Consider the following 53,144-nt stretch of genomic DNA (forward strand, 5'->3'; position numbering starts at 1 on the left):
CGCTCGGGTGCCGGCTGCGGCCGACTCGCGGGGGCGGGCTGCGGCGGCGCGGGCTGTGATGGGGCGGCCTGCTGAGCCGGAGCCGGGGGCGGCGAGAACGCGGGGGCCGGACCCGCACCGGAACCCTGGCCGCCGCCGAACCCGCCCTGCGCGGCCTGGCGCTCAAGGCGGTCGAGGCGGGCGAACATCGACGCCTCGTCCTCGTACGCGGCGGGCAGCAGGATCCGCGCGCTGATCAGCTCCAGCAGCAGCCGCGGCGAGGTGGCGCCGCGCATCTCGGTGAGCCCGGTGTGCAGCAGGTCGGCGGCGCGGGTCAGCTCGCCCGGCCCCATCGAGGACGCCTGCGCCCGCATCCGCTCCAGCTCGTCCGGCGGGACGTTCAGCAGCCCGGACCCGCCGGCCTCCGGCACGTTCGACAAGATCACCAGGTCGCGGACGCGTTCCAGCAGGTCGGCGGCGAACCGGCGCGGGTCCTGGCCGCTCTCGACCACCCGGTCGACGGCGGCGAACACGGCGGAGCCGTCCCGGGCCGCGAACGCCGCGACGACCTCGTCCAGCAGCGCGGAGTCGGTGTAGCCGAGCAGCGAGACGGCCCGCGCGTAGGTGATGCCCTGCTCGTCCGACCCGGCGAGGAGCTGGTCGAGGATCGACAGGGTGTCGCGGGCGGAACCGGCGCCCGCCCGCACCGCCAGCGGCAGCGCGGACGTCTCGTAGGGGACGTCCTCGGCCCGCAGGATCTCCTCGACGAGCTCCTGCAGCACGCCGGGCGGGATCAGCCGGAACGGGTAGTGGTGCGTCCGGGACCGGATCGTCCCGATGACCTTCTCCGGCTCGGTGGTCGCGAACACGAACTTCAGGTGCGGGGGCGGTTCCTCGACGAGCTTCAGCAGCGCGTTGAAGCCCTCGCGGGTGACCATGTGCGCCTCGTCGATGATGTACACCTTGAAGCGCGCCGAGACGGGCGCGAAGAACGCGCGCTCGCGCAGGTCACGGGCATCGTCGACGCCACCGTGCGAGGCGGCGTCGATCTCGATGACGTCGATGTGCCCGGTGCCGGACGGGCCCAGCGCGACGCACGAGTCGCACTTGCCGCACGGGTCGGGGGTGGGCCCCTCTTCACAGTTCAGCGAGCGGGCGAGGATGCGGGCGCTGGAGGTCTTGCCGCAGCCGCGTGGGCCGCTGAACAGGTACGCGTGGTTGATCCGGCCGTTGCGCAGCGCCTGCTGCAGCGGCTCCGCGACGTGCTCCTGCCCCTTGAGCTCGGCGAACGTCGCCGGTCGGTACTTGCGGTACAGAGCCAGACTCATGGGGGTCCGCCCTCCCTCGAGAAGCAGAGCGTCAGAAACGAAAAGGACCCCCCGCACACCCGCCAGAGCCTGCTTATCCTTGCTGCCTTCCGGCCCTGGGGAGGTTCACAGGGTGACGCCGTGCGAGGGGTCTGGCCACGAGTCTATGGCATCCGGCGTCCCGGGTTGGCACGGTTGCTCGCGTAGGCTCCGCCTCATGCCCGATCCCCGGCAGAAGACGCTCCTGCACATCGCCGAACGCCACCACTGGGAAGCCGCGCGCGACTCCGGTGTGTCGTACACCATGTCGACCCTTGGCAGGACACTGGACGAGGAGGGTTTCATCCACTGCTCGTCCGACATGGCCCAAGTGGACGGGGTCCTCGGCCGCTTCTACACCGGCGTCGACCGGGCGGACCTGGTCCTCCTGGTGATCGACGCCGACGCGCTCGGCTCCCCCGTCCGCCACGAGCCCGCCGGGGACGAGCTGTTCCCGCACGTCTACGGCCCGATCCCGGTCTCCGCGGTTATTGATGCGCGGCCACTGCCCGGGACCCGGTAAGCTCGTCGGCGGAGGATTCGCCTAGTGGCCTAGGGCGCACGCTTGGAAAGCGTGTTGGGTTCACGCCCTCGCGAGTTCGAATCTCGCATCCTCCGCTCGCCCGGCAGGGCGGACGACATCGAAGGGCGGCACCCGCGGGTGCCGCCCTTCAGTCGTTCCCGCGCCCGCCCGCCGGCCCCGGCCGAGCCCCGGCCGTGGGGTCGCCGCGCGGTGCGGACCATGGTGATAAGACCCCTGCGCAGTTGCCCCCGAGCATCGCGCGCGGGCCGCCGCCGCGCTTTGGAAAGCGACGACGATAATCACTTACCCAGGCGCGACGGTCGTATCAGCCGCACCGGAATACGGATGGCGAGCCATTCGGCGGGCCACCGGGATAACAGGGAGGGGCACCACTCGTCAACGTCGCAACGGGGCTGGTTCGTGCGTTCCGAGTTCGGGCCTGCGGCAAAGTGCTCCTCAGCCGTCACGCGAGCGCACGGTTCGCGCTCGCACAAGAACGGTCGCGAAGCGAGCGCTAGCCGGCACCGCGGGCCGGGCTTGCGGTCAATACGGCGGTGATGAAGGCGTGCCAGTCCGTGGCGGCGAGGGCGAGGACGGGGCCCGCCGGGTTCTTGGAGTCGCGGACGCCGATGACCGCGCCGGCGGCGGCCACCTCGACGCAGTTGCCCTTGCCGTTGCTGCGGCCGCTCTTGCGCCATACCGCATGAGACCAATCAGGAGCCGACATCACGCACCCTCTCGTCGTCGCTCCCCGGAAGCGGACGGCACCGGGGAGGCACACTTTCTGGTATCGCGCCTGACAATCGGCCCTCGGTGGACGACCGCGGGCCGGGCGGAGGCACGGGAAGGCCTGCGGGGAGCGACGGGGCATATCGGTGGTCTCTGCTGTTCCTCCTCCGGTGACGGGCCCCCGATCGACGCTTTGCCTTCCTCAGTCGAGTTGTATCTCGCGAATGCAGGCACGGCAAGTGTCCGGCCATTGCTCGGCAGGGATTGTTCCGTACTCGGCACCCTTGTTCTATGACCGGAAAAATTTGCCGCACCCTGGCACCGGGCGGTGCGGTTCCGGTCGGCGCGCTCACACGCGCGAGGCGTCGGCGGGAGACGCCCCCGGTGAATTAATCACTGCGTCCGGGTCGGCCGATGTCAGCGGTTTACCTATGCCACTGAGTCCGGCGACCCATCCAGTTGCGCCGATTTCTCTGGCCCCATCGGACACCGTAGACTCAAGGAGTGATCTTCAAGGCGGTAGGTGACGGAAGGCCTTATCCGGAGCACGGTCTCTCGTCCCGGGACTGGGCCCGGATTCCACCTCGCCAGGTCCGCCTTGATCAACTTGTCAGCACGAAGCGGGAACTCGACCTCCAGTCCCTGCTCTCGAAGGACTCCACGTTCTATGGCGACCTGTTCCCCCACGTCGTCCAATGGCAGGGCGAGCTTTACCTGGAGGACGGCCTGCATCGCGCCCTGCGCGCCGCGCTGCACCAGCGGCTGGTGCTGCACGCCCGCGTCCTCGACCTCGACGCGGTGGACATGCGGGGCTGACCGTCAGCGGGTCCGGGCGGGCCGGGCGGCCGGCACCTCCTTGACCTCGATCAGGTGCTCGACGGTGGTCTCGCCGCCGACCGGACGGACGAACCCGGGGCGCGCGGCGAGCAGGCCGAAGACGGCCTCGGGGACCACGAGGACGAGCAGCAGGACGAGCGGAACGTCCCAGGCGCCCGTGGCGCCGTGCAGGACGCCGACGGCGAACGGGCCCGCGGCGGCCAGGAGGTATCCGCCGGTCTGGGCCATGCCCGACAGCCGCGCGGCGACCGACGGGCTGGGCGAGCGCAGGCCCAGCAGGGTGTAGGCGAGCGGGAAGGCGCCGCCCGTGCCGATCCCCAGGACGATGATCCACGCCCAGCCCGCGGCGGGCGCCAGGAGCAGGCCGCCGAGACCGGCCGCCATGGTGACCGCGACGACGGCGACGAGGCCGCGCGGGTCGCGCGACCGGGCGGCCAGGACGGGGACGGCGAAGCCCAGCGGGATGCCGACGATCATCATGGTGGAGACCATCATCCCGGCGGTGGCGGGGGCGTACCCGGCGTCCCGCATGATCTCCGGCAGCCAGGACATCAGCACGTAGAACATCAGGGACGCCAGGCCCATGAACACCGCGACGTACCAGGCCCGGGGCGAGCGCAGCAGCGATCCCCCGGCGGCGGGAGGCGCCGTCCGGGCCGCGACGTCGCCCTCGCGGCGCCCGCGCAGCGCGAGCGGGCCCCAGACCAGCGCGGCGGCCAGCGAGGGGACGGCCCACACGGCCAGCGCGAGCCGCCAGCCGCCCGCGCCGTCGAGCGGGACGGCGAGCCCGGCGGCGACGGCGCCGCTGGCTGCCATGAGCATCATCGCGAGGCCGGTGAGCGAGCCGACGCGGGACGGGAAGGCGCGCTTGATGACGGCGGGCATGAGGACGTTGCCCATCGCGATCCCCGCCCCGGCCAGGACCGTTCCAAGGTAGAGCGTCACCGCGGCCGGGACGACGCGGATCACGATGCCGACCGTGATCATGACGAGTGAGCCGGCGATGGCGACCTGCGTGCCGAGCCGCCGCGCGAGCACCGGCGCGAGGGAGGCGAAGGCGCCCAGGCACAGCACCGGGAGGGTCGTGAGGACGCTCACCTGCACGCCGGACAGGCCGAACGCCGCGCGCAGCTCGCCGAGCACCGGGGAGATCCCGGTGATCGCGGCGCGCAGGTTGACGGTGAGCAGCACGAGTCCGGCCAGGGACCAGGCGGCGGTGGCGCGGGGGGCGCGGGGGACGGGGGTCAGGGCCGAGGAGTTCATGTCGCCTTCGTCTCGCGCCTCGGGGCGCGTCGAAACCGGATGGGGATCGGGGCATGCCGCCGGTGGACGGCATCACCGGTGGCGGCCGCAAGCGGCCCGGCGAAGCCTCGCCGCGAACTGCGACGAGGGTGATCGTTATTGGGCGGTCGTGGTCGGTGTCTTAGTGCACGAAAACGTGCACGACGTGCCTGCGCCCCTGCCTCAAGTGGCCTCAGCCGTCACGCGAGCGCGCGCCCTGACCGGCGGGGCAATGCCGGAGGCGAGCCCCGCCGGGAAGATCGCGAAGCGATTCGCGCTCGCACAAGAACGGTCACGGAGCGAGCCGCTAGGCGAGCCCGTGGGCCGGGCTTGCAGTAGACACAGCCAGGATCTGGTCCAGACACGCGTGGGTGGCCCCGGCGGCGGCGGACGCGTCGCCCGCTTCGATGGCGGCGGCGATGGGGCCGTGGGGGACGTCCGAATGCTCCAGGAGCGTGCCGGCGGCGCCGATGCTCGCCCGCAGCGCGGCGCTGAAGTCCCGGTAGAGGTCGGTCAGGACCTTGTTGTGGGTGGCGTCGACGACCGCGGTGTGGAAGGCGAGGTCCGCCTCGACGAACGCGGTGTGCTCGCCGGCGGCCCACGCCGCGTCCCGGCCGGTCAGGGCGAGACCGATGGCGGCGACGTCCTCCGGGGTGCGGCGGGACGCCGCCAGCCGCGCGGCCTCCACCTCCAGGCCGCGCCTGACCTCAAGGATCTCGACGAGCTCGGCCGTCTCCAGGCGGCGCCGGACGGCGCTGGAGAGCTCGCTGGTGGCGCGGACGTAAGTGCCGTCGCCCTGCCGGCTGTCGAGCAGCCCGGCGTGGGTGAGGGCGCGGACGGCCTCGCGGACGGTGTTGCGGCCGACGCCGAGGGTCTCCGACAGCACCGGCTCCGGCGGGATCTTCGCGCCGACCGCCCAGACGCCCTCGGCGATCTCGCTGCGGAGCTGGTCGATCACCTGGTCGACCAGCGAGGAGCGGCGGGTGGTGCGCAGGGTCATCGGTCCTTCTTCGGTCGGCGCGGGGGGACATCCGGTCAGCCAGTCATCCCATGTCTCGATGATAGGACAACGCGCGAACCGGTTTTATTTCCGTCCCCTTCGAGTCGGCGCCCAGGTCGCGGCTGGTGACCAGCACCGGATTCACGAACCCGAGCGCGTCGAGGCGGCGCCAGGCGATTGGCCGGCCACTGCCCGCAACCGGCCGGGGGCCTGCCGCGTGTACATGGTTCGTGGTTGAAGTGGCCTCCGCTCGTGGCGAGTGGAGGCCACTGCGCCGTCCACCGCGTCATCCACGGACCAAACACACGACCTGCCGGGTCAGACGCGTCCGAGGTCGCAGTTGGCCTCCTGCGGCCGGGCGGCCCGCAGCCCGATCGCCTCCAGTGCCAGACGGTAGGCGGAGGCGGCGCCGGCACCGTCGCGCACCAGCTCGAACAGCTCACCCAGCTCACGGTAGAGCTGCGCCACGGGACGGCCGGACGGCAGCGCGCTCAGCTGCTCCGCGGCGGCGCGCAGGACGACCTGGGCCGCCCCCGCGTCCCCCTGGGCCACACGGGCCCGGGCCAGGACCAGACGCGCCAGGACGGTCTTCTGAGTGCGCGCGACGAGGTCGTCCCCGGGCTGCGAGGTCACCGGGTGGGTGCTCTCCGGTGCCGCCAGGGCCAAGCCCGTGTCGAGGAACCGCTCCAGCTCGGAGACCGCGTCGTCCAGGTCGCCCATCAGAACCAGCGCGCGCGCCCTGGCGATCGTGCTCTCCGTGGCCTCGGCCCCCTCCAGGACGGAGGTCTCTTCAAGCAGGCCCAGTGCCTCCCGTGCCGCGGCGGGGGAGCCCTCAGGACGAGGACGCTCGCTGCCGGGCCGTCCGGTGTCGCTGTACTCGCCCGAGGCCGGGACGGCGCTCGTCCCGCCCGGGAGCGGCGTGGGCGCGGGCTCCGAGAAGGGCTGTACGCCCCTGAGCAGCGCCTTGGCGGCGGCCAGGTTCAGGCGGGCGCGCGTCAGGGCCGGGGTGCCGTCGCTGCGCGCGGCCAGCGCCTGGTCGGCGAAGTAGAGCGAGTCGCCGATCGTGCCCTCCTCCAGGGCGCGCATGCTGGCCTTCTGGTAGGAGGCGCTCGTCGTATCGCCCAGGGCGCGCTCGGGGAACAGGAGCCGCCGCCCGACGTCGTGGGCGCGCTCCGGGTCGGATCGATCCACGTAGGCGAGCAGGAGGACGCGGCCCGTCTCGGTGAACTCCTGCCCCGTGTTCAGGGCGAGCCTGCGCAGCCGCTCCATCGCGCGCTCGCCGAGGGAGATCGCCTGACCGAGGTCGCCCACCGTGTGGTAGCAGCGCGCCAGCGCGATCACCGGTGGCAGCCAGCTGGCCCGGCTGGGGTCGCGCTCGGCCAGCTCGCGCAGTTCCTCGAACAGCGCGATGGCCTGGTCGGTCCGGCCGAGCTCCTCCAGGGCGCGGGCGCGGCCCCAGCGGGCCCGCGCCGTCAGGTCGGGGTCGTCACTGCGCGCGATCACCTCGTCGAAGCCCGTCTCGGCGGTGGCGGGGTCGCCGCCCAGCAGCGCGAGGTGCGCGTGGCGTTCCCGGACCTCGAGATGGGCACGCTGCTCCGGCTCGACGCCCTCGGCGAGGTACTCCGGCGTGCAGCCGAGGCGTTCGGCCAGCATCCGCAGAACGGTCGGCGTCGGAGTGCGCTTCCCGGACTCGATCAATGAGATGTAGCTGTCGGAAAGGTCGTGACCGGCGAGCTGTGCCTGCGACAAGCGTCTGGTCAGCCGCAGGTTGCGGACACGTTCGCCGACGTTGCCTGGACCCGGCATGTGGACTCACTTAGCGGAAGTAATCAGGCGGCTGGGGTGCCGACATGATTGCACATTGCGGGTTATCGCACATCGAGAGTAATGAAGCGGCCGTGGTCGAGAGCACCGGCTCGGACGTCCTCGCCCCCCTGGATCCGGTGGTTCGGGGCATCGCGTGCCGCCGGTTCGACGGCGGATCCCGATCGGGCCCGTGCCGCCCCGCCGCCCTGCGGAGGGGGTCGCCCCCGGCCCGGACGCGCCGGGCGGCCCTGTCCGCCGTCCGGCTCGCGACGCTCACCTCCGACGTTATCCGACGAGACGCTCAAGATCGGCCAAACGGCGAATATTTGACCGCCCGTTATGCAAGCCTGCCTCCGCGGAGACACTCCAGAAGCCCGTCCCGCGCGGGCTTTCACGCCTTCCGGGCGGCCGGGGCCGCGGGGCCGATCGTCAGTCGTCGGCGGTGGCGTTCTTGTTCGGGAAGATCATTTCGCAGACCTCGAGGTAAAGCTGCTCGGGGTAGGGGAGGTACTCCACCGTGGAGAGCGCCTGGTCCTGGCCGGCGGACTCCAGGACGAACTCGCCGTAACCGAGCATCCGGCCCGCGATCGTCCGCTTGAAGCTCATGTCGGTGACCTTGGCCAGCGGCATCATCGCGACCTTGCGGGTGATGAGGCCCGTGGTCAGCAGCATGCGCTGGTTGGTGATGACGAAGTAGTCGACCGACCACTCGGCGACGCGCCACACGAACCAGGCCAGCAGGACCAGCCAGCCCCACCAGATCGCGGTGGTGCTGGCCGTGTTGCTGACCACCCCCGCGACGATCAGGCCGCCGAGCACGCATCCGACCGGCACCATGAGCACGGCCGGGTGGCGCCGTACGGTGATGACCTGGTTCTCATGCGGGAGCAGATACTTGTTGACCGACGCCGGGGCGGAGTCACCGGGGGTAACGAGCCTCATCGATTGCCTCCCGGAGCGTCGTCCAACGAACCCCGGTGTAGTTTCCCACAGCCCGCACCACCGGCAAAGCCATGTGTCTATGGCGCGTTGTCCAGAGAAGATCGGCGCGCGCGGCGGCGTTTCTCCGCGGCGACGGTCGCCAGCACCTCCAGGTGCCGCCGGGCGATCCGCTCCACCAGGGCGGGCGGCGCGGATCCGGTGACCTCCTCCGCCCCGTACCGCGCGGCGGTCACGCACCGGTTCACCGTCGCGGCGTCGTGGACGCCGTCGAACTCCTCGCCGAGCCGCTCGCCGATCGCCGCGTAACGCGGCCGGTCGCCGTCCCCCTGAATCTGGTGAGCCATGTCGCGTCCTCGAGCTCGCTCCCACCGCCCGGTCCGAAACGGTCCCCCTGTGCCGGGGCGGCGGAGGGGAACGCGCACTGGCGTTCCGTAGCGCGTTCCTACCCCTTGCCACCTGGAACGAACACTCGATGGGGCCGCGCGAACGGATCGACGGCGGAGGTCAGACGACGCCGTAGAGACGGTCTCCGGCGTCGCCCAGCCCGGGGACGATGAAGCCCTGCTCGTCGAGGTGCGAGTCGATCGCCGCGGTGACGACGCGGACCGGCGCGTCCGTCCCCTCGAACTCCTGCTCCAGGTACTTCAGGCCCTCGGGGGCGGCGAGCAGGCAGAGCGCGGTGACGTCGTCGGCGCCGCGGTCCAGCAGCAGCCGGACGGCCGCGGCGAGGGTCCCGCCGGTCGCCAGCATCGGGTCGAGGACGTAGCACTGCCGCCCGGACAGGTCGTCGGGCAGCCGCGTCGCGTACGTCTGCGCCTGGAGGGTGCCCTCGTCGCGGACCATGCCGAGGAAGCCGACCTCGGCGGTCGGCAGCAGCCGGGTCATGCCGTCCAGCATCCCGAGACCGGCGCGCAGGATCGGCACCACCAGCGGTTTGGGGCTCACCAGCTGGACCCCCTCCGCCGGTTCGAGCGGCGTCCGCACCGTGGCCGGGGCGACCCGGACGTCGCGGGTGGCCTCGTAGGCCAGGAGTGTGACCAGCTCGTCGGCGAGGCGCCGGAAGGTGGGCGAGTCGGTGCGCTCGTCCCGCAGCGTGGTCAGCTTGTGCGCGACGAGCGGATGATCGACGGCGAGGGTCTGCATCCGCTCACCGTAACTCACCGGACGCGCGCGGCCAGACGTCGCCAAAACAGGATAGGACGCCTCTGAGCTGGGCAGTATGGGCCTATGAGCAGCGACAGGGAGCAGCAGGCGTCCCCGCCGGAACGGGCTCGTGAGCCCGCGCCGGACCCCCCGGAGCCCTCGGTGACCGAAGTCACAGGCGAGGCCGGCGCCGCGCCGCGGCCCGCTCCGCGGGACGAGGTCCCCCCTGACGACGACGTCTCCCCTGACGAGGTGCGCGAGCGCCTCCGCCGCCGGGCGATCTTCCTACGGGAGCTCGCCGAGGCCCGTGAGCTGCGCCGCCGGGTGACCCCGCACCGTTCGCGCCGGGCGCGGATCCACGCGGCGTTGCGCCGTCGCACCTTCCGTATCCATTGACCCCGATCCAGTAGGTTCTTGCCTCAGGCGCCGGAAAGCGGCGTCCGCTCCCCATCTCACGGCCGGGTACGGCACCCAGTTTGGCGGTGGGGCGCGCGAGGGCGCGCCGCATCTGCGACCATGCCCTGGCAGGAACCGCGCCGGTGGGGTGGAAATGACGGATGTGGACGCGACGGACTTCGCCGTCGTGGTGTACCGGGAAGACGACCGCTGGGAGGCCGAGATCCTCCCGGTGGCGCTGACCGGGGATCTCGCTGGGCTCATCCATGCCCTGCGGCAGCAGCCGAGCCTCGGCGGCACGGTCGGGCTGGTCTCGGTGGGCGACGACTTCTTCGTGGCGATCCGGCTGCTGGGCGACGAGGTCATGGTCTTCCTGTCGGACGTCACCGCGTCGGTCGACTGGCCGCTGGCCGGCCAGGTCCTCGAATACCTGGACATCCCGATCCCCGACGACGAGGAACTGGACCAGGTCCTGCCCGTCGGCGACATGTCGATCTTCAGTGATCTCGGCCTGGACGAGATGGAGCTCGGCGCGATCTCCGGGGACCTGGAGCTGTACCCGGACGAGATGCTGCTCAGCATCGCCGGGCGGCTCGGCTTCGCCCCGGCGTTCGAGCGCGCCCTGGACGCCGTCGGCTGAGCGTCCCGCGTCCCCTCCAGCGCGGCGGGACCGTGCCATCGCGGGCGCGCGTGGACGGAAAAGGCCACCGGTAATCCCCCGCTCACCTGCGGAGGATGTCAAAATGAGCGGGTGTCGTACTTCGCCGCCGTCTTCGCGCGCACCCCGCAGGGCTGGGTCGGGACCGAGGCCATGCTCGCCGAGGCCGAGGGCGTCGACGACGTCGCCGACCTGATGCGGGAGGCGGCCGTCGAGTCCTACGGCGACCCGGTGGTGCTGCTCGTCGAGCAGGACGACGACTGGTTCGCCGTCCTGCGGCTGGACGGCCAGGACGAACCGCGCGCCTACGTCTCGGCCGTCCGCGACGACGGCCTCGGCCCGCTGTTCGGCCAGCTCGTCGGCGAGGTCCCGGAGGGGGACGCGGCGGGCGAGCCCGACCTGCTGGAGGATCTCGGCGTCGACGCCGGACGCCTCGGCGACCTCGGTGAGCGGGCGCTGCCCGGCGACGCGCTGCTCGCGGTCGCCGAGCACGCCGGGTTCGGCGAGGAGTTCGACCGGCTCCGTGACTGACCGCCCCGCCCCGCCCGGCCCCGCGACAGGCCCGGACGACCCGGCGACGAGCTTCGTCGCGGCGATGCGGGCGGCGCTCACCGAGGCCCGCGCGGCCGCCGCGGCGGGCGAGGTCCCGGTCGGGGCCGTCGTCGTCTCCGCCGGCGGCGAGATCATCGGGACCGGCCGCAACGACCGGGAGCGCACCGGCGACCCCACCGGCCACGCGGAGATCGTCGCGCTGCGCGCCGCGGCCGCCGCGGTGGGCGCCTGGCGGCTCTCCGGCCGCACCCTGGTGGTGACGCTGGAACCGTGCACGATGTGCGCGGGCGCGGCCGTCCAGGCGCGCGTGGACCGCGTCGTGTACGGCGCCGCCGACGCCAAGGCGGGCGCCGCCGGGTCGCTGTGGGACGTCCTGCGCGACCGCCGTCTCAACCACCGCCCGGAGGTCGTCGCGGGCGTCCTGGACGAAGAATGCGGCGCCCTGCTCTCCGAGTTCTTCGCGGACCGCAGAGTCGGGTAGGCTTCCCCGCGGTGGTGTCGCCTAGTGGACGAGGGCGCACGCCTCGAAAGCGTGTGAAGTGCAAGCTTCCGTGGGTTCGAATCCCACCACCACCGCCACGATAAAGGGCCGTGACCAGAAAAGGTCGCGGCCCTGACTCATTCTCAGAACAACGACCCCGGCCGCCACGCGAGCGCGCCCCCTGACCGGTGGGGCGAAACCGAAGGCGAGCCCCACCGGGAAGATCGCGAAGCGATTCGCGCTCGCACAAGCCCGGTCACGAAGCGAGCGCCAGCGAGCGAAGTGGGCCGGGATTGCATTAGATCTAACCGACGGTCACGAGGGCGACTCCGGCCACGGCGACGGCCATGCCGACGCGCTGGACGCCGCGCAGCCGCTCGCTGTAGGCGGCTCTGGCCAGCAGGACGGTGACCGCCGGGTAGAGGGACGTGAGGACGGCGGCGAGGCTGAGCATCCCGTGCTGGACGGCGAGGAAGTAGAGCCCGTTGGCGCCCGCGTCCAGCGTGCCGGACAGCAGGGCCAGCCCGATCATGACCCGGCCGGACACCGGCGGGCCGATGTCGCCGCGCAGCCGCGCGGTGACCAGCAGGGCCGCGCCGATGACGGCGATGTTGCCGAGGCGGGCGCCGACGACCGGCCACAGGCCCGCGCCGTCCCCGGCGGTGCCCAGCAGGACGAAGAAGACGCCGAAGAGGATCCCGGACAGTCCGGCCATGAGCGGGCCGGAGTCCGGGAGGCGGCGCCAGCGCGGCGTGCCCGGGGCGGCCGCCTCGCGGTCCGTCGCGTCCTCCATGCTGACCAGGCCGATCGCGACCAGGCACAGCAGCACGCCGAGCAGCACCGCGGCGTCGAGCCGTTCGCCGCGCAGCAGGCCCACACCGACCGGCAGGACGGCGGCGGCCAGCGCCGACACCGGCGCGACCACGCTCATCGGGCCGCGGGCGAGCGCCCGGTAGAAGGTGATGAGCCCGGCGCCGCCCGCGATCCCGGCGCCGAACCCCACGGCGATCGGTGCCGGGGCCGCGGATCCGCCGGTGACCAGCGCGGACGCCAGCACGACCAGCAGTCCGACCGGGACGCACCAGACCAGCGCCCGCAACGCGGTGGAGCGGCGGGCCACGGCGCCGCCGAGGAAGTCGGCGACGCCGTAGGCCAGGGCCGCGCCCAGCGCGAGCATCGTGACCACTAACGCCCGCCGATCAGGCGGCTCTCGATCCGGACGTCCGGCGTGATCGCGCGCAGCCGCGCGGCGAGCCGGTCGCCCGCCTCGGCCAGCCGGTCGAGCGGGTAGGGCTCCAGGCGTTCGAGCAGGAACAGCCCGTTCTTCGTGGTCTCGGTCAGCCGTGTCCGGACGCACTGCCGCCAGTTCCAGCGGCGGCAGGTGACGCCCGCGTCGTCCCGCCAGACGACCTCGCCCTCCGCGGGGTGCTCGACGGCGGGCTCGCCGCCCGCCACGACGTCGAACGGCTCGTCGCCGGTGGCGCGGACCAGCCGCGCCGGCCCCTGATAGGCGTCGAGGTCCTCGCCTCCGATGGGCAGCGCGTACTGGACGCTGACCGCGTTGTAGGCGTCCACAACCCGGTTGATGGACGGCAGGGAGCCGGCCCGCCGGAGCAGCGCGTCCACCGAGGGGCGGGTCCGCTGCGGCTTGGCGCCGAAGGCGCGGTACGCCTCGCGCCATGCCTCGACGTGCGGGTCCCCGGCGTCGGCGTGCTCGGCCGCCTCGGCCAGCCAGGCCCGTGACGCGGTGTCGCCCGGGCCGTTGGCCAGGCCCTCGGCGGTCATGGCGAGCACCGCGAAGCCGGGACGCAGCTCCCGTACGGCGTCGTCGACGACGATCTGCTCCAGCATTCCCCGCTCTCCTCCCGGCTCCGCCCCCGAGCGGTCACTTTAATGAACTTCGTCGGTCATCGTACCGACCGTCTCGGCCGATTCGCCACTACACTGCTCGTCACCCGGCTCACACCCGCCCGCGCCGGACGGGCGGAGAACCCGGTGGGCCGGGACGGCGGAAGCGGAGGAAGGCTTGGGCGGCCAGGAGGCGATCGGCGAGGCCGTCGCGCGGACGGTGCGGGCGCTGCGGGCGGGGCACGGATGGAGCCTGGACGAGCTCGCGGGACGGGCCGGGGTGAGCAAGGGCGTGCTGGTCGGCCTGGAGCAGGGGCGGGGCAACCCGAACCTCGGAACGCTGACGCGGATCTCCGATGCCCTGGGCGTCCCGCTGACCCGGCTGGTGCAGGTGGAGAAGGAGCCACCGGTGCGGATGTTCCCTCCTGAGCGGCACGTCGTGCTGTGGGAGGGCGAGAGCGGCGGGACGGGAACCCTGCTGGCCGGAAGCGACCCCCGCCCCTCTCTGGAGCTGTGGCTCTGGGTGCTGCATCCGGGAGAGCTCCGCAGGAGCGAGCCCCACGTCCCGGGGACCAAGGAGATCGTGTACGTGCAGGAGGGGACCCTCACCCTCGGCGTCGACGGCCGGACCGACGTCCTCGCCGAGGGGACGGCGGCCGTGTTCGTCGGTGACCGGCCCCACTCCTACGGGAACGACACCGGCGGCGAGGTGCGGTTCGTCCTGGCCGTCCTCGACCTCTGACCGGCCCTGAGACCTGGGGGAGCGGCTCAGGAAGTCAGGCGGACGGGCATCGCCAGGTAGCGGTAGCCGGTGTCGTGCTTCTCGGCGGCCGCCGTGTCCTCGGGAGCCTCGCCGTCCTCGCCGTCCTCTCGGTCCGGAATGCCGGTGATCAGCGCCGCCTTGGTGGGGCCCGCGCATTCGAGGCGGGCGTACTCGGTGTCGACGCCGGCGAGGCCGTCCAGCAGGTACTGCGGGGAGAAGGCGATGTCGATGTCCTCGCCGTCGAGCTCGGCGGCGAGGCTCTCGTTGGCGCGGGCCGCGTCGCCGGACGCGGCCCGGACGCGGACCTCGCCGGAGGTGAAGGCGAGCCGGATCGGGGTGCCGCGCTCGGTGACGAGCGCCGCGCGCTTGATCACCTCGACGAACGGCGCGGTGCGGACCCGCGCGACGGACGTCCAGGCGCCGCCGAGCCGGGCCCGGTAGTCGATGTACTGGTCGTCCAGGAGGCGGCTGGTCATGCCGCGCCCGCCGCCGGAGACGCCGAGCAGGGTGTCGCCGGCGCCGCCGAGGCCGAGGGCGACCTCGGCGCCCGGCCGGATGGCCTTGGCGGTGTCGGCGAGGGTGCGGGCGGGCACGACGACGCCCGCGGTGAAGGCCGGGTCCCGCGGCGCCCATGTCAGCTCCCGCGCGGCGATGCGGTAGCGGTCGGTGCAGGCCAGCCACATCGTGTCGCCCTCGAGGTCGATGCGGACGCCGGTGAGCATGGGCAGCGTGTCGTCGCGTCCGGCGGCCGGGACGACCTGCGCGACGGCGGCGGCGAACAGGTCGCCGGGGACGGTGCCGGCGGGGGCGGGCGGCTCGGGGAGGGTGGGGTAGTCCTCGACGGGCATGGTCAGCAGCCCGAACTCGGCGGCGCCGCACCGGACGACGACCTCCGCGCCCTTGAGGGCGATGTCCACGGGCTGGGCGGGAAGGTTGCGGACGATCTCGGCGAGCAGCCGTCCCGGGACGAGGACGCGGCCCGGGTCGGCGACGGCGGCCTCGGTCCGGGAGCGGGCCGAGACCTCGTAGTCGAATCCGGCGAGGGTCAGCGCGCCCTCGGCGGTGGCCTCGACGAGCAGGCCCGCCAGGACCGGCAGCGCGGGCCGCGACGGCAGCGTCCGCGCGGCCCAGGCCACGGCCTCCGCGAGCTTCTGGCGGTCGACCCGGAGCTCCACCCTGTTCTGCCTTCCCATCGCCGTCGGACCGGCGTCCGGCCCTCGGGGGCACGTTATCCCCGCCCTCCGACATCCCCGGGAACGGCCGGTCAGAACAGGGCGGGCTCGACGCTGCCGCGTGTCTCGCGCTCGAAGTCGAGCAGGTACCGCTTGCGTTCCAAGCCGCCGCCGTAGCCGGTGAGGCCGCCGCCGGAGCCGACGACGCGGTGGCAGGGAACGATGACGCTGACGGGGTTGCGCCCGTTGGCCAGGCCCACGGCCCGGGACGCGGTGGGGCTGCCGATCTCGACGGCCAGTTCCCCATAGGTCACGGTCTCGCCGTAGGGGATGTGCTGGAGCGCCTCCCACACCCGGCTCTGGAAAGGCGTTCCGCGCAGGTTCAGCGGCAGGTCGAAGTCGGTCAGCTCGCCCGTGAAGTAGGCGGCGAGCTGGTCGGCGACGGCGGCGAACGGTTCCGAGCGCGGATCCGGTGCCGGGGCACCGAAGGTGTCCTCTGACGGGAGGTGCCGCTGCTTTTCCATGTACAGGCCCGACAGCCCGCCGTCGGTGACGACCATGGTGAGGGGGCCTATGGGGCTGTCCAGGACGACGTGCGTCGTTTCCATGGAGGAGATCCTCTCTCGTTCAGGAGGCGGGCAGCAGGTTGATGGCGTGATCGCCCGTCGCCCACAGGTACTGGACGGCGTAGGCGCGCCAGGGGCGCCACTCGGCGGCTCGCCGGGTGAGGGCCGCGGGGGTGGAGGGGAGGCCGAGGGTGCGGGCGGCCGCGCGGATGCCGAGGTCTCCCGGGATGAACGCGTCAGGGTCGCCGAGCGCACGCATCGCGATGGTCTCGACGGTCCACGGCCCGAATCCCGGAAGGGCCGCCAAGCGCGCGCGGGCCTCTTCCCAGTCGCTTCCCACGCCGAGATCGATGTCGCCCTTGGCGAGCGCCGTCACGAGGGTGGTGATGGTCGTCCGGCGGACCTGCGGGAACGCGAGGGCCTCGGGGTCCAGCCCGGCCAGTGCGGAGGGCGTCGGGAACAGGTGGGTCAGCCCTCCCCCGGGGTCACTGATCGGGTCGCCGTGGGCGAGGACGAGCCGGGCCGCGTGGGTGCGGGCGGCGGCCGTCGACACCTGCTGTCCGAGGACGGCCCGGACGGCGAACTCGGGGGCGTCCACGGTGCGCGGGACGCGGCGTCCCGGCGCCTTGGCGACGAGCGGGGCGAGCACGGGGTCGGCGCCCAGCAGGTCGTCCACGGCGACCGGGTCGGCGTCGAGGTCGAGCATCCACCGGCACCGGCTGATCGCGATGGTGAGGTCGCGCAGGTCGCTGAGGGTGAGGGTGCAGGCGACGTGGTCGGGCCGGGGGCTCAGGGTGGCGATGCCGTGCCCGTGGGGGAGGCGCATCGTGCGGCGGTACGCGCCGTCCCGCCACTCCTCGACGCCGGGGACGGCGGTCGCGGCGAGGTGCCCGAACAGGTTGTCGGGGCAGAGCGGTGCCCGGAAGGGGAGCCGCAGGGAGAGGGATCCCGAACCCGCGGGCGGGTGGCCCTTGGCGACGCGGTCGCGCAGCTGGGTGGGAGTGAGTGCGAACACCTCCTTCACGGTGTCGTTGAAGGCGCGGATACTGGCGAAACCTGAGGCGAAGGCAACGTCCCCCATTGGGAGGGGTGTCGTCTCGATGAGGAGGCGGGCCGTCTGCGCGCGCTGGGCCCGCGCCAGGGCCAGTGGGCCGGCGCCCAGTTCGGCGTTGAGCTGACGCTCGATCTGGCGGGTGCTGTAGCCCAGCCGGACAGCGAGGCCGGGGACGCCGTCGCGGTCGACGACGCCGTCGGCGATGAGGCGCATGGCCCGCGCGACGACGTCCGCGCGGTGGTTCCACTCGGGGGAGCCGGGGCTGGTGTCGGGCCGGCACCGCTTGCAGGCGCGGAAACCGGCCTGCTGCGCGGCGGCGGCGCTAGGGTAGAACCGCATGTTCTGGGGTTTGGGCGGCACGACCGGGCAGCTCGGGCGGCAGTAGATCCCGGTGGTCACGACCCCGGTGAAGAACCACCCGTCGAACCGGGCGTCCTTCGACTGGACGGCCCGCACGCACCTTTCCACATCTTCGTGCATTCCTCCAGCATCACCGATGGTCAGGCGGATTCACTAGCGGGAATCCGACATCAACCCTCCGGGGCCGGGCGGCCCGCGAACGCGTACAGGACGACGCCGAGGCTGATCGCGGCGATGCCCGCCCAGGCGAGGGCGCCGGGCACGTCCGTGGTGGTGAACAGCGGTTCGAGCAGGGCGACGAACACGACCTCGACGGCCTGCGTCGCCTCCACGGCCGCGAGCCGCAGCGGATGCCGCCGGACCCGGTGCGTCGCGGCGAAGAACAGCGACGTCGCGACCACGCCGGAGCTGACGGCGACGACGAGGGTCGTGGCGAGCTGCCCGGCCGTCGGCGCCCCGGCGCGGACGCCCCCGGCGAGCGCCGTCACCAGCCAGAACGGCAGGCTCGCGATCGACATGGCGAGCAGCCGCTGGAAGGTGTCCAGGTCCGTCCCGGCCAGCTCCATGGTGCGGCGGTTGCCGACCGGGTAGGCGACGGCCGCGACCAGCACGGCGGCGACCCCGCCCGCCATGCTCGCCGACGAGCCGCCCTGGCCGCCGGCCTGGGTGAGGAACACCCCGGCCAGGATGACGGCGGACAGCGCCAGGCCGCGGCCGGGGATCCGCGCGCGCTCGTCGCGGTACAGCAGCGGCGCGAGGAGCATCCCGCACACGATCGTGACCTGCCAGGTCGCGGCGACCGTCCAGCCGGGCGCGAGGTCGGCGGCCAGGCACATCGGCGCGTAGAACAGCCCGAAGCCGACCGTGCTCCACAGCGTCCAGGGCAGGGGAGCGGCGCGCAGCGCCCGCAGGACGGGGCCGACGCCGCCGCGGAGGCCGACGATCACCAGGAAGATCGGTAGTGAGAAGAGGAACCGGAGGGCGCCGCTCCACTCCCAGGCGCCGCCGTCCACGGCCATCATCCGGTTGGCGATGAACGAGACGGAGAAGAACAGCGCGCCGAGCACGCCCAGCCCGATCGAGGCCGTGGCACCGGCCCGTCCGGTGGCGCCCCGCACGGACGCGGCGGGAGCCTCGGCTTTCACCACGGGAACGTTCCCTTCTCGCGCCGGCCGGTGCTCCCGATCATCGTCGGCGGGCAGGGGCGCGGGCCAGACACTATCCAGAACAGAACAGGACGGATCAGGTCAATGGCTCGGACCGTCGTCTCCCGACGCCCGCCGCATGACCCCCGAGGTAATCGATCTCCGTCCGCCGAGACGGCAGCGTAGGGGACACCGGGAGGGAGGAACCCCTCCGAACCCGGACCGAACCGATGGGAGCATGACCATGAGCGACGTTCAGCAGCGGGTCGAGCGTTACCTGGCCGTCTGGAACGAGACCGACCCCGCCGCCCGCCGCGCCGCGATCGACGCGCTGTTCACCGAGGCGCCCGTGTACGTCGACCCGCTCGGCCTGGCCGAGGGCCGGGACGCGATCGACGCCTTCGTCGGCGCCGCCCAGGGCCAGTTCCCCGGCCTGGTCTTCCGCCCCGCGGGCGTCGTGGACGCCCACCACAACGTGGCCCGCTTCACCTGGGAGCTGGGCCCCGAGGACGGCGAGGCGATCGTGGTCGGTTTCGACGTGGTGGCGTTCGACGAGGACGGCCGCTTCGACCGGGTGACCGGGTTCCTCGACAAGGTCCCGGCCGCCTGACCGGGACCTCGCCGGAGTCGGGGTGACGCCCCGCGGGAAGAGCGGCGCTCCCGGTACGGGGGCGCACGGTCAGATCTGGCGGAGCGCGCCCCCGTCCACCGCCCACTCGGCCCCGGTGACCTGGACGGCCAGGGGCGACAGCAGGTAGGCGATGACGCGCGCCACGTCCAGGGGCGTGCCGAGCCGCCGGACGGGCAGCCGCCGTTCCCGCACGACGAACCGCTCGACGGCCTCCTCGACGGGGAGGCCGTACTGGTCGGCGAGCTGGTCGGCGAACCCGCCGGGGCGGTCCCAGAGCCGCGTGCGGGTGGGGCCGGGCGTCACGACGTTCGAGCGGACCCCGCACCGCCCGAACTCCCCCGCCAGCGTCTTCGACACCGACAGCAGGGCCGTCTTGGACGCGGCGTAGTCGACCAGCGGCGTGTCGGGGAACCGCCCGGCCTCGCTGGAGACGTGCACCAGGCTGCCCGCGCCCTGGTCGATCAGGGCGGGCAGCGCGGCGCGGGCCATCCGCACCGCCGCGTGGAGGTTCAGCTCGAAGGTGGCGTGCCACTGCCGGTCGGTGACGTCCAGGAAGCCGATCCGCGAGTCGAGCGCGCCGGCGTTGTTGACCAGCCCGTCCAGCCGGCCGTGCCGGTCGAGCGCGGCGTCCACGACGCGCTGCGCGGCGGCCGGGTCGGTGAGGTCGGCGGCGACGCCGGTGACGTGCGCGCCGAGCCGTTGGAGGGGAGCGGCGTCGCGGGCGACGCCCACCACGCGGGCGCCCTCGGCGGCCAGCAGCCGGGCGGTGGCCTCGCCGATCCCGGCGGAGGCCCCGGTGACGACGTACACCTTGCCGTCGAGTTCGAGATCCATGATCCTTTCCTGCTTTCTGTCGAGGGCGGGACGTCCGGGGACGTTTCAGGAGCGGCGGAGGAAGCCGGCGACGAGCCCGGCGCCCGCGAGCGTGATCGCCGCGTTGGCGAGGGTCGCGGCGTGCACGCCGCCGAGGACGGTGGCGTGCGCGGTCGCGACGGCGCTCATGACCGGGATGCCGAGGGTGATCGCGACCTGCTGGGTCATGGTGGCCAGGCCCGTCGCCAGGCCCTGCTCGCCGTCGGGCAGCCCGGCGGTCGCGGTGCCCATGAACGCGACGATCGCGACGAGGTTGCCGAAGCCGCCGATCGCGGTGGCGGTCAGCAGCAGCCCGAGCCCGCCGCGCCCGGAGCCGAGGCCGAGCAGCGCGGCCGTCGCCGCGGCCTGCAGGACGAGCCCGCCCGCGAGGGCGGCCCGGCCGCCGAACCGGCCGATGAGGCGCGGCGCGGCGACGCCCCCGGCGAAGGTCCCGGCGCCCAGGACGCCGAGGGCGAGGCCGGTCGCCAGCGGGGAGAAGCCGAGGACCTGCTGGAGGTACAGGGTCATCAGGAACACCAGCGAGGTCTCGGTGGCGAAGGCGATGAACCCGCCCGCGTTCCCCCACGCCACGGTCCGCCTGGTCAGCACGCCGAGCGGAGCCAGCGGGGCCGGGGAACGCCGCTCGATCAGGACGAACGCGACGAGCAGGACGGCCGCCGCCGCGAGCGCGGCCAGTGCCAGGAAATCGTCCCCGCCGTGCGCCCCTAGGGCGGTGATGCCGTAGACGAGCGCGAGGAGGCCGCCGGTGACGGTCACGGCGCCGGGGACGTCCAGCCGCGCCGCGTCCCGCGACCGGCTCTCGGCGACCAGGGCGGGCGTGACGGTGAGGATCACCGCCGCCACCGGCACGTTGACCAGGAACGCCCACCGCCAGCTCAGCAGGTCGGTGAGCACCCCGCCGAGGATCGCGCCCACGGTGAACCCGGCGGACATCAGCGCGCCGGAGAGCCCGAGCGCCCGCGTCCGCAGCGGCCCCTCGGGGAAGGACGTGGTGAGCAGCGACAGGGCCGCCGGGGTGGCGATCGCGGTGGCCAGGCCCTGGAGCACGCGCCCGGTCAGCAGCATCGCCGGGGACGTGGCGAGCCCGCCGGCCAGCGAGCCGACCGCGAGCAGCGCCATGCCCGCCAGGAGCATCCTGCGTCGTCCGAACAGGTCGGCGACGCGGCCGAACAGGAGGGTGAACCCGGCCGCGGGAAGCGCGAACGCCGTCGCGATCCACTGGAGCCGGTCAAGGCCGAAGCCAAGCCCGTCCCCGACGACGGGCAGGGCCACGTTCAGGATGGAAAAGTCGATGGCGAGCATGAACTGCGCGCCGAGGAGGAGGGTCAGAGTCAGCTTGTGCCGTGACGACATCCGCTCGGGGGAGGCGATGTCGGCGGTGAGAGTGGTCATGCCGGAACGATCGCCCGCGGTGTGGGACCCGACCCAGCCCCCGGCCTTTCGTACCACTGGCAGTAGCAGCCTGGATAACCTCACCGGCATGGCACGGAACGGCGAACTGGGCGAGTTCCTCAAGTCACGGCGCGCGCGCCTGCGCCCCGAGGACGTCGGTGTTCCCTCGTACGGATCCCGCCGCCGCGTCCCTGGCCTACGCCGTGAGGAGCTGGCGCAGCTCGCCGGGGTCAGCGTCGCGTACTACATCCGCCTGGAGCAGGGGACGGCCGAGGGCGTCTCCACCGAGATCCTCGACGCGGTCTCCAGGGCCCTCCGGCTGGACGGCGACGAGCACGCCCACCTGCACCGCCTCGCGCACCCCCCGCGCCGCGCCCGCGAGCAGGCCCCGCCCCGCCTGCGGGCACCGCTCCAGTACTTGCTCGACTCCATCGAGCACGCCCCCGCCTACATCGTCGGCCACCACACCAATGTCGTGGCTTGGAACCGCCTTACAGCGGCGGTCTTCGTCGATCTGGCGAACGTCCCCGCGGATGAGCGGACCTGGTCGCATCAGATCCATCTCAGTGACGACTACAAGGCGCGCCTAGGCGACAACTGGCCGACCGTGGCCCGCCGTAACGCGGCCTACCTCCGCTTCCGGTCCGGCCAAGACCCGGACGACCCGCAACTCCAGGCCCTCATCGCGTGCCTACGTGAACGCAGCCCCGACTTCGGGCGCCTGTGGTCAGCTCACCATGTGACGGATCTGACCCATGGTGAGGCGCGCATCGACCATCCCGAGGTCGGACGGATCGTCCTGCCCTTCGAGACCCTGCACCTCCCCGGCGACCCGGACCTGAGCCGTCTCATGCTCTACGCCGCCGAGCCGGGATCCCCGTCGGAGCGGGCCCTTCGCACCCTGGCGGAGTCGTCGTCCCATCTGTCCAGCGCTGACCTCGCGGAGGAATCCGCCTAGAGGGACTGGTTCCTGGCGCTACGGAAGTGGGCTTCGCGGTCCAGGGTGGCGAGGACCGTGTTGACGAGGACCACTGCCGCGAAGACAAGAGCGAGAACGGGACGGCCCACCCCGTACAGGGCCAGCGCCCCCGAGCCGAAGACCACGGCCTTCACGAGGAGGACGAAGGGCAACGGCACCGTGTACTTGGCCCGTGGCGCCGCGAAAGCGCCCCACAGGGCCATCGCCAGGATCGGCGCGCCGAGGCCGAGGAGGATGTGCGCGAGGACGTTCCCGCCGGTGGTGAACCCCCACCAGGCCAGCGCGGCGAGGGCCACGAGTTCCAGCAGGAACGCCAGGCCCTCGTTGACCGCGTGAAGCGGGCCGGGAAGACGCACACGCCGATCGTCCCACCGGGCCCGGCGGCGCCGCTACCCTGCGAGCAGCGATGATCTCAGGAGGAGCGTGATGGACGGGCCGGTCGTCGGCTGGCGAGAGGACGGGCGCGAGATCCGCGCCCGGTGGCGGTCGGAGAGCGGCGCGCCGCCGCCGCGCCGGGTCGTGGTCGCCGGGGACGAGACCCGAGCGGACGACGCGTACCGGATGGCCTGCGAGGGGACCGCGCTGCTGTGGCGCGGCGACTACCAGAACGCCCGGCAGTTGCTGTCGGCCATGGCGCGGCGTATCGACCGGCCACCGCGCAGACGCAGGCACAAGGCGGAACCGTCCCAAGTACAGGCGTTCCACCTGTATCGGCAGGCGCGGGCCCAGCGCGCGCGGACGCTGGGGATGCTGCTCGTCCCGTTCGAGGCGGGGCACGTGATGCCCCTGAGGCGGGCACCGGACGTCCAGGACGCGTGCCGGGCGGCGTACGGACCGGACGATCAGCCCTATGTGACGTCCCTGCGCGAGATCCTCGGACTGGTCGGCGCCTATGAGTGGCGTGAGAAGGGCGTGCCGATCCCAGCGCTGGGTGGGGGGCGGATCCACCCGCACTATGGCGTGTTCTCCCCCGTCCGGGGCGAGTACGTCGATCTGGTCGCGGAGGCGCCGCTCCCCGGCACCGACTCCGCGTTCGACATCGGCACGGGCACCGGTGTTCTGGCCGCCGTTCTCGCACGCCGCGGCTTGGAACATGTCACCGCCACTGATCAGGACCCGCGCGCGCTTGCCTGTGCCCAGGAGAACGTCTCCAGGCTCGGTCTGGCCGAGCGGGTGGAGGTCGTCCAGAAGGACCTGTTCCCCGAGGGGCAGGCGAGGCTCATCGTGTGCAATCCCCCGTGGGTGCCCGCGAAGCCCGGCTCCCCCTTGGACCATGCCGTGTACGACCCGGACAGCCGGATGCTCAAGGGCTTCCTGGCGGGGCTCCCCGGCCACCTGGAACCGGACGGGGAAGGCTGGCTGATCCTCTCCGACCTGGCCGAACATCTCGGGCTGAGGTCACGCGAAGAGCTGCTCCAGGCGTTCACGGCGGCAGGGCTGGAGGTCGCCGGACGGCTGGACGCCAAGCCCGTCCACCCGCGCGCCGCCGACCCGGACGACCCCCTGCACGCCGCACGGGCCGCCGAGGTCACCTCGCTGTGGCGGCTCAGGCATGGCTCCGGTGGGCGGTCTCCGGGCCGATGACGCGCAGCAGCTCCAGCGCCTCGATGGTGGGCGAGCCGGGCGGCGGGGTGAAGACGAACACCCGCTGGTCCTCCGCCGGGGTCAGCAGCACCTCCGTGTCGAACTCGATCGCGCCGACCTCCGGGTGCAGGACCTTCATCCGGCTCGTGCGGTGCAGGCCGACCTCGTGCATGTCCCACAGCCGCGTGAACTCCGGGCTGGCCTCGTGCAGCCGGGCGACCAGCGCCGCCGCGGCCGGGTCGTCACCGCGCCGGGCCACCGCGGCGCGCAGGTCGGCGACGTGGAGGCGGCCGTTGCGGTCGTGCTCGTCCACCGGGTACGCCTGCCGGACGAACGGGTCGGTGAACCAGCGCCAGACGATGTTGCGGTCCTGCTCGTCGACCGTGCAGACGCAGCCGAACAGGGCCTCCGCCAGGGCGTTCTGAGCCAGCACGTCGCCGAGGTCGCCGACGATCTGCGCGGGGGTCTCGGCCAGCCGGTCCAGCAGGTACAGCAGGCCGGGCCGGACGTGCTCGCCCGCGAAGGGGCCCGCGGGCGGCCGGTGCCCGGCCAGGACGTACAGGTGGTCGCGCTCGTCCCCGTTCAGCCGCAGGGCGCGGGCGAGCGCGCCGAGGAGCTGCGTCGACGGCTGCGGGCTGCGGGCCTGCTCCAGCCGCATGTAGTAGTCCGCGGACATCCCGGCGAGCTGCGACACCTCCTCGCGGCGCAGTCCGGGCGTGCGGCGGCGCGGCCCGGTGGCCAGGCCGACCTCCTGCGGGCGCAGGCGCTCGCGGGAGCGGCGGAGGAAGTCGGCGAGCTGCCGGCGGTCCATCTCCATGTCTCCATCATCCGACCGGTTGCGCCGTGCCCGCACCCCGCAGCGTGGGATCGCTGATCCTAGCCAGAACGGTCCGCTCCTCATGGGCGGCCCGCGCTGGCAGTTTCGAGACATGACCACTGTGACCATTGGAAATGCCCGCATCCCCTACCGCGTCCACGGGTCCGGGCCCACGCTCGTCCTCGTCCACGGCGCCGGTCCCGGTTCCGGCATGTGGGACTACCTACTCGACCGCTTCACCGGCCGCACCCTGATCCTGCCCGACCTGTCCGGCAGCGACGCCGCCGAGGACGACGGCGCGCCGCTGACCATCGAGACGCTCGCCGAACAGGTCATCGCCGTGATCGAGGACGTCGACGCCGGCCCCGTCGACCTCGTCGGCTTCTCCCTCGGCGCCTCGGTCGTCGCCGCCGCCGCCGCGCTCCGCCCCGACCTCGTCCGCCGGCTGATCCCCATCAACGGGCTGGCCACATCGGACGACGAGTACGTCCAGCAGATCATGACCACCTGGCTCACCCTGGCGGGCAACGCCGAAGGCTTCGGCCGGTACGGCACGCTCACCGCCTACAGCAGGTCGCACATGAACGAGATCGGCCACGACTCCGTCGAGCAGAGCCACGGGTTCATGAGCCCGACGGAGGGCCAGCTCCGCCACCTCGACCTCCTCCTCCGGATCGACCTCCGGGAGCTGCTGCCGAAGATCGAGGCGCGCACGCTGGTGATCGGCTGCACCCACGACCAGACGCTCCCCGTGGAGAACCACCGGGAACTGCACGCGGGCATCCCCGGCGCCGAGTACACCGAGCTGGACTCGGGGCACGTCGTGCTGGCGGAGCGAACGGACGAGTTCGTCAAGGTCATCCAGGACTTCCTCGACCGCCCGTGACCGCGCCGGGGCGGCGTCCTGGGTCGGACGCCGCCAGGCAGGCGCGGACGGGTATCGCCGCTACCCCGATGGACCCCTGCGGAAGGCCCCCCGCGCCGGGCACGATGGCACCATGCGTCCCATCGAGCAGCAGACCATCCTCATCACCGGCTCGACCGACGGCCTCGGCCGCGCCCTCGCCGCACGGCTCGCCGCCGAAGGCGCCACCGTCCTCGTCCACGGCCGCGACGACGAGCGCGGCGCGGCGACCCTGGAGGAGATCGGGGGACGGACGTCCTGGTACCGCGCCGACCTGTCGTCCCTCGCCGAGGTCCGGGCGCTGGCCGAGGCCGTCCGCGCCGGCCATCCCCGGCTGGACGTGCTGGTCAACAACGCGGGCATCGGCGGCGCGGGCCCGCGCGAGGAGAGCGCCGACGGGCATGAACTGCGGTTCGCGGTGAACTACCTGTCGGGATTCCTGCTCACCCGGCTGCTCCTGCCGGTCCTGCGCGCCTCGGCGCCCGCGCGGATCGTCAACGTCAGCAGCCTCGGCCAGACCGCCCTCGACTTCGACGACGTCATGATCACCCGCGGGTACTCGCCGATGCGCGCCTACTGCCAGAGCAAGCTCGCCCAGATCATGTTCACCGTCGACCTGGCGGCGGAGCTGGCCGGGACGGGCGTCACCGCCAACGCGCTGCATCCGGCCACCTTCATGCCCACTAAAATGGTCCCCTCGCCGATCAGCACGCTGGAGGAGGGCGTCGAGGCGACCCACCGCCTGGTGACCGACCCCGCCCTGGACGACGTCTCGGGCCGCTTCTTCGACGGCCTCCGAGAGGCCCGCGCGGACCCCCAGTCCTACGACGCGCGGGCCCGCGCGTCGCTGCGAACGCTCTCCGAGCAGCTCACGGCCCCCTGACCGTGTCGTCGACCGATCACCGTGAGGACGCCCCGATGACCGACCTCCGCTTCGCCGAGCTGCCCGTCCCCGTCATGACCGCCCTGCGCGACGGCGATCTCGATACCGCCCGCGCCCTGACCGGCCTGCCCATGACCGCCTACTTCGTCACCGGCGAGGCCAGGGCGCTCTGGCGGTTCCGGCTCGCCCAGCTCGTCCGCAGCCCCGGCGACGCGCCCTGGATCGTCCGCGCCGCCGTCACCGAGCCCGGGGGCGAGGTCGTCGGGCACGCCGGGTTCCACGCCGCGCCGGACGAGCACGGCACCGTCACCGTCGCCTACTCCGTCGACCCCGCGCACCGCCGCAGGGGGTACGCCAGGGCGATGCTCGCCGCCCTGATCGACCGCGCCGCCGCCGATCCCGCCGTCCGCGTCGTCCGCGCCACCATCGCCCCGGGCAACGCCGCGTCGCTCGCGACGATCGCGGGGTTTGGGTTCGCCCAGGCCGGCGAGCAATGGGACGAGGAGGACGGTCTCGAACTCGTCTTCGACCTCCCCGTATGACACGAGAGGACGCCCATGGAGCAGTCGACGCCGAACCCGGCCCTGAACGACCTCGACGCCCTCATCGGGGAATGGGACGTCGCGGTTCCCATGCTCACCACCGCCCGCGGCCGCGTCCGCGTCGAGCGGGCCGAGGGCGGGGCCTTCCTGCGGCTGCGCTCCGAGGCCCCCGCGCCCGTGCCGTCCAGCACGATGATGATCGGCCGGGACGACGCGTCCGGCGCCTACACCGCCCTCTACCACGACTCCCGCGGCGTCTCCCGCCTGTACCAGATGGGGTTCGCGGGCGGCGTGTGGACGATGTGGCGCGCGGCGCCGGGCTTCCACCAGCGCTTCTCCGGGACCCTCTCCGGCGACGGCTCGGAGATCCGGGCCTCCTGGGAGCGATCCGAGGACGGCTCGTCCTGGGCTCTCGACTTCGACCTGACCTACACCAGGACGCGCTGACTCAGGGGCGGGTGTGCGAGCCCTCGTCCAGCTCCATGAACACGGCGGGGACCTTGTTGTCCATGACGACCCGTCCGAGCAGCTCCGCCAGCCCGTCGCGCTCGCCCTCGCCGAGGCCGTCGCACAGCGCCTCGACCCGCCGGCACGTCTCGGCGTAGAACTCCTCGACGAGCGCGCCGCCCTTCGCCGTCAGCGCGACCCGCGCCGCGCGCCCGTCCTCCGGGTCCGGCTCGCGCCGCACCAGCCCGTTGCGGGCCGTCCGGTCCACGAGGCCCGTCAGGCTCGACTTCGCCAGCCCGAGCATCCCGCCGAGCTCGCCCATCCCGTACGGCTGCGGCATCAGGACGCAGAGGAGCTGTCCCTGCTGCGGCGTCAGCCCGTACTCCCGCGCCGATTCCGCGTACACGGCGCTCACCAGGAACGAGGACCGCACCAGCGCGGTGACGGCCCCCATCCGCCCATCTGCTGCATCACCCACCCGGCCAGGTTAGAACACCGCTCGACCCGACATATAGTTCGTACTACGAACTAGCGAAGGGGAGACCCATGACCTCGGCACTGTTCGGCATCGGCGGCAGCACCGCCGTCGACGCCGCGCCCCAGACCCTCCGCCTCGCGGCCCAGGCCGACCGGCAGGGCCTCGACCTGCTCACCTTCTCCGACCACCCCTACTTCCCCGACCGCCTGGACGCCTACGCCGCCCTCGGCGCCGTCCTCGGCCGCACCGAGCGGATCTCCGGCCTCGTGAGCGTCACCAACCTGCCCACCCGCCCCGTGCCCATGCTCGCCCGCACGGTCACGTCCCTGTCCGCGCTGTCCGGCGGCCGGATCGTCCTCGGCCTCGGCGCGGGCGGACTCTGGGACGAGATCACCAAAATGGGCGCACCCCGCCTGTCCCCCGGCGCCGCCGTCCGCGCGCTCGAAGAGGCCATCCCCCTTCTCAGGGCCCTGTCCGGGGGCGGCGACCCGGTGACCTTCGACGGCGAGTTCTCGCACGTCTCGGCGCTCGCCCCCGCCGCCGTCCCGGCGCCCCCGATCTGGACCGGCTCCGTGGGCCCCAAGTCGCTCGCCGTCACCGGGCGCCTGGCCGACGGCTGGATCCCCGGCCACGCCGCCGACTGGCTCAGCCCCCGCTACCGCACGTCCCGTCCGATCATCGACGAGGCCGCCGCGGCGGCCGGCCGCGATCCCGCCGACATCGCCACGATCTACAACATCCCCGGCAGGATCACCGAGGCACCCGTCCGGGCCACCCGCGACGGCGACGGCCGCTGGACGGGCGGCTCCGTCGGCCAGTGGGTCGAGGAGCTCACGACGGCCGTCCTGGACCACGGCGCCTCCGGCTTCGTCCTCTTCCCCACACAAGACACCCCTCCCGATGTGGCCCTGAGCCGCTGGGCCGAGGAAATCGTCCCCGCCGTCCGCGAGGCCACCACCTGAAGGGGCTCCCGGACGCACCGGGAGCCCCACAGGCCGACGTCACCGCTTCAGCGTGAGTCCCTGGGACTGAAGCGCCTCGTCCAGCGGCTGGAAGTAGGACTGGAAGCCGCTACGGCAGCTTCCCGTCGTCCCGCCGGAGGTGATGCCCACGGCGGTGCTGCCGGTCTGCAGCGAACCGCCGCTGTCACCGGGCTGCACGCACGCGGTGGTCTCGATCAGATCCGAGACCGAGCCCTCCTGGTAGTTCACCGTCCGCCCGTAGCCGCGGATGGTGCCGGTGGTCGTCCCGGTCGTGGAGCCCTTCTTGGTGATCTGGCTGCCCGCCGCGGGACGCCCCACCTGGGTGAGGTTGGCGTTGCTCAGGGCCACCGAACCGGTCTTGCGGATCGTTCCGTAGTCGTTGCCGGGGAAGCTGCTCGCCGCCCGGGTGCCGACGGTCCCACCGCCGGCGGCCGTCCAGGTGGAGCCGATGTTCGTGCAGTGCCCGGCGGTGACGACGTACTCCTGCCCGCCCTTGACGCCGATGGCGGACACCGAGCACCGGGAACCGCCGGTGTAGATGGCCTCACCGGGACCGAGGACCAGCCGCGGCGCCGCCGGCACCCGCTTGATCTGAACGGTCGCGCCGAGCGCGCGGGCGCGCTTGACGAAAGCGTTCGTGGCGGCGTCGTTGTCGTTCTTGGGCACGCTGACGACGACGGCGTTGGAGATGACGTCGACGCCCCAGGCGAGCCCGGTCGTGCCCTTGGTGCCCGCGAGGCGATCGAGCGTTCCCTTCGACGCGTTCAGCGGCCTGATGCCGAACTTGACGACGCGTGCCTTGAGACCGGCGTCCTTCACCTGCCGGGCGGCGGCGGTGCCGGTGACGTTGACGACGAGGTCGCCCTTGCCGTCGACGTACGACCCTGCCTGCTGGTCGCCGAGCCGTGACGTGAGCTGGTCGGCGACCATTGTCTGAGCGGACTGAGCGAGCCGGAGGGGCTCTGCCGGCCGTGCCTGGGCGCTTGCGGGAACGGTCCCGAACGCGGGGAGCGTGATCAGTGCCGCGGCACTCAGCAGTGGGGTGGCCACGCGTTTGACGTGCGTTCCACGGTTCACCGTTGTCCACCTTTCGCCGCCGATCAGCGAGGGGAGCTCCCGGCGGCATGTCGGGGTTGCGGAGCACGCGCCATAACACATCAACTCGCAGTGACGAGTCGTGCGACAAAGGCGACGTGTGGCAGCACCGTACTTCGGCGAACCACCGCCCACCACATGTCAAGCTGCACTTGAAATTTCAATTCATTCTGAACGGCCATCACTCGAAACGCGGCACCGCCACCCGAGAAAACCGCTGTGACCAGGCATTTCTCAGCGCGTCCAGAATGTTGCGAAGTCGATCGCGAAACTGAAAAACCTGATCATCCCTCATCGGCCGCCCGGCAAGCCGTTAAGCTCCCACCAGGGACACCCGCCGCCCCCCGCCTTCACGCTCCCACCCCGCCAAGCCCCAGGCGGACGACCGGCCGACGAGCCTCACCCCGGCCGCCGGGACGCTCCTCAAGAAGGCCCGGCCCCTATCAGGCACCAAGGCGCCGCCCTATCCGCGGCCTCGCCGTTCTCCTACGCACCACAAAAGGCAGCGGTCACGCACCCGACACGAGTGCCTGAAACTCCCGAGCCGCGGCAAGCCCCCGCGCACTGCCGGGCAGTTCCCGCCATATCTGCCCGACGAGATGCCGCGTAGCCAGAACGGGCCGGGACCGCCCACGCACCGAGGAAACGGCCACTTCCAGCCCTTCGCTCACCGCACCCGCTCTGACCAGGCGATAAGACACATCAGGCGCAGATTGGTGATCGGCCCGAGCGCGCCGGAAGGATACAGAGCATGAGATTCCACAACGGCCGCCGGCGCCCCGTGGTCACCGATCGTCGTGCGGACATACGCCTCCTTCCGTCTGAGCTGGCTCTCCGCACGGTCCCGGGGCGGTTGGGCCTGCTCGCGGCCTAGAGCACCACCTGCGACCTCGACAGGTGGCACGTTCTGCCGGCGGCTGGGGGCGAAAACCCGGTGCGGACGGTCGGCGCGGCGGTGTGTGATCGCGGTATGGCGATTGTGCTGGGCGAGCCGGGAGCCGACCGGCTGAGCGGGGTTGTGGACGTGCTGCGGGAGTGGCAGGACGACGGGGCGCCGTGGCAACTGCATCCGGGGGACCTGGGCTGGTTCTGGCGGTTCGGTGCGGAGACGACGGCCGCGGCGGTCCGGACCTGGAGCCGGGACGGACGGATTCTCGCCGTCGGGCTGCTGGACGACCCCGAGCTGAGGTTGCTGCGGCTGACGGTCGCGCCGGACGCCCGGCGGGACCGGGAGCTGGCGCGGCATCTGGTCGAGGACGTGACCGGGCCGGAGCGCGGCGTACTGGCAGAGGGGAAGGTGTGCGTCGAGGCGCCGAGGGGCGCGCTGGTCCACGACCTGCTGTTGGAGGACGGCTGGAAGGCCGGTGAGCCATGGGCGCCGCTGCGCCGCGACCTCACCGGGCCGGTGAAGGACACGGGCATGCGGATCGAGGTGATCGGGCCGGAGCAGGCACACGTGCGGGCCGCGGTACAGCGGGCCTCGTTCGATGGGTCGACGTTCACCGAGGAGCACTGGCACGCGATGGCGGCCGGATCGCCGTACGCCGACGCCCGGTGCCTGGTCGCCTACGACGACCGGGGCGACGCGGTGGCGGCGACGACGGTGTGGTCGGCCGGTCCGGACAAGCCCGGGTTGCTCGAACCACTGGGCGTGCGTCGCGAACGGCGTGGTCACGGCTACGGCACGGCGATCGTCCTCGCCGCGGCGGCCGCGCTGCGGGAACTGGGCTCCTCAAGCGCGATCGTCTACACCCCGAGCTCCAATGTCGGCGCCATCGCCACCTACGAGTCGGCGGGCTTCCGGCGGCTCCCCGAAATTCGGGACCTGTGCCGGGACGCCTAGGTCGCGCCGGTCGGTGCGGTGGTGTGCGCTCGACGGGGCGATAGCGTCCTCTTCATGATTCCTGAAAGCCACGCCGACCTGCTCACTCGTCCTCTCTTCGTCCACCTGGCGACCATCGGCCCGGACGGGGCGCCGCACGTCCAGCCCGTCTGGACCGTCTGGGACGGCGAGTTCCTGCGCTTCACCACCACGACCGACCGGCGCAAGCACAAGAACGTGGTGGCCGAACCGCGGGTATCGATCTCGGTCACCGACCCCGAGCAGCCCTACCGGTACCTGGAGATCCGCGGCGTGGTCGAGCGGATCGAGCCGGACCCGGCCGGGGACTTCTTCGACGTCCTCGCGAGGCGCTATGACCTGTCGTACGAGGCCCCGCTGGGCGACGCCGACCGCCGGGTGGTCATCGTGGTCCGCCCGACGCATACGACCAGGCAGTGAGGACGGGCTCTTTCTGACCGTCGGCTTGCGATCAGCGCGCGTCGGCCGGCGCGGACTCCGCCGGGGCCGCCGTGAGCCACGCCTCGTCCCGCAGGTAGCCGCTGGCCTTGCGGAGCCAGGAGATAGTGGACTTGGTGGACATCCCGTCCGGCATGACGGCCGACACCGATCCCAACCGGCTGGGAATCTCTCTGTTCGCCATCTTGGCGACCATGCGCGCGATCTTCGATCGGGAGCGTTCGTAGCCGCGCGGGTCGTCGGCCGAGCGGCTCAGCACCCAGGCGTCCTCCAACGCCTGGCAGGTGCCCATCGCCATCGCGGGGGACATCGTGTGCGCCGCGTCGCCCAGGAGCGTGGTGGGGCCCTTGCCCCACGTGGACCGCACGCGGTGACCGTAGTGGGGGTAGAAGAGGGCGGTTTGGGCGTGTTCGAGCACCCTGGGGAAGGGGTCCGGCCAGTGGCCGAACCGCTCGCGCAGCGCCGTCATCACGTCCGGCGCGTCCCCCCAGAACTTACTGCCCGGCTTGGCGCGCAGGTCGAACCACCACAGCGCCTTCCCGTGCCCCGCCGAGGCGATGCTGCCGAGCGAGCGGCCGTTGGAGACCATCATGGAGCGCCCGGAGTTCGTGAAGTCGGACGGCAGCGTGGTGAACGCCTGCCAGGTGACCCATCCGTTGAGCTCGCCGGGGTCCTCACCCCACAGGGCCTCCCTGACGACGGAGTTGCGGCCGTCGGCACCGATCAGCAGGTCGCCGCGGACCGTGCTCCCGTCGGCGAGGGTGATCTCCGCGTGTTCGGTGTCGACCGCGACGATCCGCCGGCCGTACCGGACGGGTACCCCGTCGGCGAGGCGCTCGACCAGTTCGCGCCTGGCGATGTGCAGGGCGTCCAAGCCCCCGAACCGGCTCTTCACCGCGTTCAGGTCGACCGTGCCGCGCTTGCGCCCCTTCACCGTCCAGGTCTCCAACGCCTCCAGCCGGCGGCCCGCGCCGGCGAGATCGACGCCGAACTCGCGGAGGATGCCGGACGCCCCCGGCCAAAGCGTGACCGAGCCGCCCTCGGTCCGCAGTTCCGATGCCGCCTCGTAGACATGGACGTCGTGCCCCGCCGCCGTCAGCCCGCGTGCCGCCGCCAGTCCCGCGACGCCACCGCCGACGATGAGTACCCTCATGTTCTTTCCTCTTTTTGAGACTCACAGTTTCTGATATCTGGAGTATCACAATGAAGCCACGCGGACGCAAGCCCGACCCCACCATCGACGCGCGGATCAGAGAGGCGGCGGTGACCCTGCTGGTCACCAAGGGGACGTCCTTCACCATGGACGAGGCCGCCGCCGCGGCCGGGGTGAGCAGGGCGAGCGTCTTCCGCCGCTACGCCACCAAGCGCGACATGCTCCTCGACGCGCTCGCCCTGGCGCTCGACGCCCAGGTCCCGGAGACCCCCGACACCGGCTCACTCGAAGGCGACCTGCTCGTGATCGTCACCCAGACCGTCGCGGGCCTGGAGTCACCCGAGTTCACCCGGGCGACCAGGGAGATCTTCGGGGAGGCCGGCAGGGACGCCGGGGTCGCCGAGGTCATCCGCACCGCCATGCGCGACAAGCGCAGGCGCGACTGGTCGATCTTCGACCGCGCCATCGAGCGCGGCGAACTGTCGCCCGACGCCGACCTGTGGCTGCTGTCGGACATGGTCGTCGCCCTGACCGTCTACCGCGCCCTCATCGAGATCCCGCAGCCCGACCCGTCCGCGATGGTCAAGGCCCTCCTCCACGGCTTCGCAAAGTGACCCTCGCGTCCACCCCTACCGGTCCATGTCGACAAATCGACTGCATTGGCTCCGAACGACGACGGTAACGGCGGCGGCGAGCCCGCTACGGTGCTCGCTGATGTCAGGTCCCTTCTCGGGGCGACTCATCGCCGTCTGCTCCACATCTCCCTAGCCGACCAAGGGCTCCAGTTGCTCGGCCGGCAGGACTTCCACGGCGAGACTAGAGAGCCGCCCCGTCATCACGACGGCGTGCCAGCGACCTTCACGGTCCTTTCGCCAGAGCAGGATCAGGGCCTCACGCAGATCGGTCGGGAACTTTCCCGAGCAGGCGGTGAACTTCGACAGATCGCTCTCGGTATGCAGGCAGACCGGGCATCCGACCACGTCGTCGCGGGTGCGGATCAGATCGCGCGTCACGGTGTGAACAGTGTCGTCCTGCCCGAATCGCTGCGCGAGATCCCGGTCGGCCTTCAGTGCCCTGCAATCGTGTATCCGGTGGTAGAGCGTGTGCCGCCGCCCCCCGAGAAGAACGAGGACCGGCCCGACAGGTTCGGCAGGGGCCCCGGGCATGGGCCGCATGTATCGCGGGTCGACCTTTCCCAGATAATCCCGAGGATCTCCGTATAGTGGCTCGCCGGCCATCTTCCCCGCCTCCGGTGTGGTCCCTGGACGCTCGTAGATCACCAATGTCTCACCGATGCACCGCTCCTGAAAGGGGGCTGGGCGCGACTCGTTCCCTGTGAACTGTCCGCCCAGCTCAGCGGGGTGCATTTAGACAAGCTGCACCCGGTCGAGTTCGACCCCGCCGGGCAACCGACCGCACCGGTGGAAACCGTGCCGTTCTCCGTTGGCCTCGGTCTTCCCAGCAGCGGGTTGGCAGTACGGGCTTCCACTCGTTGGAGAGCGCCCTTTCCAAACCGCTGGGTGTCCTGCTGGTCGAGCCATTGGCGACGACGCAGCCCGACCCGCGTGGCGACGGCCTCCCACTAGGTGTAGGTGCCAGTGTGGACCACAGGCATCGCCATCGCTGTCCGGAACGCCATGGTGTCCTGGCTGGTACGCCAGGGCAGGAGGTCGGCGACGGGGCGCCAGATGCTCGGCGGCACTAGGCGTGCGGGGAGCGAGGCGGATGGGAGGGGCCTGGCCGACGGTGGTGGCGACTCTGGTCAACTGCCGACCGGTCGCTGGGAAATCGGGTTGTGCGTCCGGCAGGAGAGCCGGAATGCGGTGTTCATATGCCGGATCTTGTGAAGCTACACAGCGTCGGCTACTGCGCCATGTCGACAAATCGGCTGTAGTGGCCCTGGAAGGCGACGGTGACGGTGGCTGTGGGGCCGTTACGGTGCTTGGCCACGATCAGGTCGGCCTCGCCCGCGCGGGGCGACTCCTTCTCGTACGCGTCCTCGCGATGCAGCAGAATCACCATGTCCGCGTCCTGCTCAATGCTGTTGTGGATGGAGATTCCATTGGCCACGAAGTTGTGCAGGCCCAGGACCGTGGCGTCGTAGACCTCCTGCTCGCCGATGCTCTCAATGGAGACGACCTCGTCCCAGAAGACGTCGTTGGTCGCCAGGAGTTGAAGCTCCGCACTGTCCAGGACGGTCGCGACCCGGCCGAGGCGCTCGCGGCCGGGTGACCGCTTCCCAAGGTCGCTGCCACAGAACTGTGTTCCCATCGCGTCCGCGAACTGCCGATGGGTCATCCGCCGATCCGCCAGGATCGTGCGAACGTCGTCCCAGACCTCATGGGGAACCGTGTCGCGGTTGGTGTTCGAGCGCACGTCCCGAAGCCTCTCGGCGGCGACCGCGGCGATGCCGCCCCTCGCTCCATGAACTCGTACGCTCTCAAAGAAGGCGAGCTGGTTCTCCGCTCCGTACAGATGGAGCTGGTAGCCGGGACGATAGTCGCCCTTCTTCACGGTCTTGATGCGCGAGGGAATGCCGAAACGAAGCAGCAGACGGGACACGTCGTCGACGAGTCGCCGGCTGGTGGAGGCGTAGTAGACGTGGCACTGCCCGGACTCGGCGTTCCAGCGCACGCAGCCGTCCGTCGCCCAGAGGTGCCTCAGGAACAACGCCACCTGCTCCTTCGGCAGCCGGAACACCGGCGCCGGGACGAACTTCTCGTGTGAGCGCAGGCCGTACAGCCCGAGGCCGTCGAGCCACTCGGCGATCGGATTGCGGCGGCCACGCGCCAGGTGATGCGGGGCGGGCAGTCGCAGTGTCGTGACCGGGGCCGCGTCGTGGTCGTCCCTGATCGCGGTGATGCCGAAGTGCCGGGCCGCACCCGTGACGGCCTCCAGGCACGCCTCGTCCTCACCGGCGTACCGGATGGGCTGCCGCCGCACGAACGAGCCGTCGCCGATCAGGTGCGCCAGCATGACCACGCGTTCCTCAGGCCACGCGTCCGGGGACAGCGGCGGCGGAACGTGCCTGGACGCGGCGATGCGCGCCCCCGGGCCGAGGTCGCCCAGGGCGGTCCAGCCCCCGTAGGTGAGGAAGGGGTGGTTGGCGGTGGCCTCGATCTCCTTGCCGGAGGCCAGCGTGACGCGGAAGACCTCCTTGCGTCCGCTCGAGAACGCGTGCGTCATCGTGCGCGGCACGTACTTCAGCCGCTCGTCGAGCGCCCACACCGGAACGTCGCGCGCACCGCTCGCGATCAGCTCGGCAACGGTGATCTCCTCGTTGGTGTCGGCCCGCATGATCCGGGTGGAGGCCGTCACACAGCCCGACTCGCGGAGGTCGGAGACCATGGGCTTCTTGTCGGTGCGCTGCTCGGGACCTCGGTTGAGCTGGGAGAGGGCGATGACGGGGACGCCCAGTTCCTTCGCGAGAAGCTTCAGCGAACGGGAGAACTCCGAGACCTCGACCTGACGGCTCTCCACGCGCTTACCGGACGTCATCAGCTGCAGATAGTCGATGATGACCAGGCGCAGGTCGTGCTGCTGCTTCAGGCGGCGGCACTTGGCGCGGATCTCCATCATCGACATGTTCGGGGAGTCGTCGATGAACAGCGGGGCCTCGGCGACCTCGCTCATCCGGCGGGCCAGGCGCGTCCAGTCCTCGTCCTGCATGGTGCCGGAGCGCATCGCGTGCAGGGCCACCCGGGCCTCGGCGGACAGCAGCCGCATCGTGATCTCGTTGCGGCCCATCTCCAGGCTGAAGAACGCCGAGGTCAAACCGTGCTTGATGGACGCGGCGCGGGCGAAGTCGAGGGCGAGGGTGGAGTTGTGCGTCGGGACGCAGCCGCGCCCCGCCAGGTACATGTGGTCGCCGTTGTCGACCTGGACGCAGCGGACCGGCACGCTCTCGACCGGCCGGACGTCCACGATCGCGCGGGCGTCGCCCGGCCGCACCCGGTGCCGGGCCGCCTTGCGCGGCAGCCGGAAGACGCAGGAGGCGGGGGTGACCTCGATCTCGTGGACGGCTCCCGGCCGGGAGGCTCGGGTGGCGTGGTGGCCGAGGCTGAGGGCCAGTTCGTGGACGCCCTCCGCGAGGGGCTCGTGGACGAGGGCGAGCCTGACCCGGCCGGACCCGGTGATGTATCCGCCCGTGTCGAGCATCCCGGCGAGCAACGCCTCCCGCTGGGCCACGGAGGCCCGCAGGTAGGGGGCCGGGACGTGCTTGCCCGGGTCCAGGCCCAGTTCGGCGAGCCGCTCCGGGAGGCCCGGGAGCGTGAAACGGCCTGGGACGGCGTGCGGGCCGACCGGCTGGCCGGCCGCCTCGATCGCGTCCAGGACCTCGCGGTCGAGGCAGGTGAGGCCGGTGGCGTCGCCGGTCGCGAGCCACGCCCCGAGCACGTAGGGGTCGATCGGCAGGGCGGCGTCGGGCAGGTGGAAGGGCGCGGCGGTCTCGACGGTGTGGGCGGGACGGCCACCGTCGTGCAGGGTCGCGGCGATCTGCTCGGTCGTCCGGACGGAGCGCGCCGTGGCCGCGCGGACCGCCACGGCCGCCGGGCGTGCCGGACGGGCCGGGGCGCGGGTGGTGCGCCACTGGTGCCCGGCGTCGGCGACGATCACCTCGCCGTCGGAGAACTCGACCTCGTAGCAGGGGCGGCCGCGCATGACCTCGGTCGCGGCGACGACGCGGGTGGGGCGGCCGTCGGCGCCGAGCAGCTCGTCGCCGGGGGAGACCTCGCCCATCGTGGTCCAGCCGGTGGGGGTGGGCAGGGGCGTGTCCAGGGACAGCGCCTTGCCCATCGCGGGACGGGCCGCGACGACGATCATCTGGCCGGGGTGCAGGCCGTTGGTGAGGGCGTCGAGGTCGGCGAAGCCGGTGGGGCAGCCGACCATCTGGCCGCCGCGGCTGCCGATCGCCTCGATCTCGTCCAGGGCGCCGGGCATGATCTCGCTGAGCGGGACGTAGTCCTCGCCGGCCCGCTTCTCCGCGATCGCGAAGACCTCGGCCTGGGCGCGGTCCAGGACCTCGTCGGCGTCGGCGCCGTCGGCGGCGTAGCCCATCTGGACGATGCGGGTGCCGGTCTCGACGAGCTTGCGGAGCACCGACCGCTCATGAACGATCTTTGCGTAGTAGCCGGCGTTCGCGGCCGTGGGCACCGAGGAGATCAGGGTGTGCAGGTACGGGGCGCCGCCGATGCGGCCGATCTCGCCGTTCTTGGTCAGCTCACCGGAGATGGTCACGGCGTCGGCCGGGTCGCCGCGGCCGTACAGGTCGAGGATGGTGTCGTAGATGATCTGGTGCGCGGGCCGGTAGAAGTCGTGGGTGCGCAGCACCTCGATGACCTCGGCGATGGCGTCCTGGGAGAGCAGCATGCCGCCGAGGACGCCCTGTTCGGCGGTGATGTCGTGCGGAGGCGTGCGTTCGAACTCCTGCTCATGCGGTCCGAGCTCGGTGACGCTCACCTTCGCACCCCCTTCATCCCGGCCGCCGGCGCCCCGTCCGCCCCACCGCCGGTCGTCCATCCCACGTTTACCTGAGGCGTCGGACATTCTCCCGAGCCCGCGCCGTCCCGGGCAAAGTGATCTGTGGACGACGGTGTGGAAGGGCCTGTGCAGACAGGCGGTTTGGTTGTGCACGACCTGTGGACAACTCTGGGGACAACGCGCGGACGGGTCGGTGGACAACGCTGTGAGCTGGGCGAACGTCGTCCACCGGCTGTGGTTGGAAGAAAGTCGGCCGATCCCGCCGATGTAATGGGTGAAAAAATTAGGAGAGTTACCGGCTGCTAGGGTGTGTCCGACATGAGTGGAACATCCCTGCGGTTCGCGACCGCCCGGGACCGCGAGATCCTCCGGCTCGCCGTCCCGGCCTTCGGCGCGCTCGTCGCCGAGCCGCTGTTCCTGCTGTCCGACAGCGCGATCGTGGGGCACCTCGGCACCGCGCAGCTCGGCGGGCTCGGCGTCGCCGGGCAGGCGCTCAGCACGCTGGTCTACCTGTGCGTCTTCCTGGCGTACGGGACGACGGCGGGCGTCGCCCGGCGGGTCGGCGCCGGGGACGTGCCGGCGGCGCTCCGGCAGGGCGTCGACGGCATGTGGCTCGCGCTGGCGATCGGCGCGGTGCTGGTCGCGGTGGGGTGGCCGCTGGTCCCGCTGATCGTGGCGGCGTTCGGCGCGTCCCCCGAGGTGGCTCCGTTCGCCGAGACGTACCTGCGGGTGAGCCTGGCCGGAATCCCCTCGATGCTGCTCGTGCTCGCCGGGACGGGCGTGCTGCGCGGGCTCCAGGACACCCGCACGCCGCTGCTGGTCTCGGTCGCCGCGTTCTCGGTGAACCTGCTGCTCAACGTGCTGTTCGTGCTCGTGCTGGACGGCGGGATCGCGGGGTCGGCGTGGGGCACCGTGCTCGCGCAGACGGGCAGTGCGGCGGTGTACGCGACGGTGATGCTGCGCGCGGCGCGGCGGCACGGGGCACCGGTGGGGCCGGACGTGGCGGGGCTGCGGACGGCGGCGACGGCGGGCGCCGGGCTGCTGGCGCGGACGGCGGCGCTGCGGGTCGTCCTGATCGCGGGGACGTCCATCGCGGCGCGCATGGGGAACACGGAGATCGCCGCGTACCAGGTCGGGTTCCAGGTGTGGGCGCTGCTGGCGTTCGCCCTGGACGCGATCGCGATCGCCGGGCAGGCCATCACCGGCCGCCATCTCGGCGCGGCGGACCTCGTGGAGACGCGGGCCGTGACGCGGCGCATGGTCGGGTGGGGCGTGGCCTGCGGGGTGGTGTTCGGGCTGGGGATCCTCGCGGTGCGCCCCTGGTTGCCGGCCCTGTTCACCTCGGACGGGGACGTCCGGCATCTGCTGCTCGCGACCCTCCTCGTGGTCGCGGTGCTCCAGCCGGTGGCGGGCGTGGTGTTCGTCCTGGACGGGATCCTCATCGGCGCGGGGGACGGCGCGTACCTGGCGGCGACCACGTTCGTGGCGACGGCCGTCTTCCTGCCGGCGGCCGTCGTGCTGTACCGGGCGGAGGCCGGGCTGGTCGGGCTATGGACGGCGATCGGGTTGTGGATGCTGACGCGGATGCTCACCCTCGGGCTTCGCGCCCGGGGGGATCGGTGGATGGTGACGGGCGCCGTCCGCTAGACCGAGGCCGGCCGCCCACGACACGGGCCGCGGGCCGGGCTTCGAGGATCAGGCGTCGTGGACCCAGGTCAGGAGCGAGGTGGGGCGGCCCTTCTCCACGACGGTCTGGGGCTTCTTGTCACTGAGCCGGTACCCGGCGGCGCGCGCCACCGCCGTGCTCGCCCCGTTCTCCGGCTCGATCTCCAAGCTCACCTGGGCCAGCCCCTCCACCTGGTGGGCGTACTCCGTCATCAGCAGGACCGCCCGGTAGGCCAGGCGCTGCCCGCGGTAGGCCGGCCCCACTCCGTAGCCGATGGTCCCGGTCAGCTTGTTCAGCATGACCTCGCCCTTGGGCTGCTCCCCGTCCGTCGTGATCACGAGGTGGAGCCGCTCGCCCAGCGCGCGGCGGCGCCGGACGCGTTCGAGGTGGGCGCGGGCGGCCTCCAGGTCGAACGGGGTGGCCATCGGCGTCCAGTAGGCCATGGCGGGATCGTCGAACACCGCCACCATCGCCTCGAGCTCGTCGTCCCGCCACTCCCGCAGGACGAGACCGTGACCTGCGAGCTCGATGGTGTCCTGTGCGCTCATGTTCATGATCACATCATGGCGGTGGGCGTGCTGAGAACCGTCCGGGCGAAAATCGGGGAACCGCACCCGCACCGGCCGCCCCACTCGCTACTATTCGAACATGTGTTCCACCCATGGCGAGCGGATGGCGCGGCTGACCCAGGCGATCGACGACCTGGCGGCCGAGGGCCTGGCCGGCCTGCCTCCGGAGACCCTGGTGGAACGCGTCGCGGGCATCTGGTCGCTGGTGGAGCGCATCGACCCGGAGATCGCCCGCCGGCGCACCCGCTACACCACCCCCGAGAGCTGACGGGAGGGCGCCTCAGCCGAAGTCGTCGATCAGCGGGAAGGACGGCAGGTCGTCGTCCTCGGGCTCCTGCCTGGGCTTCGGGCGCGGCTTGACCGGCTCGCCCTTGGACGCCCCGTCCAGCCGCTCGGCCACCGACCGGCGCAGCTCCGGCAGCCGCGCGTACAGGACGTCCCCCGGGCAGGCCGTGTTGTTGAAGTCGCGGTGCCCGGCGATCGCGTCGGCCGGGTCGAGGTCGTACTCGACGCAGAGCCACGCGCACACCTCGACCAGGGAGTCCCACAGCGCGCCGGGAACCTCCCTGGTCATGTACGAACCCTCGTTCTCGATGCCGAGCGTGTGCTGGTTGTGCGACAGCACCTGCGCGCCCTTGACGAGACGGCCCGTCCGGATGGCCTTCAGCGACTGGTTGCGGCCCTCCATCACGACGCCGCCGCGGCTGATGGTCAACTGCTGGCCGGTGTCGTCCCAGCCCCGTCTGCCCATGTGGAAGTCCTGGATGAACCTCGACAGCGCGAAGGCGTGCTCAAGCGAGCGGTCGTCGGAGTTGGCCGTGTCCGTGTGGTGGACGATGATCCGGTCCGGCGGGCGTCTGAGGACGGTCGAGGGCCGTCTCGGCGGACGGGCGTTCCACTCGGCGCGCGTGTACACGCGCGGGCCGTCCGCGGTGACCAGGCTCACCGGGTCGCCCGCCGCGTGCGCGTCGAGCTCACCGCCGCCGTGCTCACCGACGTTCACATCACCACCGTGCACACCACCGTGCACACCACCGTGCACACCACCGCCGTGCACACCGCCGTGCACATCGGCCGCCATCGCCCGCGTGCCGCCGGGACCACCGATCGCCATCAGGCCCGCCCCGACCGCCCCGCCGATGACCGACCGGCGCGTCAGCGGCACGCCGTCGCGTGCCCGGCCGGCCGCGCCGTCCTCCGAATCCGCGATCAACAGCGTTCCCCCCTCGTCCCGCGATGATCTCAGCACGGAACGTAGCGGTCACTCCGCCGATCACCCAAGCCCAGGGCGGTTCAGGGACGTTTCACATGAAACCCAAACGACCCTCGTGTACCGAACCCGGTACACGAGGGTCGTTCGAGTGAACGCGTCAGGCCTCGACGACGTTGACGTCGATCGTGGCGTTGACGTCGCTGTGCAGGCGGACGCTGACCCGGTGGGTGCCGACGGTCTTGATCGGGTTGCCGATCTCGATGCGGCGGCGGTCCAGGTCGGGACCGTCGGCGGCCTTGACCGCCTCGGCGATGTCGGCGGCGGTGACCGCGCCGAACAGGCGGCCGTTGCTGCCGGTGCGGGTGCGCAGCGTCACGCGCAGCGCCTGCAGCCGGCCGGCGACCTCCTTGGCGTGCTCGACGGTCGCGATCTCGCGAGCCGAACGCGCCTTCTTGATGGAGTCGATCTCCTTCTCGGCGCCCCGGGTCCACTTGATGGCGAACCCGCGGGGGACGAGGTAGTTGCGGCCGTAGCCGTCGCGGACCTCGATGATGTCACCGGGCTCGCCGAGGCCGGAGACCTGCTGGGTCAGGATGAGCTTCATGATCTGTCCTCCCGCCTCAGCGCGCGGTGCTGGTGTACGGCAGCAGCGCCATCTCGCGGGCGTTCTTGATCGCCGTCGCGACGTCCCGCTGGTGCTGGGTGCAGTTGCCGGTCACCCGCCGGGCCCGGATCTTGCCGCGGTCGGAGATGAACTTCCGCAGCAGGCCGGTGTCCTTGTAGTCGACGTAGGAGATCTTCTCCTGGCAGAAAACGCAAACCTTCTTCTTGGGCTTGCGGGGAGGTGGCTTCGCCATCGTGGTGCTCCTTAACGAGAGCCCCGCTCACGCGGGAATGGACGTGTGGATATGTGGATCGTGCAGTGCGGTCGGCTAGAACGGCGGGTCGTCGGAGAACCCGCCCCCGCCGCCACCGCCGCCGCCGCCGGTGGCCCAGGGGTCGTCGGCGGGAGCGCCGCCGCCCTGCTGGCCACCGCCGAAGCCGCCGCCGCCCTGCTGCTGGCCGCCGCCGAAACCGCCGCCCTGCTGGCCGCCGCCACCGCCGAAACCGCCGCCGCCCTGGCCGCCGCCGAAGCCGCCGCCACCGCCGCCGCCCTGCCGCTGGGTCTTGTTGACCTTCGCGGTGGCGCTCTTCAGCGAGGGGCCGACCTCGTCGACCTCGACCTCGAAGACGGTGCGCTTCTCACCCTCGCGGGTCTCGTACGAGCGCTGCTTGAGCCTGCCCTGCACGATGACCCGCATGCCGCGCTGCAGGCTCTCGGCCACGTTCTCGGCGGCCTGCCGCCAGACGTTGCAGGTCAGGAACAGCGACTCGCCGTCCTTCCACTCGCCCGACTGGCGGTCGAAGGACCGCGGGGTCGAGGCGATGCGGAACGAGGCGACCGCCTGGCCGCTCGGGGTGAAACGCAGATTCGGGTCCTCGACGAGGTTCCCGACGATCGTGATTACGGTGTCGCCTGCCATGGGGCTCGCTCCGGCTGGTGTGAGGACTGAGCCCGGCTCAGTGGACCTCGGGGCGGATGACCTTGGTGCGGAGGATCGACTCGCTCAGGTTGAGCTGACGGTCGAGCTCCTTGACCGTGGCAGGCTCAGCCGACAGGTCGACCACCGCGTAGATGCCTTCGGACTTCTTCTGGATGTCGTACGCCAGGCGCCTGCGGCCCCAGACGTCGACCTTCTCCACGCTGCCGCCGCCGTCCTTGACGACCTTCAGGAACGGGTCGAGCGCGGTACCGGCGGTGCGCTCGTCGATGGCGGGGTCGAGGATCGCCATGAGTTCGTAACGACGCATGCTGTGTCCCTACCTCCTCTGGACTGATGCGGTCACGGTCTCTCCGTGACAGGAGGGTTGTCGCGTCCCCCGCGGCGGCGCCGGCCCGGATCGCCGGGCGGACCTGCCGCGAGACCGATACAGGCTACCAACTACCGGCAGCGCACGAGCCGGTTCCGCCCGCCGTCGCCGCGCGACCGCCCGGCGATCACGCCGCGGCCGTCCCGCGACCGCCCGCCGGACGCCCTAGCGGCGGGCGCCGGTATGGACGGTCTTGGCGCATCGCCGCCGCTCCAGTTCCGCCATGATGTCGGCCATGCGGGCGCGCATCCTCGCGGTCTGGGTCGTCAGCATGGATAGTTCCTCGACGAGCTCCACGTCGCCGATGACCGCCAGTTCGCTCTGCCTCATCGCCCCGCCTCCGCTCGCCCTTCCCGCGCCGCCGCACTCACCGTGGTGCACCTCCCGCTCTCCCCGCTTCCCCACGGGGACGGCCCCGAGACCCGGCGTCCTCGAAACCATGTTCGACGGTACCGGGTGCGGCCGACATTTTCCGCGTCCCCGCACCGGTTGATCAATGCTCGGGCAGGGAATCTCTTTACGCGCAGGATTCATCCCCGTTCCGCGGCCGGGGCGCGGGCGGGCCGACCGAGGAGGTCTGCCATGCCGGAGGAGGTGGCCGGGGGCGGACGCGCCGCCGTCGGCGTCGACGCCCAGGCCGAACGCCATCCGCTGGAGAACGCGCTCGCGGTGGCCGCCATCACGATAGGGGTCGGGGCCCTGATCCTCGGCTCCGTCCCGGCGACCCACTTCTTCGGCGCCCTCGCCGCCGTCATCGGGCTGCCGCTGGCGCTGTACTCCCAGCTGATCTCCGCGACGACCAACGAGCGCTGGCTCAACGTCATCGGGATGGTCACCGCCTTCATCGGCGGCGCCTTCGCGCTCCGGCACGGCGGCTTCGGGCTCTGACCGGCCCGCCGGGTCTCCGGGCCGGTCGCGGCATCGGCCCCGGCCGCATGTCGATTCTCTGCCCGTTCCAGGGACGATGACGACGGGCACGGCCTGATTCGGCGATCCGCGGGACGTGGTGTCGGACGCCGCGGCTACCCTCGTTGGCATGCGCATCGGAGCCCACGTCGACCAGGCCGACCCGCTCGGCAACGCGCGCGCCGTGGGCGCCGACGTCGTCCAGTTCTTCCTGGGCGACCCGCAGGGCTGGAAGAAGCCCGTCCTGCCCGAGGGCGTCGAGGCGCTCGACGGCTCCGGCGTGGACGTCTATGTGCACGCGCCGTACACGATCAACGTGGCGACGTCCAATAACCGGATCCGCATCCCGAGCCGCAAGAACCTGACCCAGCAGCTCGAGGCGGCGGCGTCGATCGGCGCCAAGGCGCTCATCGTGCACGGCGGGCACGTACTGAAGGACGACGACCCCGAGACGGGCTTCGAGAACTGGCGCAAGGTGTTCGAGCGCATCGAGTGCCCGATCCCGGTGTACATCGAGAACACCGCGGGCGGCGGGAACGCGATGGCGCGGAAGTTCGACCGGATCGCACGGCTGTGGGAGGTGCTGTCCGGCGTGCCGGGCCTGGAGTCGAAGCTGGGCTTCTGCCTCGACACCTGCCACGCGCACGCGGCGGGCGAGGAGCTCATCGACGCCGTCGACCGCGTCAAGGCCATCACCGGCCGCATCGACCTCGTCCACTGCAACGACAGCAGGGACGCGTTCGGGTCGGGCGCCGACCGGCACGCCAATCTCGGCTCCGGCAGCATCGACACCGACCTGATCCTGACCGTGGTCCGGGCCGCGGGGGCGCCCGTCGTGGTGGAGACGCCCGCCGCCGGGCAGGCCGACGACATCACCTGGCTCCGCGCGAACCTGGACTGATCCAAACGGGCCCGGACGGTTCCGCGCGATCGGGGAACCGGGGGACGGAACCGCGCATCTAACAGCGCGGAGAACCGGCATGGCGAGCCGGCCTCCAGGTCACCTCACACTGGCATAATCCGGAATCCAGCCCCTCAGCGCACGCGCGATGTCTCCGGCGGCGGGCGCGCGAACCGATCGGGAAGCCCATGGCACAGCCCCCCTACGACCCCTACGGTTACGGATCGCAGGACCCGTACGCCGGCCAGCCCTACGCGCAGCAGCCTCCGGTCCAGCACCACTACTACGGCCCCCCGGCCCCGGTCGTCCGCCCGAACAACGGCATGGCGACCGCGTCGATGGTGCTCGGCATCCTCGGTCTGTTCGCCTGCGGGTTCACCTCGGTGCTGGCGATCATCTTCGGTCACATCGCGCAGTCCCAGATCAGGCGGACGGGCGAGGGCGGCTCGGGCATGGCCGCCGCCGGCCTCATCCTCGGCTACATCATGACCGTGATCTGGGTGCTCATCTGGATCTTCTACATCGGGCTGTGGGCCGCGCTCGTCGGCGGCAGCGGCGGCAGCACGTACTGACCCTCCACCCCTCTGGCGGACCGGGGAGATACCCGCCACCTCCACTCCCGACGCTGAGACCGTCCCGGGTGGAGGTGCTCCGACCGCCCGACATCGCCCTCCGGAACAGGCCGCCCCGCCGCCGCGCCGCCCGGCCTCCTGAAGCCGGGCTCGGCCCCGCGCCACAGGTGCGCCCTCCATTTCCGCGCGCCCGTGTCTTCTCCACTCTGGTGCGTTGCTCCCCGCCTCACGTCGCGCCCGCAGGCGACGCGCAGTCTCGCTTGCGCCCATCGCGGCTCCGCCACGCGGGATGACCCGGCTCTGATCACGCCGCTCTCACCTCTGCGCCCGCGCCCCTGACGCGTCCTGCCGCACCCCCGCACGCGCGTCCTCGACCGCCGCCGCGCCTCGATCGGCACTCCCTCCAGCGAAGTGACCCGGCTCGTACCACGTCGCCTTGACACTGTCTGCCCCCTGACTTAATCTCTCTTGTAGAGAGAGGCTCTGGAAATGAGCAACTCTCCGAGCGAGGTAGTTGCCCGATTCCGAAAGGAAGACTGAGATGAACTCCACGCCCGGCACCGCGTCCGCCTCCGTGTCCACCACCGAGACGAACGACCTGCCCACCGCGTCCCCCGCCCGCGTCCACGCCCACTACAGCACCGTCAAGAAGCTCGGCAACTGGACGGAGTCCCGCGCCGTCAAGGTGCGCGCCCGGCGCGGCATGGTCGTCATCGACCTGCGCTCGCCACGGATCCCCGAGGGCGAGATCGTCGTCGACGTCGACATCGACCACTCGATGGTCAAGCTGCTGGTGGACCAGGACGCCCGGATCGACCACTTCGACATCCGTTACACCGGCCGCGGCCGCGTGAAGGACTGGACCGGCCAGAACGGCGACGGCCGCACGATCCGCATCACCGGCGAGATCCGGCGCGGTGAGATCCGCGTCCACCGCGGCGGCGTCGCGACCCTGTCGGCGATGTTCTCCCGCGAGTTCGTCGAGGACGTCCGGCGCGCCCGCCGCGAGGGCACCACGCCCACCGTGGCCGACCCGGCCGCCAGCACCGACTGACTGGCGTCAGGCCCGCGGGCCTGATCCGTCCCTGAAAGAGAGAGCGCGTACGGTCCTTCCGTACGCGCTCTTTTCGGGCTTGAGCCTCCACCCACTGGAGGCCCCAAGGTTGGGGACATGAACGGCGACCCCCTGTACACGATCGGGGAACTGGCGAAGCTGACCGGGCTGCCGGTCCGCACGATCCGGTTCTACTCCGACGCCGGGGTGGTGCCGCCCGCGAGCCGGACCCCGGCGGGATACCGGCTGTACGACCCGGACGCGGCCGCGCGCCTCGTCCTGGTCCGTACTCTGCGCGACCTCGGCGTCGACCTCGCGACCGTCCAGCGCGTGCTGGCCAGCGAGATCACCGTCGGCGAGGTCGCGCGAGCGCACGCCGCGGCGCTGGACGCGCGGATCCGCACGCTCCGGCTGCACCGGGCCGTGCTGCGGGCGATCGCCGAACGTGGATCGGACCCGAAGGAGATGGAGATCGTGCACAAGCTCGCCACGCTGTCGGCCGCGGAGCGCCGGCGGATCATCACCGACTTCATCGACGCCTCGTTCGCCGGGTTGGAGACCGACCCCGCCTTCGAGGCGAAGATGCGCTCCACGCTGCCGGACCTGCCCGACGACCCCGAGCCGGAGCAGGTCGACGCCTGGGTGGAGCTCGCCGAGCTGGTCGGCGACCCCGGCTTCCGGGCCGCGGTGCGGCGGATGGCGGAGTTCCAGGCGCGAGAGGCGGCGAAGGGCGCCGTCCCGAGCGGATCGATGGACCTCGTCACCCTCACCCGGGAGAAGGTGGAGGCCGCGATAGCGGCGGGCGTCGCGCCCGGATCCGCGGCGGCACGACCCGTCGTGGACGAGCTGGCCGGCGCGTACGCGGCCGACCTCGGCGCGCAGGACGGCCCGGACTTCCGCCGCGACCTGCTGGTCCGGCTGGAGATCGGCGGCGACCCGCGCGCCGAGCGCTACTGGCGGCTGCTGGCGGTCATCAACGGGTGGACTCCCTGGCCGCCGATGGCACCGGTCTTCGAGTGGCTCATCGAGTCGCTGCGGCGCGCCTGACCGGAGCGCGAGGAACGCCGCCGTCCCCCGGTCAGGCCGTGGAGACGGCGGCGTGCCGCGGAGCACGCCGCCGACGCGGCGACACCACGTCCGCGGCGCCGTCGAGGACGCCGCCCGCCGGGTCGTCCACCCCGTCCGACCGGACGGGATCGCCCGACGGCCGGAGGATGTCCAACACCACCAGCAGCGCGAGGATCAGGACGGTCCCGAAGCGTGCGAGGAGCGCGCCGTAGTAGACGTCGTGGCCGATCCCCTCGTTCGGGACGTCCAAGTGCGTCAACGTCGACACCGTGCCGGCGAATCCGGCGCCCTCCGTCGAGTTCGACACCGTCAGCAGGAACCACCAGATGCCGAAGAAGTAGGCGATCTCGCCCAGCTGCCAGAGGACGAACGCCGGCAGCTTCGGCCGCGCCAGCACCGCGACCGGCAGCAGCCACAGCACGTACTGCGGCGACCAGACCTTGTTCGGCAGCATGAACGCGACCAGCACGAGGAACATCAGCTGCGGCAGCCGCGGCCGCCGCGGCGCGGCGAGCGCCAGCACGGCGACGCCCGCCGCGAGGACCAGGAACGCACCGGTACCGAACAGGTTGAGGCGCTCGGTGTCGTCCAGTCCCGACAGGCCGTGGTCCTGGAGGAAGAAGAAGATGGATCCCCAGTCGATGCCGCGTTTCTGGCTGAAGGTGTAGAACTCCTTCCAGCCGTCCCAGGCGAACAGCATCACCGGCACGTTGACGAGGAGCCACGCGCCCGCGGTGCCCGCGAGCAGCCGTCCCATGGCCCGCCACTGCCCGGCGCGGACGCACAGCAGGACGAGCGGCCCGAGGAACAGCAGCGGATAGAACTTCGCGGCGATCGCCAGCCCGAGCATCGCGCCCGCCAGCGCCGGGCGGCGGCGCGACCACGCGGCCACGGCCAGCGCCCCGAGCGCCACCGCGAGCAGATCCCAGTTGATGTAGGCCGTGAGCAGGAGCGCGGGGGACAGCGCCACCATCAGCCCGGTGCGCAGCGACCGCCGGCCCGCCGCGTACGCCGTCGCGAGCACCGCCACGATCGCCAGGAGCGCGAGCAGCAGGACGGTGACGTCGTAGAAGGCGAGACCGCGCTCGTCCACGCCGAACGGCCGGACGATCCACGCGACCACCTGCATGAAGGCGCCACTGAGAACCGGGTACTCGACGTAGCGCACGCCCGCGCCGGTGAACGAGTCGAAGTAGGGGACCTTCCCGTCGTTCAACCCCCGCACGTAGTAGAGCGGGTAGATGTCGGTGTAACAGGCCCGGGTCGTCGTCTGGACGAAGTCGAACCGCACGTCCGCGCACGGCTGCTTCTGCAGCCAGCCCAGCGAGCACATCAGTGCGGTGACCCCCGCGAGGACGAGGGACAGGCGTGCCGGCCGTCCGCGACCGTCCGCGGTGTCGTCACCCGGACCGGCGGCGGGCACATCGAGCCTCTCAGAAGACGGCGACATGGAAGGCAGACTATTGGTCATCCGTCCCGTGCGCGGACGGTGAGCAAAGGGGAAGGCCCGGAACCCACGTGCGGGGTTCCGGGCCTTTCACCCTCCGAAGGTCGTTCCGCGTCCGGTCAGTTGCCGTTCGGTCCGCCTGGGCCTTGGCGGCACGAGGGGTGGGTCTCCATGTGGTCTCCCCTCATGCACCACCACTGCGGCGGCGGCTCGCTCGGCGGCTTCTCCGGGTCACAGCCGAGAGGCAGGTTGGCCTGGTTGCACGGCACCTTCGCCGGCGTCGAACTCGGCTGCGTCGTCGTGGGCGTGGGATCGGCCGTCTTAGGCACGCACTCGTCGCCCTCGCGCTTCTGGTCCGGCGGGCACATCGTCGGCGAGGGCGACACGGTCGGGCTGACGGTCGGCTTGGGCGTCTCCTTCGGCACGGCCCACGGCGCGATGGTGCCGCCGTTCGCGGGCGGGCCGAACTGCGTGATGTCCTTGCCGTCCAGCGCCTTCAGCATGAAGAGCTTGAACAGCTTGGCCGGCACCGTACCACCGTAGATCTGGTTGTATCCGCCGACGCCCTTCAGCGACAGGCGCTGGCCGCCCTTCTGCCGCCACATCGCGACCGACGTCGTCAGTTCGGGCGTGTAGCCGACGAACCACGCCGACTTGTTCTGGTCGGTGGTTCCGGTCTTGCCGGCGACCGGGCGGGCACCGAGGCTCGCGAACTTACCGGTCCCCTCGGTGACCACCGCCTGCATCGCGGACGTGGCGTCCCGGGCGACGCCCTCGCTGAAGACGGTGCTGGCCTTGGTCCCGGGCAGCTTGAAGACCTTGCCGTTCTTCTTGTAGGGGTGACCGAACTTGTCGGTGATGCTCTCGATGACGTGCGACTCGCGGTGCTTTCCCTCGGCGGCGAACGTCGTGTACACCGAGGCCATCGTCAGCGACGTGGCGTCGATGACACCGAGCGGGAGGCTCGTGAAGCCGCCCTTCAGGTTCGGTGTGTTCTCCGGGATCCCCATCTGGACGGCCATGTCCGCCACCTTGTCGAGCCCGACCTTCTGGCCGAGGTCGACGTAGGCGGTGTTGATCGACTGGGCCGTCATCTGCTTCAGGTTGAAGACGCCGTTCTCAGCCTGGCTGTCGTTGGTGAACGCCGTCCCGTTGATGACGCGGCGGTAGCTGCCGTCCATCGTGGTCTGCAGGCTGTAGTTCTGGGCCAGCGCGGTGGCCAGCACGATCGGCTTGAAGGACGAGCCCGGCTGCACGGCGCCCTGGAAGGAGTCGTCGAACTGCTGCTTCTGGAAGGCGGGACCGCCATAGGCGGCGACCACGCCGCCCGTCTTCGGGTTGATCGCGGTGAGCCCGAAGTGGATCTCCTTGCCGAGGTTGTGCTCCCGCTTGATCTGCTCGACGGCCGTCGCGGTGTAGTCCTGGAGCTTCCGGTCGAAGGTGGTCTTGATCTTCAGGCCACCGGTCTCGTAGTCGTCGACGCCGAGTTTCCTCAGCTCCGCCTTGACGCGCGCCTCAAGGTAACCGGTCTGCGATCCGCCCTTGACGTCGCTCCAAATCTTCTGGATCGAGGTGGGGAACGTGATCTTCGCGCGTTCGCCCTGGTCGAGCTTCTTCATCTTGACCAGTCCGTCGAGGACGTAGTTCCAGCGGAACAGGAGGGCCTTCTTGGCGGGGTTGTTCGCACTGCCGAAGAGGACGAAGTAGTTCGGCCGCTGGATCATCGCGGCCAGCACGGCCGCCTCCGCGACGTTGACCTTGTCGATGGACTTGTGGAAGTAGGCCCGGGAGGCGGCCTGGATCCCGTACGACTGGCGCCCGAAGTAGACGGTGTTGAGGTAGAGCTCGAGGACCTTCGCCTTGTCGTACTTCTCCGGGATCCTCATGGAGATCATGATCTCCTTGAGCTTACGGCTGATGGTCCGCTCCTGGCTGAGCCCCTGGAAGTAGTTCCGGGCGAGCTGCTGGGTGATCGTCGAACCGCCCTCGACGTCACCGCCGGTCGCGGTCTTCACCAGCGCCCGGCCGACACCCGACGGCGAGATGCCGGGCTCGGTCCAGAAACCGCGGTCCTCCGCCGCCAGCACGGCGTCCTGCACGTGCTTGGGGACTTTGGTCAGCGGGACGCTCTCGCGGTGCATGCCGATCCGGGCCAGCGGCGTGCCATCGCTGAAGGAGATGACCGTCTCCTCCTTCTGGGCGTCCGTCTGCGCCTCGGTCGGGACCGGGGTGTTCTGGTACACCACGAACAGGGTGACCGCGACGCCGAGGGTCAGCACCGTCAGGACGGCCAGCACGATCTTCCAGGACGGCACGTACCGCCGCCAGCCGGTCCTCGGCTTCTTGCCCTTCTTGCCGCGCCGTCCCCGGCCGCCGTCGCCCGGACCACCCGGGCCGCCGGGCCCACCCGGACCGCCCCGGTCACCGGGACCGCCCGGCCCGCCGGGGCCCTGCCGCACCCCCGTGGGGGCTCCGCGCCGTCCGGCGCCGGGAACCCCCGGAGCGCCGTGCCGGCCGGGAACGCCCTGTCCGGGAACGCCCTGTCCGGGAACGCCGTGTCCCGGAGCACCGTGTCCTGGAGCACCGTGCTGACCCGGCACACCCTGAGGAACCGGGGCGCCCGGCTGGCCCGGCCGTTGCGGCCCGGGGCGCTGCTGACCCGGCCGCGGCTGTCCCGGTCGCGGCTGAGGCTGCCGTGGCGGGCCCCCGCCTCGTCCG

Annotated in this window: 58 protein-coding genes, 2 tRNA genes and 1 other RNA gene; 28 read left to right on the plus strand and 33 right to left on the minus strand. The window is 71.9% G+C overall.

Going from position 1 to position 53,144, the window contains the following annotated elements; genetic code table 11:
• Both E1291_RS08950 and ffs read right to left on the minus strand, forming a co-directional pair.
• Positions 1–1,307: DNA polymerase III subunit gamma and tau (locus tag E1291_RS08950; protein ID WP_131737271.1), on the minus strand; the 1,307-nt coding region annotated here is incomplete at its 3' end.
• A 39-nt stretch (positions 1,308–1,346) separates the two neighbouring features.
• Positions 1,347–1,442, minus strand: an RNA gene (gene ffs / locus E1291_RS08955) — signal recognition particle sRNA small type.
• Between the two features lie 61 nt (positions 1,443–1,503).
• Between ffs and E1291_RS08960 the strand changes: the two genes are divergently transcribed.
• A complete protein-coding gene (locus E1291_RS08960) occupies positions 1,504–1,848 on the plus strand; it encodes a DUF952 domain-containing protein (RefSeq protein ID WP_131737272.1) in 345 nt (114 codons plus the stop codon).
• A 10-nt stretch (positions 1,849–1,858) separates the two neighbouring features.
• Positions 1,859–1,943: transfer RNA gene (locus E1291_RS08965), tRNA-Ser, on the plus strand.
• 419 nt (positions 1,944–2,362) lie between these two features.
• Here E1291_RS08965 and E1291_RS08970 read toward each other — a convergent pair.
• The gene (locus tag E1291_RS08970; protein ID WP_131737273.1) at positions 2,363–2,575 is read right to left on the minus strand and encodes a DUF397 domain-containing protein; all 213 of its coding nucleotides are present in this window, start codon (positions 2,573–2,575) and stop codon (positions 2,363–2,365) included.
• 506 nt (positions 2,576–3,081) lie between these two features.
• On the opposite strand from E1291_RS08970, the gene E1291_RS08975 reads away from it, so the two are divergent.
• On the plus strand, positions 3,082–3,393 hold the full coding sequence (locus tag E1291_RS08975) for a type II toxin-antitoxin system VapB family antitoxin (protein WP_131737274.1): 312 nt from the start codon (positions 3,082–3,084) through the stop codon (positions 3,391–3,393).
• 3 nt (positions 3,394–3,396) lie between these two features.
• Here the strand turns inward: E1291_RS08975 and E1291_RS08980 are convergent, their stop codons facing one another.
• The 6 genes from E1291_RS08980 to upp all read right to left on the minus strand — a co-directional run bounded on the left by E1291_RS08980 (position 3,397) and on the right by upp (position 9,586).
• Positions 3,397–4,677: a CynX/NimT family MFS transporter gene (locus E1291_RS08980; RefSeq protein WP_131737275.1), complete on the minus strand. Its 1,281-nt coding sequence runs from the start codon at positions 4,675–4,677 to the stop codon at positions 3,397–3,399.
• Positions 4,678–5,002: 325 nt separating this feature from the next.
• Positions 5,003–5,695, minus strand: coding sequence for a FadR/GntR family transcriptional regulator (locus E1291_RS08985; RefSeq protein WP_131737276.1), 693 nt, complete (start codon positions 5,693–5,695; stop codon positions 5,003–5,005).
• Between the two features lie 318 nt (positions 5,696–6,013).
• The gene (locus tag E1291_RS08990) at positions 6,014–7,501 is read right to left on the minus strand and encodes a helix-turn-helix transcriptional regulator (protein ID WP_131737277.1); all 1,488 of its coding nucleotides are present in this window, start codon (positions 7,499–7,501) and stop codon (positions 6,014–6,016) included.
• 429 nt (positions 7,502–7,930) lie between these two features.
• Positions 7,931–8,443, minus strand: coding sequence for a PH domain-containing protein (locus tag E1291_RS08995; RefSeq protein WP_131737278.1), 513 nt, complete (start codon positions 8,441–8,443; stop codon positions 7,931–7,933).
• Between the two features lie 77 nt (positions 8,444–8,520).
• On the minus strand, positions 8,521–8,787 hold the full coding sequence (locus E1291_RS09000; protein ID WP_131737279.1) for a hypothetical protein: 267 nt from the start codon (positions 8,785–8,787) through the stop codon (positions 8,521–8,523).
• Between the two features lie 160 nt (positions 8,788–8,947).
• Positions 8,948–9,586, minus strand: coding sequence for a uracil phosphoribosyltransferase (gene upp / locus E1291_RS09005; RefSeq protein WP_131737280.1), 639 nt, complete (start codon positions 9,584–9,586; stop codon positions 8,948–8,950).
• An 84-nt stretch (positions 9,587–9,670) separates the two neighbouring features.
• Here upp and E1291_RS09010 point away from each other — a divergent pair, with 84 nt between their 5' ends.
• The 5 genes from E1291_RS09010 (at position 9,671) to E1291_RS09030 (ending at position 11,771) form a co-directional block, all read left to right on the plus strand.
• Complete coding sequence (locus tag E1291_RS09010) at positions 9,671–9,982, plus strand: hypothetical protein (protein ID WP_131737281.1); 312 nt, start codon at positions 9,671–9,673, stop codon at positions 9,980–9,982.
• A 154-nt stretch (positions 9,983–10,136) separates the two neighbouring features.
• Entirely contained in the window at positions 10,137–10,622 is a 486-nt protein-coding gene (locus E1291_RS09015) for a tRNA adenosine deaminase-associated protein (RefSeq protein ID WP_131737282.1), read from the plus strand.
• Between the two features lie 111 nt (positions 10,623–10,733).
• Positions 10,734–11,171: a tRNA adenosine deaminase-associated protein gene (locus tag E1291_RS09020; RefSeq protein ID WP_131737283.1), complete on the plus strand. Its 438-nt coding sequence runs from the start codon at positions 10,734–10,736 to the stop codon at positions 11,169–11,171.
• A gap of 64 nt (positions 11,172–11,235) precedes the next feature.
• Complete coding sequence (gene tadA / locus E1291_RS09025; RefSeq protein ID WP_207400643.1) at positions 11,236–11,673, plus strand: tRNA adenosine(34) deaminase TadA; 438 nt, start codon at positions 11,236–11,238, stop codon at positions 11,671–11,673.
• Between the two features lie 10 nt (positions 11,674–11,683).
• Positions 11,684–11,771 (plus strand) — tRNA-Ser (locus tag E1291_RS09030).
• 206 nt (positions 11,772–11,977) lie between these two features.
• Here the strand turns inward: E1291_RS09030 and E1291_RS09035 are convergent.
• Positions 11,978–12,850, minus strand: coding sequence for an EamA family transporter (locus E1291_RS09035; RefSeq protein ID WP_242614035.1), 873 nt, complete (start codon positions 12,848–12,850; stop codon positions 11,978–11,980).
• A gap of 8 nt (positions 12,851–12,858) precedes the next feature.
• Complete coding sequence (locus E1291_RS09040) at positions 12,859–13,524, minus strand: B3/B4 domain-containing protein (RefSeq protein WP_131737286.1); 666 nt, start codon at positions 13,522–13,524, stop codon at positions 12,859–12,861.
• Between the two features lie 175 nt (positions 13,525–13,699).
• Here E1291_RS09040 and E1291_RS09045 point away from each other — a divergent pair, with 175 nt between their 5' ends.
• Positions 13,700–14,263 carry a helix-turn-helix domain-containing protein gene (locus tag E1291_RS09045; protein WP_131737287.1) on the plus strand — a complete coding sequence of 188 codons (564 nt, stop codon included), beginning with the start codon at positions 13,700–13,702 and terminating at the stop codon, positions 14,261–14,263.
• A gap of 26 nt (positions 14,264–14,289) precedes the next feature.
• Here the strand turns inward: E1291_RS09045 and dnaN are convergent, their stop codons facing one another.
• From dnaN to E1291_RS09065, 4 genes are all read right to left on the minus strand, one after another.
• Complete coding sequence (gene dnaN / locus E1291_RS09050) at positions 14,290–15,459, minus strand: DNA polymerase III subunit beta (protein ID WP_131737319.1); 1,170 nt, start codon at positions 15,457–15,459, stop codon at positions 14,290–14,292.
• Between the two features lie 89 nt (positions 15,460–15,548).
• Positions 15,549–16,064, minus strand: a complete 516-nt coding sequence (locus tag E1291_RS09055) for a methylated-DNA--[protein]-cysteine S-methyltransferase (protein WP_131737288.1) — start codon at positions 16,062–16,064, stop codon at positions 15,549–15,551.
• A 19-nt stretch (positions 16,065–16,083) separates the two neighbouring features.
• On the minus strand, positions 16,084–17,556 hold the full coding sequence (locus E1291_RS09060) for an AlkA N-terminal domain-containing protein (protein ID WP_131737289.1): 1,473 nt from the start codon (positions 17,554–17,556) through the stop codon (positions 16,084–16,086).
• A gap of 50 nt (positions 17,557–17,606) precedes the next feature.
• Positions 17,607–18,584, minus strand: coding sequence for a DMT family transporter (locus E1291_RS09065; RefSeq protein ID WP_207400640.1), 978 nt, complete (start codon positions 18,582–18,584; stop codon positions 17,607–17,609).
• Between the two features lie 241 nt (positions 18,585–18,825).
• Between E1291_RS09065 and E1291_RS09070 the strand changes: the two genes are divergently transcribed.
• Positions 18,826–19,191, plus strand: coding sequence for a nuclear transport factor 2 family protein (locus tag E1291_RS09070; protein ID WP_131737290.1), 366 nt, complete (start codon positions 18,826–18,828; stop codon positions 19,189–19,191).
• Positions 19,192–19,260: 69 nt separating this feature from the next.
• Here E1291_RS09070 and E1291_RS09075 read toward each other — a convergent pair whose 3' ends face one another.
• Both E1291_RS09075 and E1291_RS09080 read right to left on the minus strand, forming a co-directional pair.
• Positions 19,261–20,046: an SDR family NAD(P)-dependent oxidoreductase gene (locus tag E1291_RS09075; protein WP_131737291.1), complete on the minus strand. Its 786-nt coding sequence runs from the start codon at positions 20,044–20,046 to the stop codon at positions 19,261–19,263.
• A gap of 45 nt (positions 20,047–20,091) precedes the next feature.
• Positions 20,092–21,477 carry an MFS transporter gene (locus E1291_RS09080; RefSeq protein ID WP_131737292.1) on the minus strand — a complete coding sequence of 462 codons (1,386 nt, stop codon included), beginning with the start codon at positions 21,475–21,477 and terminating at the stop codon, positions 20,092–20,094.
• 88 nt (positions 21,478–21,565) lie between these two features.
• On the opposite strand from E1291_RS09080, the gene E1291_RS09085 reads away from it, so the two are divergent.
• The gene (locus tag E1291_RS09085; protein ID WP_131737293.1) at positions 21,566–22,435 is read left to right on the plus strand and encodes a helix-turn-helix transcriptional regulator; all 870 of its coding nucleotides are present in this window, start codon (positions 21,566–21,568) and stop codon (positions 22,433–22,435) included.
• On the opposite strand, the gene E1291_RS09090 is transcribed toward E1291_RS09085, so the two are convergent.
• Positions 22,432–22,812 (minus strand): YrdB family protein, encoded by a 381-nt coding sequence (locus E1291_RS09090; protein ID WP_131737294.1) that lies wholly within the window; start codon positions 22,810–22,812, stop codon positions 22,432–22,434. The two genes, E1291_RS09085 and E1291_RS09090, sit on opposite strands and share 4 nt — an antisense overlap.
• Before the next feature lie 70 nt (positions 22,813–22,882).
• Between E1291_RS09090 and E1291_RS09095 the strand changes: the two genes are divergently transcribed.
• Positions 22,883–24,040, plus strand: a complete 1,158-nt coding sequence (locus E1291_RS09095; protein WP_131737295.1) for a methyltransferase — start codon at positions 22,883–22,885, stop codon at positions 24,038–24,040.
• Here the strand turns inward: E1291_RS09095 and E1291_RS09100 are convergent.
• A complete protein-coding gene (locus E1291_RS09100; RefSeq protein WP_242614036.1) occupies positions 24,003–24,857 on the minus strand; it encodes a helix-turn-helix transcriptional regulator in 855 nt (284 codons plus the stop codon). The two genes, E1291_RS09095 and E1291_RS09100, sit on opposite strands and share 38 nt — an antisense overlap.
• 112 nt (positions 24,858–24,969) lie before the next feature.
• Between E1291_RS09100 and E1291_RS09105 the strand changes: the two genes are divergently transcribed.
• The 4 genes from E1291_RS09105 (at position 24,970) to E1291_RS09120 (ending at position 27,633) form a co-directional block, all read left to right on the plus strand.
• A complete protein-coding gene (locus E1291_RS09105) occupies positions 24,970–25,743 on the plus strand; it encodes an alpha/beta fold hydrolase (RefSeq protein WP_131737296.1) in 774 nt (257 codons plus the stop codon).
• A 112-nt stretch (positions 25,744–25,855) separates the two neighbouring features.
• Complete coding sequence (locus E1291_RS09110) at positions 25,856–26,644, plus strand: SDR family NAD(P)-dependent oxidoreductase (RefSeq protein WP_131737297.1); 789 nt, start codon at positions 25,856–25,858, stop codon at positions 26,642–26,644.
• A gap of 35 nt (positions 26,645–26,679) precedes the next feature.
• Positions 26,680–27,186, plus strand: coding sequence for a GNAT family N-acetyltransferase (locus E1291_RS09115; protein ID WP_207400641.1), 507 nt, complete (start codon positions 26,680–26,682; stop codon positions 27,184–27,186).
• A gap of 15 nt (positions 27,187–27,201) precedes the next feature.
• Positions 27,202–27,633, plus strand: a complete 432-nt coding sequence (locus E1291_RS09120) for a hypothetical protein (protein ID WP_131737298.1) — start codon at positions 27,202–27,204, stop codon at positions 27,631–27,633.
• Between the two features lies 1 nt (position 27,634).
• On the opposite strand, the gene E1291_RS09125 is transcribed toward E1291_RS09120, so the two are convergent.
• Complete coding sequence (locus tag E1291_RS09125) at positions 27,635–28,111, minus strand: MarR family winged helix-turn-helix transcriptional regulator (RefSeq protein ID WP_242614037.1); 477 nt, start codon at positions 28,109–28,111, stop codon at positions 27,635–27,637.
• Between the two features lie 68 nt (positions 28,112–28,179).
• Between E1291_RS09125 and E1291_RS09130 the strand changes: the two genes are divergently transcribed.
• The gene (locus E1291_RS09130; protein WP_131737299.1) at positions 28,180–29,073 is read left to right on the plus strand and encodes an LLM class flavin-dependent oxidoreductase; all 894 of its coding nucleotides are present in this window, start codon (positions 28,180–28,182) and stop codon (positions 29,071–29,073) included.
• Positions 29,074–29,112: 39 nt separating this feature from the next.
• Here E1291_RS09130 and E1291_RS09135 read toward each other — a convergent pair whose 3' ends face one another.
• A complete protein-coding gene (locus E1291_RS09135) occupies positions 29,113–30,252 on the minus strand; it encodes an alpha-lytic protease prodomain-containing protein (protein ID WP_131737300.1) in 1,140 nt (379 codons plus the stop codon).
• A gap of 907 nt (positions 30,253–31,159) precedes the next feature.
• On the opposite strand from E1291_RS09135, the gene E1291_RS09140 reads away from it, so the two are divergent.
• Positions 31,160–32,032, plus strand: a complete 873-nt coding sequence (locus E1291_RS09140) for a GNAT family N-acetyltransferase (protein WP_131737301.1) — start codon at positions 31,160–31,162, stop codon at positions 32,030–32,032.
• Between the two features lie 54 nt (positions 32,033–32,086).
• The gene (locus tag E1291_RS09145) at positions 32,087–32,470 is read left to right on the plus strand and encodes a PPOX class F420-dependent oxidoreductase (protein WP_131737302.1); all 384 of its coding nucleotides are present in this window, start codon (positions 32,087–32,089) and stop codon (positions 32,468–32,470) included.
• A gap of 31 nt (positions 32,471–32,501) precedes the next feature.
• On the opposite strand, the gene E1291_RS09150 is transcribed toward E1291_RS09145, so the two are convergent.
• Complete coding sequence (locus E1291_RS09150) at positions 32,502–33,641, minus strand: FAD-dependent oxidoreductase (RefSeq protein ID WP_131737303.1); 1,140 nt, start codon at positions 33,639–33,641, stop codon at positions 32,502–32,504.
• 50 nt (positions 33,642–33,691) lie between these two features.
• Here E1291_RS09150 and E1291_RS09155 point away from each other — a divergent pair, with 50 nt between their 5' ends.
• Positions 33,692–34,255 carry a TetR-like C-terminal domain-containing protein gene (locus tag E1291_RS09155; protein ID WP_131737304.1) on the plus strand — a complete coding sequence of 188 codons (564 nt, stop codon included), beginning with the start codon at positions 33,692–33,694 and terminating at the stop codon, positions 34,253–34,255.
• Positions 34,256–34,405: 150 nt separating this feature from the next.
• Here the strand turns inward: E1291_RS09155 and E1291_RS09160 are convergent, their stop codons facing one another.
• Together E1291_RS09160 and E1291_RS09165 are read right to left on the minus strand one after the other, a co-directional pair.
• Positions 34,406–34,654 carry a hypothetical protein gene (locus tag E1291_RS09160; RefSeq protein WP_131737305.1) on the minus strand — a complete coding sequence of 83 codons (249 nt, stop codon included), beginning with the start codon at positions 34,652–34,654 and terminating at the stop codon, positions 34,406–34,408.
• A gap of 850 nt (positions 34,655–35,504) precedes the next feature.
• Positions 35,505–39,098 (minus strand): replicative DNA helicase, encoded by a 3,594-nt coding sequence (locus E1291_RS09165; RefSeq protein ID WP_165495030.1) that lies wholly within the window; start codon positions 39,096–39,098, stop codon positions 35,505–35,507.
• A 339-nt stretch (positions 39,099–39,437) separates the two neighbouring features.
• Between E1291_RS09165 and E1291_RS09170 the strand changes: the two genes are divergently transcribed.
• A complete protein-coding gene (locus tag E1291_RS09170) occupies positions 39,438–40,766 on the plus strand; it encodes an MATE family efflux transporter (RefSeq protein WP_131737307.1) in 1,329 nt (442 codons plus the stop codon).
• Positions 40,767–40,814: 48 nt separating this feature from the next.
• On the opposite strand, the gene E1291_RS09175 is transcribed toward E1291_RS09170, so the two are convergent.
• Entirely contained in the window at positions 40,815–41,333 is a 519-nt protein-coding gene (locus tag E1291_RS09175) for a GNAT family N-acetyltransferase (protein ID WP_131737308.1), read from the minus strand.
• A 100-nt stretch (positions 41,334–41,433) separates the two neighbouring features.
• On the opposite strand from E1291_RS09175, the gene E1291_RS09180 reads away from it, so the two are divergent.
• Positions 41,434–41,622 carry a hypothetical protein gene (locus E1291_RS09180; RefSeq protein ID WP_131737309.1) on the plus strand — a complete coding sequence of 63 codons (189 nt, stop codon included), beginning with the start codon at positions 41,434–41,436 and terminating at the stop codon, positions 41,620–41,622.
• Between the two features lie 12 nt (positions 41,623–41,634).
• Here the strand turns inward: E1291_RS09180 and E1291_RS09185 are convergent, their stop codons facing one another.
• The 6 genes from E1291_RS09185 to E1291_RS41870 all read right to left on the minus strand — a co-directional run bounded on the left by E1291_RS09185 (position 41,635) and on the right by E1291_RS41870 (position 44,808).
• Complete coding sequence (locus E1291_RS09185) at positions 41,635–42,567, minus strand: peptidoglycan recognition protein family protein (protein WP_242614038.1); 933 nt, start codon at positions 42,565–42,567, stop codon at positions 41,635–41,637.
• A 157-nt stretch (positions 42,568–42,724) separates the two neighbouring features.
• The gene (gene rplI, locus E1291_RS09190; protein ID WP_131737310.1) at positions 42,725–43,171 is read right to left on the minus strand and encodes a 50S ribosomal protein L9; all 447 of its coding nucleotides are present in this window, start codon (positions 43,169–43,171) and stop codon (positions 42,725–42,727) included.
• 16 nt (positions 43,172–43,187) lie between these two features.
• Complete coding sequence (rpsR, locus tag E1291_RS09195; RefSeq protein WP_019631633.1) at positions 43,188–43,424, minus strand: 30S ribosomal protein S18; 237 nt, start codon at positions 43,422–43,424, stop codon at positions 43,188–43,190.
• Positions 43,425–43,499: 75 nt separating this feature from the next.
• Positions 43,500–44,090, minus strand: coding sequence for a single-stranded DNA-binding protein (locus E1291_RS09200; RefSeq protein ID WP_131737311.1), 591 nt, complete (start codon positions 44,088–44,090; stop codon positions 43,500–43,502).
• Between the two features lie 37 nt (positions 44,091–44,127).
• Complete coding sequence (rpsF, locus tag E1291_RS09205; protein ID WP_131737312.1) at positions 44,128–44,418, minus strand: 30S ribosomal protein S6; 291 nt, start codon at positions 44,416–44,418, stop codon at positions 44,128–44,130.
• A gap of 225 nt (positions 44,419–44,643) precedes the next feature.
• A complete protein-coding gene (locus E1291_RS41870; RefSeq protein WP_165495031.1) occupies positions 44,644–44,808 on the minus strand; it encodes a hypothetical protein in 165 nt (54 codons plus the stop codon).
• 252 nt (positions 44,809–45,060) lie between these two features.
• Here E1291_RS41870 and E1291_RS09210 point away from each other — a divergent pair, with 252 nt between their 5' ends.
• The 5 genes from E1291_RS09210 to E1291_RS09230 all read left to right on the plus strand — a co-directional run bounded on the left by E1291_RS09210 (position 45,061) and on the right by E1291_RS09230 (position 48,958).
• Complete coding sequence (locus E1291_RS09210; RefSeq protein ID WP_131737313.1) at positions 45,061–45,366, plus strand: hypothetical protein; 306 nt, start codon at positions 45,061–45,063, stop codon at positions 45,364–45,366.
• 148 nt (positions 45,367–45,514) lie between these two features.
• Positions 45,515–46,285, plus strand: coding sequence for a deoxyribonuclease IV (locus tag E1291_RS09215; protein WP_131737314.1), 771 nt, complete (start codon positions 45,515–45,517; stop codon positions 46,283–46,285).
• Between the two features lie 188 nt (positions 46,286–46,473).
• Entirely contained in the window at positions 46,474–46,857 is a 384-nt protein-coding gene (locus E1291_RS09220) for a DUF4190 domain-containing protein (protein WP_131737315.1), read from the plus strand.
• Positions 46,858–47,398: 541 nt separating this feature from the next.
• Positions 47,399–47,911, plus strand: coding sequence for a hypothetical protein (locus tag E1291_RS09225; RefSeq protein WP_207400642.1), 513 nt, complete (start codon positions 47,399–47,401; stop codon positions 47,909–47,911).
• Positions 47,912–48,028: 117 nt separating this feature from the next.
• A complete protein-coding gene (locus E1291_RS09230; RefSeq protein ID WP_131737316.1) occupies positions 48,029–48,958 on the plus strand; it encodes a MerR family transcriptional regulator in 930 nt (309 codons plus the stop codon).
• A gap of 31 nt (positions 48,959–48,989) precedes the next feature.
• On the opposite strand, the gene E1291_RS09235 is transcribed toward E1291_RS09230, so the two are convergent.
• Positions 48,990–50,429 carry a glycosyltransferase family 87 protein gene (locus E1291_RS09235; protein WP_131737317.1) on the minus strand — a complete coding sequence of 480 codons (1,440 nt, stop codon included), beginning with the start codon at positions 50,427–50,429 and terminating at the stop codon, positions 48,990–48,992.
• 116 nt (positions 50,430–50,545) lie between these two features.
• A complete protein-coding gene (locus E1291_RS09240; RefSeq protein ID WP_278045241.1) occupies positions 50,546–52,885 on the minus strand; it encodes a transglycosylase domain-containing protein in 2,340 nt (779 codons plus the stop codon).
• A gap of 48 nt (positions 52,886–52,933) precedes the next feature.
• Between E1291_RS09240 and E1291_RS41875 the strand changes: the two genes are divergently transcribed.
• A partial coding sequence (locus E1291_RS41875; RefSeq protein ID WP_165495032.1) for a hypothetical protein occupies positions 52,934–53,144 on the plus strand: 211 nt, incomplete at its 3' end.

The organism is Actinomadura roseirufa (genome assembly GCF_900659635.1).
GTDB classification, from domain to species: Bacteria; Actinomycetota; Actinomycetes; order Streptosporangiales; family Streptosporangiaceae; genus Spirillospora; species Spirillospora roseirufa.

Excerpts from the sequence above, each read along its gene's own strand:
- E1291_RS09055 (WP_131737288.1), bottom strand. The coding sequence starts at position 16,064 with ATGGAAACGACGCACGTCGTCCTGGACAGCCCCATAGGCCCCCTCACC.
- upp (WP_131737280.1), bottom strand. The coding sequence starts at position 9,586 with ATGCAGACCCTCGCCGTCGATCATCCGCTCGTCGCGCACAAGCTGACC.
- E1291_RS08985 (WP_131737276.1), bottom strand. The coding sequence starts at position 5,695 with ATGACCCTGCGCACCACCCGCCGCTCCTCGCTGGTCGACCAGGTGATC.
- E1291_RS09060 (WP_131737289.1), bottom strand. The coding sequence starts at position 17,556 with ATGCACGAAGATGTGGAAAGGTGCGTGCGGGCCGTCCAGTCGAAGGAC.
- tadA (WP_207400643.1), top strand. The coding sequence starts at position 11,236 with ATGCGGGCGGCGCTCACCGAGGCCCGCGCGGCCGCCGCGGCGGGCGAG.
- E1291_RS09145 (WP_131737302.1), top strand. The coding sequence starts at position 32,087 with ATGATTCCTGAAAGCCACGCCGACCTGCTCACTCGTCCTCTCTTCGTC.
- E1291_RS09040 (WP_131737286.1), bottom strand. The coding sequence starts at position 13,524 with ATGCTGGAGCAGATCGTCGTCGACGACGCCGTACGGGAGCTGCGTCCC.
- E1291_RS09215 (WP_131737314.1), top strand. The coding sequence starts at position 45,515 with ATGCGCATCGGAGCCCACGTCGACCAGGCCGACCCGCTCGGCAACGCG.
- E1291_RS09070 (WP_131737290.1), top strand. The coding sequence starts at position 18,826 with ATGAGCGACGTTCAGCAGCGGGTCGAGCGTTACCTGGCCGTCTGGAAC.
- E1291_RS09230 (WP_131737316.1), top strand. The coding sequence starts at position 48,029 with ATGAACGGCGACCCCCTGTACACGATCGGGGAACTGGCGAAGCTGACC.
- E1291_RS09100 (WP_242614036.1), bottom strand. The coding sequence starts at position 24,857 with ATGGAGATGGACCGCCGGCAGCTCGCCGACTTCCTCCGCCGCTCCCGC.
- rpsR (WP_019631633.1), bottom strand. The coding sequence starts at position 43,424 with ATGGCGAAGCCACCTCCCCGCAAGCCCAAGAAGAAGGTTTGCGTTTTC.
- E1291_RS09175 (WP_131737308.1), bottom strand. The coding sequence starts at position 41,333 with ATGAGCGCACAGGACACCATCGAGCTCGCAGGTCACGGTCTCGTCCTG.
- rplI (WP_131737310.1), bottom strand. The coding sequence starts at position 43,171 with ATGAAGCTCATCCTGACCCAGCAGGTCTCCGGCCTCGGCGAGCCCGGT.
- E1291_RS09135 (WP_131737300.1), bottom strand. The coding sequence starts at position 30,252 with ATGTGTTATGGCGCGTGCTCCGCAACCCCGACATGCCGCCGGGAGCTC.
- E1291_RS09155 (WP_131737304.1), top strand. The coding sequence starts at position 33,692 with ATGAAGCCACGCGGACGCAAGCCCGACCCCACCATCGACGCGCGGATC.
- rpsF (WP_131737312.1), bottom strand. The coding sequence starts at position 44,418 with ATGCGTCGTTACGAACTCATGGCGATCCTCGACCCCGCCATCGACGAG.
- E1291_RS09225 (WP_207400642.1), top strand. The coding sequence starts at position 47,399 with ATGAACTCCACGCCCGGCACCGCGTCCGCCTCCGTGTCCACCACCGAG.
- E1291_RS09235 (WP_131737317.1), bottom strand. The coding sequence starts at position 50,429 with ATGTCGCCGTCTTCTGAGAGGCTCGATGTGCCCGCCGCCGGTCCGGGT.
- E1291_RS09150 (WP_131737303.1), bottom strand. The coding sequence starts at position 33,641 with ATGAGGGTACTCATCGTCGGCGGTGGCGTCGCGGGACTGGCGGCGGCA.
- E1291_RS09130 (WP_131737299.1), top strand. The coding sequence starts at position 28,180 with ATGACCTCGGCACTGTTCGGCATCGGCGGCAGCACCGCCGTCGACGCC.
- E1291_RS08990 (WP_131737277.1), bottom strand. The coding sequence starts at position 7,501 with ATGCCGGGTCCAGGCAACGTCGGCGAACGTGTCCGCAACCTGCGGCTG.
- E1291_RS09035 (WP_242614035.1), bottom strand. The coding sequence starts at position 12,850 with ATGCTCGCGCTGGGCGCGGCCCTGGCCTACGGCGTCGCCGACTTCCTC.
- E1291_RS09015 (WP_131737282.1), top strand. The coding sequence starts at position 10,137 with ATGACGGATGTGGACGCGACGGACTTCGCCGTCGTGGTGTACCGGGAA.
- E1291_RS09095 (WP_131737295.1), top strand. The coding sequence starts at position 22,883 with ATGGACGGGCCGGTCGTCGGCTGGCGAGAGGACGGGCGCGAGATCCGC.
- E1291_RS09075 (WP_131737291.1), bottom strand. The coding sequence starts at position 20,046 with ATGGATCTCGAACTCGACGGCAAGGTGTACGTCGTCACCGGGGCCTCC.
- E1291_RS09080 (WP_131737292.1), bottom strand. The coding sequence starts at position 21,477 with ATGACCACTCTCACCGCCGACATCGCCTCCCCCGAGCGGATGTCGTCA.
- E1291_RS09210 (WP_131737313.1), top strand. The coding sequence starts at position 45,061 with ATGCCGGAGGAGGTGGCCGGGGGCGGACGCGCCGCCGTCGGCGTCGAC.
- E1291_RS09200 (WP_131737311.1), bottom strand. The coding sequence starts at position 44,090 with ATGGCAGGCGACACCGTAATCACGATCGTCGGGAACCTCGTCGAGGAC.
- E1291_RS09000 (WP_131737279.1), bottom strand. The coding sequence starts at position 8,787 with ATGGCTCACCAGATTCAGGGGGACGGCGACCGGCCGCGTTACGCGGCG.
- E1291_RS09115 (WP_207400641.1), top strand. The coding sequence starts at position 26,680 with ATGACCGACCTCCGCTTCGCCGAGCTGCCCGTCCCCGTCATGACCGCC.
- E1291_RS08980 (WP_131737275.1), bottom strand. The coding sequence starts at position 4,677 with ATGAACTCCTCGGCCCTGACCCCCGTCCCCCGCGCCCCCCGCGCCACC.
- E1291_RS09105 (WP_131737296.1), top strand. The coding sequence starts at position 24,970 with ATGACCACTGTGACCATTGGAAATGCCCGCATCCCCTACCGCGTCCAC.
- E1291_RS08960 (WP_131737272.1), top strand. The coding sequence starts at position 1,504 with ATGCCCGATCCCCGGCAGAAGACGCTCCTGCACATCGCCGAACGCCAC.
- E1291_RS09170 (WP_131737307.1), top strand. The coding sequence starts at position 39,438 with ATGAGTGGAACATCCCTGCGGTTCGCGACCGCCCGGGACCGCGAGATC.
- E1291_RS41870 (WP_165495031.1), bottom strand. The coding sequence starts at position 44,808 with ATGAGGCAGAGCGAACTGGCGGTCATCGGCGACGTGGAGCTCGTCGAG.
- E1291_RS09010 (WP_131737281.1), top strand. The coding sequence starts at position 9,671 with ATGAGCAGCGACAGGGAGCAGCAGGCGTCCCCGCCGGAACGGGCTCGT.
- E1291_RS08970 (WP_131737273.1), bottom strand. The coding sequence starts at position 2,575 with ATGTCGGCTCCTGATTGGTCTCATGCGGTATGGCGCAAGAGCGGCCGC.
- E1291_RS09120 (WP_131737298.1), top strand. The coding sequence starts at position 27,202 with ATGGAGCAGTCGACGCCGAACCCGGCCCTGAACGACCTCGACGCCCTC.
- E1291_RS09085 (WP_131737293.1), top strand. The coding sequence starts at position 21,566 with ATGGCACGGAACGGCGAACTGGGCGAGTTCCTCAAGTCACGGCGCGCG.
- E1291_RS09140 (WP_131737301.1), top strand. The coding sequence starts at position 31,160 with ATGGCGATTGTGCTGGGCGAGCCGGGAGCCGACCGGCTGAGCGGGGTT.
- E1291_RS09180 (WP_131737309.1), top strand. The coding sequence starts at position 41,434 with ATGTGTTCCACCCATGGCGAGCGGATGGCGCGGCTGACCCAGGCGATC.
- E1291_RS09220 (WP_131737315.1), top strand. The coding sequence starts at position 46,474 with ATGGCACAGCCCCCCTACGACCCCTACGGTTACGGATCGCAGGACCCG.
- E1291_RS08995 (WP_131737278.1), bottom strand. The coding sequence starts at position 8,443 with ATGAGGCTCGTTACCCCCGGTGACTCCGCCCCGGCGTCGGTCAACAAG.
- E1291_RS09110 (WP_131737297.1), top strand. The coding sequence starts at position 25,856 with ATGCGTCCCATCGAGCAGCAGACCATCCTCATCACCGGCTCGACCGAC.